Origin of the sequence: Agaribacter flavus (assembly GCF_042646125.1) — a bacterium.
GTDB classification, from domain to species: Bacteria; Pseudomonadota; Gammaproteobacteria; order Enterobacterales; family Alteromonadaceae; genus Glaciecola; species Glaciecola flavus.
Window position 1 is genome coordinate 57,672 of the sequence record NZ_JBHRSW010000043.1, and the last position, 57,671, is coordinate 115,342.

At 42.3% G+C, this 57,671-nt stretch carries 44 protein-coding genes and 1 pseudogene (2 of these 45 cut by a window edge); 9 read left to right on the forward strand and 36 right to left on the reverse strand.

Annotated features, from left to right (window positions below):
* Together mrcB and ACFOHL_RS15315 are read right to left on the reverse strand one after the other, a co-directional pair.
* Window positions 1-617, reverse strand: partial view of a penicillin-binding protein 1B gene (gene mrcB, locus ACFOHL_RS15310; protein ID WP_376921117.1) — the 5' end (the start) only. 1,693 nt of this gene lie to the left of the window's left edge; only the first 617 of its 2,310 coding nucleotides appear in the window; its start codon is at window positions 615-617; the stop codon falls past the left edge of the window.
* Between the two features lie 335 nt (window positions 618-952).
* Window positions 953-3,019, reverse strand: a complete 2,067-nt coding sequence (locus ACFOHL_RS15315; protein ID WP_376921118.1) for a methyl-accepting chemotaxis protein — start codon at window positions 3,017-3,019, stop codon at window positions 953-955.
* A 253-nt stretch (window positions 3,020-3,272) separates the two neighbouring features.
* Here ACFOHL_RS15315 and ACFOHL_RS15320 point away from each other — a divergent pair, with 253 nt between their 5' ends.
* The 3 genes from ACFOHL_RS15320 to ACFOHL_RS15330 all read left to right on the forward strand — a co-directional run bounded on the left by ACFOHL_RS15320 (window position 3,273) and on the right by ACFOHL_RS15330 (window position 7,855).
* Window positions 3,273-4,520, forward strand: a complete 1,248-nt coding sequence (locus ACFOHL_RS15320; RefSeq protein ID WP_376921119.1) for a lytic murein transglycosylase — start codon at window positions 3,273-3,275, stop codon at window positions 4,518-4,520.
* 125 nt (window positions 4,521-4,645) lie between these two features.
* The gene (gene purU / locus ACFOHL_RS15325; RefSeq protein WP_376921120.1) at window positions 4,646-5,515 is read left to right on the forward strand and encodes a formyltetrahydrofolate deformylase; all 870 of its coding nucleotides are present in this window, start codon (window positions 4,646-4,648) and stop codon (window positions 5,513-5,515) included.
* Window positions 5,516-5,668: 153 nt separating this feature from the next.
* A complete protein-coding gene (locus ACFOHL_RS15330) occupies window positions 5,669-7,855 on the forward strand; it encodes a M3 family metallopeptidase (protein WP_376921121.1) in 2,187 nt (728 codons plus the stop codon).
* Window positions 7,856-7,914: 59 nt separating this feature from the next.
* Here ACFOHL_RS15330 and ACFOHL_RS15335 read toward each other — a convergent pair whose 3' ends face one another.
* The gene (locus ACFOHL_RS15335) at window positions 7,915-9,246 is read right to left on the reverse strand and encodes a 3-deoxy-D-manno-octulosonic acid transferase (protein ID WP_376921122.1); all 1,332 of its coding nucleotides are present in this window, start codon (window positions 9,244-9,246) and stop codon (window positions 7,915-7,917) included.
* Window positions 9,243-11,996: an ATP-binding protein gene (locus ACFOHL_RS15340; RefSeq protein ID WP_376921123.1), complete on the reverse strand. Its 2,754-nt coding sequence runs from the start codon at window positions 11,994-11,996 to the stop codon at window positions 9,243-9,245. Before ACFOHL_RS15340 ends, ACFOHL_RS15335 begins: the two co-directional genes overlap by 4 nt.
* A 192-nt stretch (window positions 11,997-12,188) precedes the next feature.
* Between ACFOHL_RS15340 and ACFOHL_RS15345 the strand changes: the two genes are divergently transcribed.
* The gene (locus ACFOHL_RS15345; RefSeq protein WP_376921124.1) at window positions 12,189-15,077 is read left to right on the forward strand and encodes a sigma 54-interacting transcriptional regulator; all 2,889 of its coding nucleotides are present in this window, start codon (window positions 12,189-12,191) and stop codon (window positions 15,075-15,077) included.
* A 94-nt stretch (window positions 15,078-15,171) separates the two neighbouring features.
* Here the strand turns inward: ACFOHL_RS15345 and ACFOHL_RS15350 are convergent, their stop codons facing one another.
* Window positions 15,172-18,345 (reverse strand): ligand-binding sensor domain-containing protein, encoded by a 3,174-nt coding sequence (locus tag ACFOHL_RS15350; RefSeq protein WP_376921125.1) that lies wholly within the window; start codon window positions 18,343-18,345, stop codon window positions 15,172-15,174.
* A 268-nt stretch (window positions 18,346-18,613) separates the two neighbouring features.
* Window positions 18,614-20,329, reverse strand: a complete 1,716-nt coding sequence (locus tag ACFOHL_RS15355; RefSeq protein ID WP_376921126.1) for a S8 family peptidase — start codon at window positions 20,327-20,329, stop codon at window positions 18,614-18,616.
* Window positions 20,330-20,736: 407 nt separating this feature from the next.
* Here ACFOHL_RS15355 and ACFOHL_RS15360 point away from each other — a divergent pair, with 407 nt between their 5' ends.
* Complete coding sequence (locus tag ACFOHL_RS15360; protein WP_376921127.1) at window positions 20,737-21,540, forward strand: hypothetical protein; 804 nt, start codon at window positions 20,737-20,739, stop codon at window positions 21,538-21,540.
* Between the two features lie 70 nt (window positions 21,541-21,610).
* Here ACFOHL_RS15360 and ACFOHL_RS15365 read toward each other — a convergent pair whose 3' ends face one another.
* The 15 genes from ACFOHL_RS15365 to ACFOHL_RS15435 all read right to left on the reverse strand — a co-directional run bounded on the left by ACFOHL_RS15365 (window position 21,611) and on the right by ACFOHL_RS15435 (window position 33,152).
* The gene (locus ACFOHL_RS15365; protein ID WP_376921128.1) at window positions 21,611-22,462 is read right to left on the reverse strand and encodes a spondin domain-containing protein; all 852 of its coding nucleotides are present in this window, start codon (window positions 22,460-22,462) and stop codon (window positions 21,611-21,613) included.
* A gap of 15 nt (window positions 22,463-22,477) precedes the next feature.
* Window positions 22,478-23,320 (reverse strand): spondin domain-containing protein, encoded by an 843-nt coding sequence (locus tag ACFOHL_RS15370; protein ID WP_376921129.1) that lies wholly within the window; start codon window positions 23,318-23,320, stop codon window positions 22,478-22,480.
* Between the two features lie 238 nt (window positions 23,321-23,558).
* Window positions 23,559-23,819, reverse strand: a complete 261-nt coding sequence (gene rpsQ / locus ACFOHL_RS15375) for a 30S ribosomal protein S17 (RefSeq protein ID WP_376921130.1) — start codon at window positions 23,817-23,819, stop codon at window positions 23,559-23,561.
* Window positions 23,819-24,010, reverse strand: a complete 192-nt coding sequence (rpmC, locus tag ACFOHL_RS15380) for a 50S ribosomal protein L29 (RefSeq protein WP_376921131.1) — start codon at window positions 24,008-24,010, stop codon at window positions 23,819-23,821. Before rpmC ends, rpsQ begins: the two co-directional genes overlap by 1 nt.
* A complete protein-coding gene (gene rplP, locus ACFOHL_RS15385; protein ID WP_376921132.1) occupies window positions 24,010-24,423 on the reverse strand; it encodes a 50S ribosomal protein L16 in 414 nt (137 codons plus the stop codon). Before rplP ends, rpmC begins: the two co-directional genes overlap by 1 nt.
* A 2-nt stretch (window positions 24,424-24,425) precedes the next feature.
* Window positions 24,426-25,130: a 30S ribosomal protein S3 gene (gene rpsC / locus ACFOHL_RS15390; RefSeq protein WP_284218688.1), complete on the reverse strand. Its 705-nt coding sequence runs from the start codon at window positions 25,128-25,130 to the stop codon at window positions 24,426-24,428.
* Between the two features lie 9 nt (window positions 25,131-25,139).
* Window positions 25,140-25,472 (reverse strand): 50S ribosomal protein L22, encoded by a 333-nt coding sequence (gene rplV, locus ACFOHL_RS15395; RefSeq protein WP_376921133.1) that lies wholly within the window; start codon window positions 25,470-25,472, stop codon window positions 25,140-25,142.
* Between the two features lie 12 nt (window positions 25,473-25,484).
* Window positions 25,485-25,760 carry a 30S ribosomal protein S19 gene (gene rpsS / locus ACFOHL_RS15400; RefSeq protein WP_284218686.1) on the reverse strand — a complete coding sequence of 92 codons (276 nt, stop codon included), beginning with the start codon at window positions 25,758-25,760 and terminating at the stop codon, window positions 25,485-25,487.
* A gap of 15 nt (window positions 25,761-25,775) precedes the next feature.
* On the reverse strand, window positions 25,776-26,600 hold the full coding sequence (rplB, locus tag ACFOHL_RS15405; RefSeq protein WP_376921134.1) for a 50S ribosomal protein L2: 825 nt from the start codon (window positions 26,598-26,600) through the stop codon (window positions 25,776-25,778).
* Window positions 26,601-26,611: 11 nt separating this feature from the next.
* Window positions 26,612-26,914 (reverse strand): 50S ribosomal protein L23, encoded by a 303-nt coding sequence (gene rplW / locus ACFOHL_RS15410; protein WP_376921135.1) that lies wholly within the window; start codon window positions 26,912-26,914, stop codon window positions 26,612-26,614.
* Window positions 26,911-27,516: a 50S ribosomal protein L4 gene (rplD, locus tag ACFOHL_RS15415; RefSeq protein ID WP_376921136.1), complete on the reverse strand. Its 606-nt coding sequence runs from the start codon at window positions 27,514-27,516 to the stop codon at window positions 26,911-26,913. Before rplD ends, rplW begins: the two co-directional genes overlap by 4 nt.
* A 17-nt stretch (window positions 27,517-27,533) precedes the next feature.
* Entirely contained in the window at window positions 27,534-28,172 is a 639-nt protein-coding gene (gene rplC / locus ACFOHL_RS15420) for a 50S ribosomal protein L3 (RefSeq protein ID WP_376921137.1), read from the reverse strand.
* Window positions 28,173-28,191: 19 nt separating this feature from the next.
* Window positions 28,192-28,503 carry a 30S ribosomal protein S10 gene (gene rpsJ / locus ACFOHL_RS15425; protein WP_232360004.1) on the reverse strand — a complete coding sequence of 104 codons (312 nt, stop codon included), beginning with the start codon at window positions 28,501-28,503 and terminating at the stop codon, window positions 28,192-28,194.
* 514 nt (window positions 28,504-29,017) lie between these two features.
* Complete coding sequence (locus ACFOHL_RS15430; RefSeq protein WP_376921138.1) at window positions 29,018-31,858, reverse strand: tetratricopeptide repeat protein; 2,841 nt, start codon at window positions 31,856-31,858, stop codon at window positions 29,018-29,020.
* 343 nt (window positions 31,859-32,201) lie between these two features.
* A complete protein-coding gene (locus ACFOHL_RS15435; protein ID WP_376921139.1) occupies window positions 32,202-33,152 on the reverse strand; it encodes a choice-of-anchor A family protein in 951 nt (316 codons plus the stop codon).
* Between the two features lie 602 nt (window positions 33,153-33,754).
* Here ACFOHL_RS15435 and ACFOHL_RS15440 point away from each other — a divergent pair.
* Window positions 33,755-35,971 (forward strand): ATPase, T2SS/T4P/T4SS family, encoded by a 2,217-nt coding sequence (locus tag ACFOHL_RS15440; protein ID WP_376921140.1) that lies wholly within the window; start codon window positions 33,755-33,757, stop codon window positions 35,969-35,971.
* Between the two features lie 19 nt (window positions 35,972-35,990).
* On the opposite strand, the gene ACFOHL_RS15445 is transcribed toward ACFOHL_RS15440, so the two are convergent.
* Window positions 35,991-37,652: a helix-turn-helix domain-containing protein gene (locus ACFOHL_RS15445; protein ID WP_376921141.1), complete on the reverse strand. Its 1,662-nt coding sequence runs from the start codon at window positions 37,650-37,652 to the stop codon at window positions 35,991-35,993.
* Between the two features lie 175 nt (window positions 37,653-37,827).
* On the opposite strand from ACFOHL_RS15445, the gene ACFOHL_RS15450 reads away from it, so the two are divergent.
* Window positions 37,828-38,418 (forward strand): HAD family hydrolase, encoded by a 591-nt coding sequence (locus ACFOHL_RS15450; RefSeq protein ID WP_376921142.1) that lies wholly within the window; start codon window positions 37,828-37,830, stop codon window positions 38,416-38,418.
* A gap of 64 nt (window positions 38,419-38,482) precedes the next feature.
* The gene (locus tag ACFOHL_RS15455) at window positions 38,483-38,767 is read left to right on the forward strand and encodes a YebG family protein (RefSeq protein ID WP_376921143.1); all 285 of its coding nucleotides are present in this window, start codon (window positions 38,483-38,485) and stop codon (window positions 38,765-38,767) included.
* Window positions 38,768-38,813: 46 nt separating this feature from the next.
* Here the strand turns inward: ACFOHL_RS15455 and tldD are convergent, their stop codons facing one another.
* The 8 genes from tldD to ACFOHL_RS15495 are packed head-to-tail and all read right to left on the reverse strand — an operon-like array spanning window position 38,814 to window position 49,475.
* Window positions 38,814-40,265 (reverse strand): metalloprotease TldD, encoded by a 1,452-nt coding sequence (gene tldD, locus ACFOHL_RS15460; RefSeq protein WP_376921144.1) that lies wholly within the window; start codon window positions 40,263-40,265, stop codon window positions 38,814-38,816.
* A complete protein-coding gene (locus ACFOHL_RS15465; RefSeq protein WP_376921145.1) occupies window positions 40,258-41,082 on the reverse strand; it encodes a carbon-nitrogen hydrolase family protein in 825 nt (274 codons plus the stop codon). Before ACFOHL_RS15465 ends, tldD begins: the two co-directional genes overlap by 8 nt.
* Window positions 41,075-44,968 (reverse strand): YhdP family protein, encoded by a 3,894-nt coding sequence (locus ACFOHL_RS15470; RefSeq protein WP_376921146.1) that lies wholly within the window; start codon window positions 44,966-44,968, stop codon window positions 41,075-41,077. The genes ACFOHL_RS15465 and ACFOHL_RS15470 overlap by 8 nt, the downstream gene beginning before the upstream one ends.
* Window positions 44,965-46,431 (reverse strand): ribonuclease G, encoded by a 1,467-nt coding sequence (gene rng, locus ACFOHL_RS15475; RefSeq protein ID WP_376921147.1) that lies wholly within the window; start codon window positions 46,429-46,431, stop codon window positions 44,965-44,967. The genes ACFOHL_RS15470 and rng overlap by 4 nt, the downstream gene beginning before the upstream one ends.
* Window positions 46,421-47,008 (reverse strand): Maf family protein, encoded by a 588-nt coding sequence (locus ACFOHL_RS15480; RefSeq protein WP_376921148.1) that lies wholly within the window; start codon window positions 47,006-47,008, stop codon window positions 46,421-46,423. The genes rng and ACFOHL_RS15480 overlap by 11 nt, the downstream gene beginning before the upstream one ends.
* A 43-nt stretch (window positions 47,009-47,051) precedes the next feature.
* Window positions 47,052-47,528, reverse strand: coding sequence for a rod shape-determining protein MreD (mreD, locus tag ACFOHL_RS15485; protein ID WP_376921149.1), 477 nt, complete (start codon window positions 47,526-47,528; stop codon window positions 47,052-47,054).
* Complete coding sequence (gene mreC, locus ACFOHL_RS15490; protein ID WP_376921150.1) at window positions 47,515-48,405, reverse strand: rod shape-determining protein MreC; 891 nt, start codon at window positions 48,403-48,405, stop codon at window positions 47,515-47,517. The genes mreD and mreC overlap by 14 nt, the downstream gene beginning before the upstream one ends.
* A 26-nt stretch (window positions 48,406-48,431) precedes the next feature.
* On the reverse strand, window positions 48,432-49,475 hold the full coding sequence (locus ACFOHL_RS15495; RefSeq protein ID WP_284218667.1) for a rod shape-determining protein: 1,044 nt from the start codon (window positions 49,473-49,475) through the stop codon (window positions 48,432-48,434).
* Between the two features lie 407 nt (window positions 49,476-49,882).
* On the opposite strand from ACFOHL_RS15495, the gene ACFOHL_RS15500 reads away from it, so the two are divergent.
* Entirely contained in the window at window positions 49,883-51,007 is a 1,125-nt protein-coding gene (locus ACFOHL_RS15500; RefSeq protein ID WP_376921151.1) for a zinc-binding dehydrogenase, read from the forward strand.
* Window positions 51,008-51,280: 273 nt separating this feature from the next.
* Here ACFOHL_RS15500 and ACFOHL_RS15505 read toward each other — a convergent pair whose 3' ends face one another.
* The 6 genes and pseudogenes from ACFOHL_RS15505 to ACFOHL_RS15530 form a co-directional block, all read right to left on the reverse strand.
* Window positions 51,281-53,911: a DUF6701 domain-containing protein gene (locus ACFOHL_RS15505; RefSeq protein ID WP_376921174.1), complete on the reverse strand. Its 2,631-nt coding sequence runs from the start codon at window positions 53,909-53,911 to the stop codon at window positions 51,281-51,283.
* 198 nt (window positions 53,912-54,109) lie between these two features.
* Window positions 54,110-55,315, reverse strand: a pseudogene (locus ACFOHL_RS15510) (LamG-like jellyroll fold domain-containing protein); the annotation flags it as partial.
* A 56-nt stretch (window positions 55,316-55,371) separates the two neighbouring features.
* Complete coding sequence (locus tag ACFOHL_RS15515) at window positions 55,372-56,286, reverse strand: hypothetical protein (RefSeq protein WP_376921152.1); 915 nt, start codon at window positions 56,284-56,286, stop codon at window positions 55,372-55,374.
* Window positions 56,286-56,768 carry a type II secretory pathway component gene (locus ACFOHL_RS15520; RefSeq protein WP_376921153.1) on the reverse strand — a complete coding sequence of 161 codons (483 nt, stop codon included), beginning with the start codon at window positions 56,766-56,768 and terminating at the stop codon, window positions 56,286-56,288. Before ACFOHL_RS15520 ends, ACFOHL_RS15515 begins: the two co-directional genes overlap by 1 nt.
* Window positions 56,749-57,615 (reverse strand): PulJ/GspJ family protein, encoded by an 867-nt coding sequence (locus tag ACFOHL_RS15525; RefSeq protein WP_376921154.1) that lies wholly within the window; start codon window positions 57,613-57,615, stop codon window positions 56,749-56,751. The genes ACFOHL_RS15520 and ACFOHL_RS15525 overlap by 20 nt, the downstream gene beginning before the upstream one ends.
* On the reverse strand, window positions 57,615-57,671 hold the 3' portion of the coding sequence (locus ACFOHL_RS15530; protein WP_376921155.1) for a type IV pilus modification PilV family protein. 543 nt of this gene lie beyond the right edge of the window; only the last 57 of its 600 coding nucleotides appear in the window; its start codon lies beyond the right edge, outside the window — the gene reads right to left on this strand; the stop codon is at window positions 57,615-57,617. The genes ACFOHL_RS15525 and ACFOHL_RS15530 overlap by 1 nt, the downstream gene beginning before the upstream one ends.

Consider the following 57,671-nt stretch of genomic DNA (forward strand, 5'->3'; position numbering starts at 1 on the left):
GACAAATTAGCCACTAGGGCGCGAAGAATACCTATTGGTGATATCCCATGATGCTCATAAAAAGCCTTGTCTTCGACTTCTGTTAGTGCAATTTTCAAGATATCCGGAATGGAGCCTTCTTGAACGAGCATACGATCTTCATCTAATCCCCCCACTAGACGAGACACCAACCATGGTTCAAGCATGATTCTTCGAGACTTCTGCTTACTCGAAAGCAGGTTGATTTGAGAGACTTTTTGCGCTTGCCAAGTGATTTCTACAATGCGCTCTGGTGCGTCAATATCAATGTAATTGAACGCGCGGCGATAAATTTTTAGTTTATTATCTTTGAAAGCATATTCACCGACAGATACAACGGTATTTACCTTCCTGTATCCTAACAGTTGAAGCTCATCAATTATCTCATTTGGACTTATTTCTTGTTGCACTGCAATAACCATGGGACGGGCATAGACTTGCGCGGGCACCTCCCACTTGTTACCCGAAAACCGCTGTTTCACCTGTGCGTCTAAATAAAAAAAGTAGCTACCCAAAGCAACAATGCTAACAAGCAGAATTTGAAAAAAATGACGTTTAAACCAGCGAAAAGGCGCCATGAGGAAATAGTTAACTTTCAAATTGAGTGAAATTCCCATTAAATTTATTGGCTTGATACCGTGTATTATTGTTTTTTAGGGACATGTCCACGTTTGTCACCTGCATTTTTCCGACCTATTATAGAAGATGCACTAATATAAAAGAGCCTCAACAGGGTGTAGGGTAGCATTACATGATTATGAACTCTATTGCTGTGACTTCAATGCCATGCGCTGGTGCTTTGATGTGCATGCAAGCATGTAAGTAAGGGACAGACCAGAAAATAATACTGGAGTATCGGCTTTGATTGCACATAGCAGTAAAGAAGAAAGCTGAGGCGGCTATGCTCCTCGCGAAAGCATAGCCAAAAAAATGATTAGGCTAGCTTAAATTCGGATACGTGTTTATCGAGCTTTCCAGCAATACTGCTAAGTTCTTGGGTATCCGTGGTTGTTGACGCGTTGGTTTCACTGATCAACTCACTATCATCTCGAATGGCAACAATGCGCTCATTTATTTGATTAGAAACACTTGATTGCTCTTCAGCCGCAGTCGCAATTTGTATCGCCATTTGCATGATTTCGTCCAAGCGATGCTTCACAGTATCAAAAGACTGCGCAGTTTCTGACACTATTTCCCTCGCTTGAGAGTTTTCTGTTTGTAAATTGGTCATGTTTGAGGTGGCTTTTACCGCACCAGCTTGTAAGGCTTCTATTTGATTTCTGATCTGCTCTGTTGATTCTTGAGTTCGACTCGCCAAACTGCGTACTTCATCTGCGACTACCGCAAACCCTCTTCCCTGCTCGCCAGCCCTTGCCGCTTCAATCGCTGCATTCAATGCTAGTAGATTCGTTTGCTCAGCTATCCCTTGGATCACATTTAACACGTTACCAATTGATTCACTCTCCTTGCTCAACGCTTCAATCACTTCCGTCGTTTTGCTCAACTCTTGAGTGAGTGACGACATCATTCCATCGCTTTGTTTTGCTTTATTCACGCTTTCAATCGAAACATCATGCGCTTCTTGCACCGAGCGAGAAGTATCAGATGCCATAGTCGAAACAGATTGAATGGTTGCTGTCATCTCATTAATAGCAACAGAGATACTGTCAGTAGCGGCCAATTGATTCTGCGATAAAGAAGCTGACTTATTCATCGCGTCTACCATACTGTTGGTCGTTACATTAATTTGATGCGATTCTCTGCCGACTTTGCTGAGCGTACCGGTAAAACTAGCCAATAGTGAGTTAAAGGCTTCGCTCAATTCTCTTAGCTCATCTTTACCATCCAATACCAAGGTGGCAGACATATCTTTCTCGTCAGCGAGATAATTGAACTTCTCAACCATTTTTTTCAGTGGGTGAGTGATACTTCTTGCAATTGTGGTAGAAGTTATCATGACAACTATTACAAGGCTAATAAGTATAATGGCCGTAACAAACACTTTTTCATTAGATTCAGCGATCAACTCATCTTTTTTGTCTATCAGTTCGCCTAAAACAACATTTATTGTTTCTTCATACAAGGCTAATTCTTTTGCTGTCATTGACGCCCAGTCGATATTAGGATCAACTGGTACAGGTTTATTTTGTTTGTTGTATATATCGCTTCGAACAAATAGTCCCACTTCAGAAGCAGCCACATAATTGGGGTGTTGAAGCATTTCGTTAAATGCATTCAAGCTCTTAGGCGGCGCAAAGGCTCTAAATAACTCCTGTAAATACTGTATCTTATTTACGCTGCTGTATATTTCACCAAAGATGTAAATGTCTAACGCATTATACATCGAGGCAAAAACCATACTGTTGTGAAAAGACGTTTCCATGCTCGCTTGCAAAAGATTGTAGTACGCGTTTGCGGTGTTACTTAATTCTGGGTTTTGTGACGATAGTGCGGCTATTTCGCTCATAGAATTCACCAAGCGTCGGATAACCACTGTCATTTCCCACATGGTATGCAATTCTCGACCAAAGGCGGGGTCATTAACAAATGCTTGTGAGGTATGCACTTGTTCGTCAACCGCTGTTCTTATCATTTTTAAATTTGAAAAGAAGCCTCTTAATTGTTGGATGTTTTGGTGAAGCTTTTCAAATTTAGCGAGGGAGAGATCATTGTCCTTGATAAACGCGATATACTCACCTTCAGCAGCCAAAGATTTTCTGCGCGCTTTATTTAGTAAGGCATTTACATCCTTGTTGTTGTTTCTCTCTTGATCGATGTGAAGCCTACTGTAAAACGCCTCTTCTAGCAGTGCTGCAAGCAGAGGATACGATACATCTGCATAGTCAAGTACTTCGTTTAATTGCGTTATCTTTTCTTTTTGTTGTACAGCATCAATGAGTCGTTCAGTAGACAACGCCATGATTGCCAATAAAGGAATAATCACCAAAATGAGTATTCTGGTTTGAATTGATAAGCTTCTAAGCTTGTTTAACAGGTTCATACTATTGTTCACCGCTTTAAATGGGTCATTTCACGAATAGTCAAAACTCCCCCCCTATCGCTGAATTCCTTGTTTCACGAGAAATAAGTAGAGGGTTGCTATCCTTTTGATAAATGTCATCGTCCAATATGACATCCATTTCAACTCACTTATTAACGGAAAATCACTCATTTACTTTAGCGTTTATTGACAAGATAGCGATTGAGAACTGGAAACCTTTTAGTTAAAGTGCTGACTAAGGAAATACGAGTACATGTTTGCAGGAATTTTTTTGAAAAAACTAATACTGAGTCTCAGCTGCATTGCCACATTTTTTTCATTTGCTTCCCACGCAGATGAGCTTGAGGAACTCATAAGTAAACAACGTGATAATTTTGCTACTTGTTTGACGTCCAAAGTCGATGAAGCCCTAGCCAGCGGTGTCAGCCAATCACGGATTGATGCGGAGTTTGATAAGCTTGAATTTGTATCGCGAGTCATTGAGTTGGATCGCAGGCAACCTGAGTTTATCTCTACTTTTCCCGATTATTATTCCAAACGTGTGAATAAATGGCGCATCGACAGAGGTAGAGAAAAATATCAAGAATACCGTAGCTTTCTTAAAGGTCTAACCGAAAAGTACGGCATTCCTGGGCATTATCTCATTGCCTTTTGGGGCTTGGAAACTAATTACGGCGGTTACAAAGGTAAAATGTCTACCTTGGACTCACTTGCTACCCTAGCATGTGACCATCGACGAAGCGCTTTTTTTACGAAAGAACTGTTCTTAGCACTGAAACTGATGGATAGAGAAAAGCTTGTAAAAGACAAGATGCTAGGTTCATGGGCAGGGGCAATGGGGCACACACAATTTATGCCCTCAAGCTACACACAATATGCGATTGACGGTGATGGCGATGGCCAAGCAAATTTGTGGGAAAGTGAAAAAGATGCCCTAAGCTCTGCAGCAAATTTTTTGTGGAAACTAGGATGGATACCAGGTCTAAGGTGGGGAAGAGAAGTTAAGCTCCCCCAAGGCTTTGACTATCGATTAGCAAACTCTGATACCAAATCCGTCAATGAGTGGCGACAGCTAGGTGTGCGCAAAGCGGATGATAGCCCACTCGACACCAGTGATATACCAGCCAAATTATTGGTGCCAGCGGGACATCAAGGTCCAGCATTTTTAAGTTACGCCAATTTCAAAACCATACTACGATGGAATAACTCCGAGTTTTATGGCATTGCCGTCGGTCGCTTGGCCACTCGAATTTCTGGCGGAGGCGAGTTGCAAGCAACATTACCAGACATTCCCGCATTCAGTATTGCCGAAATGAGAAATGTCCAGCAGCAACTAAATACCTTGGGTTATGACGTCGGTACAACCGACGGTATTATGGGGCCTGCGACGAGAAATGGCATTAGAAAGTTCCAAATGGACAGTCAATTAGTGGCGGATGGTTTTCCTTCAAAAGAAACCTTGTCTGCGTTGCGGACAAAAGCGCTTGAGAAAGGAATTTAGATGCGTATTATGCTCTCCCCAATACACTGACATACAAATATATTCTAAGCCTATGGTTTAATGGGTGATTGGCGACTAGCCGAACACGATGTATGTCGACGAAATTTACTAAAAGGATAAATACTTTGTCTTCTACGATTCGGCTTATTATTGACTGTCCTGACAAAGTCGGCTTAGTGGCCGCCGTATCAGAATTTCTCGCGCAGCACAGCGTGAACATACTTGAAGCCAGTCACCATACCGACAAACAACAAAACCGTTTTTTTATGCGGCATGAGATTGTCGCTATCGATGAACATTTGTCAGAACAAACGAAAGCTTTCAACGAGCAAGAGTTTAGAGAAGATTTCGCCGCGCTTGCGGTAAAATACGAAATGAACTGGTCGCTCAAAAACGCTTGTAATAAACAAAACGTGGCCTTGCTGGCAAGTCATGAAGCACATTGTTTAAATGACGTTTTGCACCGCTGGCACACCGGTGAATTGCATTGTGATATACCGTGTATTATTGCCAATCATGAAAAAATGCGCCAATACGCTGATTGGTATAAGGTGCCTTTTCATCACGTTGATTTTTCTGACAAGCCTCGTGCCTTTGCCGAAATAAACGCGCTCTTGCATCGCTACAACACAGATGTCGCCGTACTTGCGCGCTTTATGCAAATTGTACCCGATGATTTGTGTCAGGAATGGGCGGGACGAATGATCAACATACACCATAGTTTCTTGCCTTCGTTTGCTGGTGCGAAGCCTTATCAACAAGCGTATGACAGAGGCGTAAAACTGATAGGTGCCACCTGTCATTATGTAACTAAAGACTTGGATGAAGGCCCGATAATCGAACAGGAAGTAATGCGCATCAGTCATAGTGATGGTGTTGAAGATATGGTTCGAAAAGGCAAGCGTTGCGAGATAAATGCACTAGCTAACGGGCTACGTTATCACCTTGAAGACCGCGTGATTATTTGCCAACACAAAACGGTTGTTTTTGACTGACAATTTAGGCAATGTTCCTTTAGGGTCTGTTGATCTTTGCTTTACAATTTTGCAGTAGAGATCAATAGACCCCAACCAAACTTAAAACAAAAAGTCAAAGCCGCTATGCATCCAAAGTAGTAGCGCCGCGACAAATTACATAGGACGACAGACATGAAAAAATTGAGTTTGGGTGCCTTAACGGTATCGCTGAGCTTAGTACTGAACGCTTGTTCTCGTGTTGAGCAAGTTGAAATACCGAACGCAGACAGTACCCCACAAGAAGTACAAGTCAATGTCAACGATAAAAACCCGCTTTTAGCTGAATTTTCTGGATTGTACGAGGGAGTACCTGCGTTCGACAAAATGGATCTCGAGTATTTACTGCCCGCAATTGAAACGGGTATCGCCGAGTCTTTGCGCGAACACGATGCCATTGCTAATAACAGTGAGGCAGCGAACTTCGAAAACACTATTGTCGCGATGGAAAGAGCAGGGCAATCTCTACAGCGCGTATTTACTTATTACGGCATATGGCGATCAAATATGTCCAGCCCCGAATTCAGGGAGATTCAACGCGAAATCACGCCTAAAATCAGCGAATACTCATCCAAAATCACCCAAAACGCAAAATTGTTTGAGCGAATCAAAACAGTATATGAGAGCGAAGCGTTTTCTTCTTTAAATGAAGAAGAAAAACGAATTACACGCGCTTACTATAATAATTTTGTTGGCAATGGTGCGACCTTAGATGAAGCTGGCAAAGCACGTTTTGCTCAAATCAACCAAGATTTAGCAGAGTTACACCGTCAATTTGGTTCGAACGTGCTTGCTGATGAAGAAAATTATGACATTTTCCTCACTAAAGAGCAGTTGGATGGTTTGCCTGAGTCATTTGTTAAAGCTGCGGCAAATCTTGCCAAAGAAAGAGGTCAGGAAGGTAAATATGCAATAACTAATACTCGTTCATCTATGGATCCCTTCCTCACCTATTCTACTGACCGTGCTTTGCGCGAACAAGTTTGGAACAACTACTATAATCGCGGGGACAATGGCGACGAATTTGATAATAACGAGATAATTAAGGCCATTCTTACGCTCAGGCATGAAAGAGTACAAATGCTCGGTTTTGAAAACTACGCTCAATGGCGTCTGCAGGATCGTATGGCAAAATCACCAGAAAATGCAATGACGCTAATGGAGCAAGTTTGGCCGGCCGCTTTAGCACGTGTTAAAGAAGAAGTAGCCGACATGCAAGCCATTGCTGACCAAGAAGGGGCAGATATCACTATTCAACCTTGGGACTATCGTTTTTACGCCGAGAAAGTGCGCAAAGCCAAGTATGACCTAGACTCCAACGAAGTGAAACAATATTTGCAGCTTGATAAATTACGTGATGCCATGTTCTACGTCGCGGGTCGTCTTTTTAACTTTAGCTTTTCTCCCGCACCTGCTGGCAGTGTACCGGTATTTCATGAGGATGTGAGTGTTTGGGAAGTCAAAGACAAAAATACTGGAAAGTTCATTGGTCTATGGTATTTGGATCCTTTTGCTCGTAAAGGAAAACGCTCCGGCGCATGGGCAACATATTACAGAAGTTATACAACATTTGACGGCGAGACAAATGTGTTGTCTTCCAACAATTCAAATTTTGTGAAAGGGGCAGAAGGCGAAGCCACGCTGATTTCTTGGGACGATGCCGAAACCTATTTTCACGAGTTTGGTCACGCTCTCCACTTTTTGGCAGCCAATGTAAAATATCCAAGTTCTCATAACGGTGTACGGGACTATACAGAATTTCAATCACAGTTATTGGAGCGCTGGTTGTTGACAGATGAAGTCATTAATAACTACTTGGTTCACCACAAAACTGGCGAAGCTATTCCCACTGAGTTAGTCAACAAAATAAAAAAAGCAGCAAGTTTTAACGAAGGTTTCAAAACCACTGAATACATGGCATCGGCTATCATGGATTTGTTGTATCACACCACTGATCCAGCCTTGATCGAGCCAGACGCTTTTGAAAAAGCACAACTTACTCGTTTGGGTATGCCGAGTGAAATTGTTATGCGTCATCGCTCACCACATTTCCAACATGTGTTTTCAAGTGAAGGCTATGCAGCAGCCTATTATGGCTACATGTGGGCGGAAGTACTGACTTCGGACGCGGCAGAAGCCTTTGCCAGCGCACCGGGTGGGTTTTACGACCAAGCCCTGAGTGAAAAACTGGTAAAATATTTATTTGCTGTCCGTAACGCAATGGATCCATCAGAAGCATATCGACTATTCAGAGGACGTGATGCAAATGTAGAAGCCCTAATGCGGGATAGAGGCTTTCCAATCGATTCACCAGATAGCTAGCAGTTTACCGTCATCGTGACATTGCTGAACAAAAAGTTCATTAAAAGTTCAGCATGTCACTATAGCAATTCTGACAAAACTGCTAATGTATCATCAACAGCACCCGTATTGGACTGCAAGACCTGTTGGCTAGATTTACCAGCCGTGAAGGCTGTATTCGGATTGTCTATCCATGTAGCCAAGGTCTCATCAAGCGCTTCTTGAGAATCGACAATTGACAAAGCCCCATATTGCGCCAATTGTTGGCATATAGTGGGGTTGTTAAAAATACTTGGCCCCATAAGCATGGGTTTGCAATATACGGCGCACTCCAAGGCGTTATGGCCACCTTTGTCTGCAAAGCTTCCTCCGATAAATGCATAATCACCCGCAGCGTATGCTGCTTTTAACCAACCCATGACATCAAGCAGTAAGATATCTGCTTCAGTTCCAGAGCTCAACATGCCATGCCTATCTGAATGACTGGTGTAACGGCTTGTTCTCCAACCACTTGCCTTGCACAACTCAAATACTTCGTCGAAGCGATGAGGATGGCGTGGCACAACGATCAGCGCTAACTCTGGATGTGTCGTTTTTAGAGAAGAAAAACAAGACAATAGCATTTTTTCTTCTGGATCATGGGAGCTAGCGCACACCAGCACTTTTTTGTTTTCTAGAACAAAATACTTCCGTAAGCATTGCGCCTTTGCGTCATCTTCCACCTCTTTCTTAACGTCAAACTTCATATTTTTTGATAGGCGAACCTGCGACTTAAACAAGCCAAGTGATAAGAAATTTTCATAAGAAGATTGATTCTGAGCAAATATGTATGAAAACTTTCGAAGTGCAGGTCTGAATACTTTGCTCAATCTCTTGTATGTTGAAAGTGAATTGTCACTCATACGAGCATTGAGTAGACACACAGGTATGTTTTTTTTCCAGCAGGCGTTGAGCATATTTGGCCAGATTTCGACTTCCGTAATACACACAAGCTTCAAAGGTATTCGAGCAATAAATCGATTCATAACTAACGGGATATCCATCGGTAGAAAACCATGTATTACCTTGTCACTAAACACCTGTTGAGCATGATACGCACCAGTTACAGATGACGTCGTCAACAATATTTTATGCTCTGGATACTCCTCCAATATTCGCTGAATCAGTTTAGCCGCAGCATTCACCTCACCTACAGAAACACAGTGAAATAGTACACTTGCGCTATCTGCACCATCGGGCAGTCGACCAAAACGTTCTAGAAAACTGCGATTTGCTGATAACTTATTGGTGTCTCCTGCCCGCAACTTCTTAAAATTTAAGGCCAGATAGAATGGTAACAGTAAGAGTAGTATGAAAGTGTAGAGGTAACGCCAAAAATGGTGACTGACCGAAAGTGATACAGCTTGATTCATAAGTAGTTTGCGATTGTTTTTATTAGTTGATGCTTATTAAAGGGTTTTTGAATAACATCGTCCATCCCGACACTATAACACTTTGCCACTTCATCATTAAGCACATGTGCAGTAGCAGCAATTATTGGAAGATTTCGACATTTTTCGTCATTAGAATTTCGAATGATTGTTGTACATTCATAACCATCCATCTCTGGCATTTGGCAATCCATCACAATAATATCTATATCATCGTGTTCTGCCAGTTTTGTCAGGGCTAGTTCTCCATTTTCGGCAATCGTTATTTTCCCTGCAATACCATTTAGCATTTCTTTAAAAATCATTTGATTGATTTCATTATCCTCAACAACGAGTAAGTGCTTACCTTCAAGTTTTCTAGAGGACGAATTCATGTAAGCTTCGTAGTACTTTTCAACAATTAACAACTGTTCCTCTATGTCGCTCGTTGAATCAGGCATCCTATCAACATACATGACATGTTCGCAATCTTCGAGGTATGCTGATTCTCCGCGCTTAGAATAGGAAAAAAGCAAAATTTGCTGTTCAGAAATAAGTCGCTCAACGGCCTGCTTGACCACTTTTAGAGGTTTGGTAAGCCATTCGACAAACAATAACACAATCTTAATCTGATCATTTTGTTTGAGTTGTTGCAGAACTTCCGTCTCATTTTCACAAATTACAATTGAAACATTTAGACGCTCTGTTGCACTTACCCATTTTGCCTTGCTTTGTTTTGTTACCATAATTAGCACAGGCGGAATATTCACACTAACGGCTTGCGCACTTTTAACCGACGCAAGCTCATAGGGCAAGGTAAACCAGAAGGTCGAGCCCGTCCCCAATACACTGTCAACACCAATATGGCCACCTAAGTTAGTCACCAGCGCCTTACTAATGGCCAAGCCCAACCCGGTTCCATCATGTTGTCGGGCATAAGACATATCGAGTTGGCGAAAAGCTTCAAACAACATTTCCTGATCTTCTTCTCGAATACCAGGCCCCGTATCACTAACTGAAAAGACAAGCTCATTTTCTGAATTTCTCGTAATATTGACGGAGATAGACCCAAATACCGTAAATTTAACCGCATTCGATAAAACATTATTAAGAATTTGTTCTAACTTCTCCCCATCTGCCATCATGTGCTCTGGCACATCGTCCTCGATTCTCATACTAAACATTAAGCCCTTGCGCTCACAGGCAACTTTATGGGCAAACACTACTTGCTGCATCAATGTGTAAATCGACAACTCAGACTTATGAACATCATCTGGATATTCTTCTAGTTTCGCATAAGTCAGTACTTGATTGACTAGAGACAAAAGAGTCGAGGCACTCTTGGACAGAACAGATAGGTATTCTGCTTGCTGCTCACTTAAATTTGTTTCAGAGAGGATTTCGGAAACGCCCAAAATGCCGTTAATGGGAGTACGCAACTCATGACTCATATTTGCCAAAAACGCACTTTTTGCACGAATACCGCGTTCAGCTTCAATTGCAGACAGACGCATATGGGTAATATCTTGAAACGCCCCCTTCAGCATTGCCGCTTTACCTTCTTTAAACTCTATGTAGCCCACAGCACGTACCCATATGTCACGTTCTTTAGCGGTTAGGAACGGCAATTCCAAGTCAAATGGCTCACCCGTGTGAATAGAGTTTTCGATGGCTTTTTCAATCACTGGGCGTGACTGATTGGTATAAAATGAAATTGCGGTATCGACATCCATGGGAATACCAACGGGGAGTTCATGAATTAAATAGACCTCATCTGACCAAGTCAATTCATTGGTTTCAATATCCAAGGTGTAGTAGCCAATCTTGGCAATTTTAGCAATGGTAGCCAATAACTGGCTACTCTCCTCTAAATCGTGTTGTAAACGTTCAAACTCCGTGGTGTCATTGATGTATAGAACATTTCCCTTCAAGTTGTATTGGGATTGTGTGGGGCTTAACATCATACTCAAGTTTTTGAAATTCCCATTAACATTGAGCAGAAAACTTCGCTTTAAGGGAAGGCCGTCTTCGTATGCTTGAAACAAGTCATATAATTCTTCGCGGTAGTCAGAGAAAACCTCATTGAGGCTTTTGCCAATCAAATCCTGTATGTTTTTGTTTAATAAAAAAGCCAAGGATTTGTTCACCCACGTTACTTGATGATTTTCGTCGGTGATAAGCACGCTGCTATTACTGGCATCTGCAACTTGTATTAGACGCTTTTGTTCGTTCATTCTGCTGCGAAGCAATTCTGATCTTCGCATATCACGTGCCAGTGCCTCAGAACTTTCTTGTGCTTCAGTTATATTTGCAATAACAAACGTTTCGCCTTCTAAGGTCAATGTATTTAAACCAATGCATACGTCTATGCGTTCGCCCGATCTATTGAGGCAGGGAAAAACCGTTCCATTTCCCATTTGTCGACGCTCTGGCGAGATAAAATATCGTTTGAACATCTCTTCATGACCAAAACGAAACTCTCGAGGCAATAACAAGTCAATAGATTGATGAACAAGCTCATAATCTTGGTAGCCAAATAGAAATCGCACAGCATCGTTGCAATATCTTATTTTTGCGTTTTCATCAACCAATAGAATTGCAGCAGTGCAAGCAGCAAATATCTCTTCGACAGATTTCGAAAATGCACCAAGCAAGTCAATAGAGGTATTGTTCTTCATATTCGCCACGTAATGTGTGATACCAAAAGTACTACTTTGGGCAAATGGTATTCGATTAGTTACTACATATACCATTACCTAAAGCCCTTAATTTGTCTAGATCTTCGTATAATAAAATTGTCAGCTCAAAGGGCTGATTATCTTGAAATAAGTCTTTGGTAAAAAGAGCTTGATTAGCATGAATCTTTATGAGGTGTTCAGCTTAAGAAAAGCACGATTGGTGCCGATAAAAAACTAAACACTGCCATCTTTATTACTAAAGCATTTATGTCAGAAAATGATTTCGAGCTACACGAACTGATTCAAGGGATTTCTGGCTATTGTCAATGCGATTCCATCAACATCGTAGAAATTGATGGTGACAGTACATATCGTTATGTCATGGGTGACGCTGACTTGCAAACACAAGCGGCTGCGCCTAGTGTTAGTGTAAAACTTGATTTCCAAGGTTTACCGTGCAGTATTTATTGTTCACAATTGTCTGCTTTTAGCATTCAATTTCTGTTGACCGACAAGGTCGACGCAATCGGGTCTAGTCGCCGTCAGATAGACAAACTAGAACAAAAAACAAGAACAATTACATTGACGATGTGTAGCCACAGCAAGTTACCAAACTGGTTGCTCGCGCTTCACGATACATCTTCCTTACTTTGTGATAAACAACGCGGCTTCGTAGCTTTGTTGTCAGCATTGTACAGTCAATCTCAGCAAATAAGAGAATATAAACATCTTAAAACAGACCCTTTGACGCAGCTACAAAGCAAAGAAGCAATGCAACGCGCAATTGATACTCGCATCAAAAAAAGTCCGATGATTCTGTGCTTAATTCATTGCCGCGATTTTCAACTAATAAACAGAAAATTCAGCCAGGTACAGGGGGACAATGTATTAAGAGAAATTGCAATAGTTCTCAAAGAAAACACGCGGGATGACGATATTGTATGTCGTTTTGGTGGTGCGCTATTCGGTGTTACCGCCCATGCACAGGATATACAAGATGGGTACAAGCTCGCCTGCAAATTAAAAGATGCACTTGAAGCAAATACCTATTTGGAAAATGCAGTCAAATTAAGCTTTAGTGTCGGACTTGGTTTTTGTGACGAAAAAGCGGCCTCCGAAGAAAAAGCTACACCCTCAATAGTGTTAATCAATCGAGCAGAACAAGCACTAAAGTCCTCACAAAGTACCGAAAAATCATCCATTGTGCTTTGGGAGCTCGGGCAATTTGAAGAAAACGAGCAAGACTATAATTATTTAGGCGGAATTTTTACAGACAATAACATCACCAACTACCGAAACATGCTATTGCTTTGGGATATATCTTCAATTATTGCCGATGAATATGAATTTAAAAAATTGTTGTTGCATGTCGTCCAGCGCCTTGCGGCGACCTTCCATTTTGAACTAGCCGGACTAGTATCCACGCAATCACCAAACAGTAACGTGCTGCTCAGTTCTAACGATTTGGCTGATGTCGAAGTGGTAGACAATATCGCTCAAACCACACAAGATTTACTCCTTCACTTAGCGAAAGATGCGATAGCGAATAATACAACCATAGAACACTATGAATTTGACAGCACTTATTTACTCCTGCCAATAGGGGCAAAACACGACATTTGCTTTTTTATGTCGGGGCAACAAGAACAATTTGTATTGTCTCACAATACCAACCTGCTTTTCGCTGGATTTGCCCGCCAACTTGGGCGTGCACTGCGCAGAAATCAACTGGAAGAAGCATTGAACAAAAGTCTGGCACAGCAAAACGCCAAACTTGCAGAAGAAGTCGCCACACTAAAATCTGGGCTGATGTCGTCTACGCTGGTTTATCAATCAAAGAACATGCAGCAGTTGATGATCCAAGCTCAGCGAGCTGCAAAAACTGACACCACCGTGCTAGTAACCGGCGAGAGTGGAACAGGGAAAGAGCGACTTGTCCATGCACTACATTCACTGGGCTCACGAGCAGATAAACCACTTATTATCGTTGATTGTGGATCGATCCCAGAAAGCTTGATTGAGTCAGAGTTGTTTGGGCATGCTAAAGGCTCGTTTACCGGTGCTCAGCACGAAAAAATAGGGCAAGTTCAAGCTGCCGATGGTGGTACATTGGTATTGGATGAAATAGGCGAACTACCGATGCTAATGCAGCCCAAGTTACTGCGTTTTGTTCAGGAAAAACACTTTAGCCCTGTAGGTAGTACAAAACACATCTCGGTCAATGTAAAGATTATCGCAGTAACTAACCGAGATCTCGCACAAGAGGTTAAAGAGGGAAGATTTAGACAAGATTTGTACTATCGCTTAAACGTCATCCACATACACAACATTCCTTTGCGGGAGCGACTAGATGATTTACCCCTGTTGTGCCAACATTTTTTAACGCAGTTTGCCAAACGTTACGAAACACCAAAAAAGCACATTCATCCTACAACCTTGCAAAGAATGCAAAAATATCCATGGCCCGGTAACATTCGAGAATTAGAAAACAAGTTAATGCAGGCCTATTTGTTAAGCGAAGGTGATGATATATTAGTTGAAGATCTGAAACTACCTCAAACTGTTGAAATAGCCGAAGCAGCCACCGCTATTCAGCACGCTCAGGATAACAAAAATACAAGCAATACGCTCGAAACCTCTTCATTTGAAAATACCGAAATACAAAAACCTGCCGCGCAAAACCTTGACGTTCAACACACTACAAAAAATATCGTTGAAGGCGCAGACACGTGGATGAATCAACTCACGAGTGCATTGAATAGCTTGCTCGATGAAGTTAATGGATCAGCCAATTATTACCACTTAAATATTGGCGAACTGGTTGAGCAACACCTGTTTAGGTATTGTTTTCAAACTTTGCGAACAAACAAGAAAACAGCAGAAAAATTACAACTGCCAATTAGTACTGCACGCAGAAAAATTCAACGCGCTAATACGCAAAAAATGCAACAAACGCTTCCACTCAACTGGCATCGAGTAGCCAAATCACTTGAAAACTTAGTCGACGCAGATTGGGTTGTAATAGAACCCCTTAACGTAATAAAACAGCAATTACTCGAAAGTATATTATCAAAAAACACCCAGAACATGACGCGAGCCGCAGCGCAGTTGGGTGTGAGTGAGCCAACGCTTTATAAGTTAAAAAAGCAGCTCTAGGCTAAAAAAAACCGAGTTCCACAAGCGGCTTCTTGAACGATTTTGAAGAATTGGGCTAGGAGTTGTAGTCTTGCAAAATAGTGTTCAATACATTCTAGCTGTTAGCGGATGAAACAATGCGTACAAGACATTTATCAATCGCACGCTCAACGTTAGACGTAATTTGGTTCAGCTCAGAGTAAGGCAATGCTGTATCGGCAGCAAGCACGCCTGTCCATGTATTTCTTCCGAATTCTTTAGACTTATACAGGGCGTTATCAGCCAATATGTGGACATGATCCCACGTTAGGGCATCGGGTAGTACTTCACAGAAGGGATATAGAGAAAAGCCTATCGAGCTCGACAGATGAATAGGCTGAGCTACGCCTAAATCAAAGGCATAGCCAGCAATCGTCGATCTAATGCGCTCAGCCAACTGAGAAACCTCACTTGCTCTGTTGACATGACCGACAATTAAAAACTCATCACCGCCCCAACGCACAACCAAGTCGTTGACGCGACAAACCTCCTTCAAAATACTCGCGACTTGTTCTATCACTTTGTCACCCGCGTCGTGCCCATAGGTATCGTTTACGGGCTTAAACCCATCCATATCAAACATTAAAAAGAATATGCGAGGCGCAACAAGTTCTTCAGTTCCTTTAGTTGAGGTTTCCCCTTGTTCTATAACCTGAGAAAACTTAGCAAGTGCTTCTTTGGCAATATCGGGCAGAACCGTATTCAAGTGGCGCCTGTTGTACAATCCTGTCAGCTGATCAGTAATGCTATTTTGTAGTAACTCTGTGTTGAGTTTTCGCAGTTCTCGAGTACGCTCACTCACTTCGTTTTCTAACTTTTCTCGATACCGCTTTTCCGCCTCCACACGCATTCTTACAATGCGCGCCGCAATTAAAAGCAATATAAATAGAACAAGTAGGTAGATACCATAGGCGATAGAGGTACGCCAAATTGGAGGCAAAACGACCAAGTCAAGAGAAGCCCCCTCTTCATTCCAATGGCCGTCACTATTGCTACCGATTACGCGGAAAGTGTAACGTCCAGAAGGGAGGTTTGTGTAAATAGCCTTATTATTTTTATCCGCATCCACCCAATTTGGGTCAAACCCTTCAAGTTTATACTTAAACTTATTGTCTTTGGGAGAGACAAAATCTAATCCGGCAAATTCAAAGCCAAGAATATAATCATCATGGTTGACGACAATTTCTCTATTTTCGTTTAATAAGCTTTCTGGAATGTAGCTGTCATTGATTTTCTGAAATTGCGTTATCTCAATTGGGAAATAGCGCACTTCTTTTTCAAGCGCTTCAGGCGAAAATACCGTGATGCCATTCGAACCACCAAACACCAATCGACCATCTGGCAATTCAGTACTGGATAGTGAATTGAACTCATTGCTAGGTAAGCCGTGAGCACTTGTATACACTTTTATCTGCAAAGTGTTGGGATTAACGCGAACAAGCCCTCTTGTAGTGCTCGCCCATATATGCCCATCAATGCCATATTCGATACTTGTCACAGTATTAGAAGGCATACCGTCTTCGCGAGTAATCATTTGGTAAGTAAAACGACCGAGATCTAGACTGCTTGACTCCATCAATACTAAACCTTTTCCTGCAGTCGCTACCCACATATTCCCTGAGTCATCTTCTACTAAACCAGTGATAAACTCATTTATTTGATACTCAGTCGGAATACTGTCATTCACTCGGTAATTGGACTCAGTTATGGGGTTAAATATATTGATCCCATTGTCAATACTCCCTAACCAAATCAAGCCACTGCTTGCTTCATATGCTGAAACTATCTTGTTGGAGCTTAAGGTGAATCTATCTAAATCACTTTTTTTGTATGTAATAAAATTGTCCCTAGCACTATTATATTTGCTTAGACCACCTCCGAACGTAGCAAACCACAGTTGCTCATTACTCAATTGCAAAATATATGGGATTGCGGAAAACCCAATCGATGATTGATTATTGCTTTCAAACTCATAGTGACTGTATTTCATTGTGTTTGTATTTATTTTGGAGGCACCTTTGGATCGATAACCAACCCAAACTTCTTCATGAGATTTTGCTTTCACTGACATAACAGAGGGTTCTAGGAGCCCATCTTTCTCCTGATTTCTTTGAGAAAAATGCACGACTTTACCCGTGTATAAATTGACTTTATCCAAGCCTTGCAAGTGTGATACGAATACCCATTCGTTATCTAACGCGTCTATCCCCGTAACATCCGAACCAGACAAACTGTATTCGACTTTACCTCTAGCATTAATGCTGGTGAATTTTTTTGCAAATGTGTTCCATTTACTCAGTCCTGCAAATGTTCCGACCCATAAAATCCCATTCCGATCACTGAGTAAAGCCTGAACATTATTGGATAACAAAGAGCTTGTTCTGCGTGGTTCGCTAACTATCATCAAATGCTCTTGAGTCCCTTTTTTTATTATTCCTAAGCCTCTTTTTGTGGCAAACCACACATCCCCTTGGTTATCTTGCACGAGGTCAATGATTGAATAAGGCTCTGTATTAGGCAGTTGTTGCAAATGTGTACTTTCTGACAGATTGAAAGTTGGTACTTCTGTACGAAATACCCCTGAATTATCAGTACCAACCCATAAATATCCGTCGCGGTCGATTAAAAACTTGGATATTGGCGGATACTTAATATTTTTTGAGATCCCCTTATTTACATCGAAGTGAATGTTAGCTTTCTCGATCTTTTTTGTCTGGATATGAAAAATGAAAACACCTTTATTGGCTGTTCCAATCAGCAATAGTTCTTTGTTTACGCCATATATTGCCGTCGCGCGAATGTCTGTATCGAGGTCATCCTCTAGTCTTATTTTTTCAAACCGTTGTGAATCGTAGTTGTAAAGCTCAACTCCTTCGTTACCTATAATCCACATAGATTCATTTACATCTTTATAGATGTAAGTTACTCCTTTGCTTTTAATACCTGAATTATCATTACTCAGTCGATTAATAGACTGGCTATATTGATCAAGGATCGATATACCCTTATCAGTAGCTACCCAAATTTTGCCAAATTTATCCTCTTCGACCCCCCTAACCCAAGGAGCTGACAAAGTATTTGGATCTTTAGGTGAATGTAAAAACCTTTTGTAGCTTTCGCCGTCAAATCGGTTTAAACCATCTTGCGTAGCAACCCACAAAAAGCCTTTTGAGTCTTGGAGAATATCAGTAACGGCATCGGACGATAAGCCATGTTTACTGGTAATATTTTCGAAACTGATCTCTTCCATGTTTGCAAAAGCATTAGCAGCTTTTATTAACAGCACAAAAATAAAAAGGGTTAAATATTTCCGTAACAATTTAGAACAAGAGTCAGCAATCATTTAGTTAATGTATGTATTCACGTATTAGTTATATCGGATCATTTGTTTACATCTTGACCAAAACGGGACAACTAATTGAAGTGTTGATTTTTTGAAAAAACTGGATGTAAAAAAATGAGTAAAACTGGATTAAAGTCTTAATCCAGTTTTGAATGTATTTCAGTAAGTTTTGTGCTTATTTTGTCGCTTCAGCCGAGTTCACCTCAGATGTAGAAACTTGCATGAGCTGGAACCTACCCTCCCCCCAATGCAAACCATTGATATCAAGTGCACTCCCGGACCAATTAGCACTTAAGACCCCAAAACTGTTACCAGACCAATGTAAGCCTTGCATTTCAAATGATGATGCTCCCCAGTGCAGCCCTTGAAGGTCTGTAATATTTGTCGCCCAATGTAGCCCCGAACTTACTAGAGTGCCATCATCCAAACGAATACCAAACTCTCCAGACTCTGTCTGTTCTACAGGGCCTACGAAATGCTTTTCGTTGGCAATGTCCGCTTTGATATCTAAGCCACGATTCGCGCAACCAGTGGCATGCGTCATCACAGCTTCATAAGCATCGACTAAACCTGCACCTTGTTTGAATGGGGAAAAGGTATATTTTCCGTTGTCTATCGCCGCTCTTGCAGCAGTCATGATTTTGCACTTAACATCATCGGGAGATAAATGCGGATTGTTCTGCACGACAAGCGCAGCAACACCAGTGACGATTGCAGCGGCTTGAGAGGTGCCAGATATTTCTGCATAATCATGCCCAAGAGGATGACGCTTAAGCTGCCTAGCAAGGATATTGTGCTGCAGTTTAACCGCTATATTTGTTGCAGGAGCAACGACATCAGGCTTAACAAAGCCATCATAGGTTGGCCCCATTGCCGAAAATGAAGCAATACGATCGTCAGAAAAATCAAAAGGTGTGCGATTGTCTGTAGCCGCTCCCGCAGTGATGATATAGGGATTGTTTCCAGGAACGGTAATACCATGCGTTTCACCATTATTGCCGGCAGACGCGACAACCACAATGCCAGCATCCCAAAGACGAGTCACTGCCTGATTGATAGGGTCTTCCCAATAACGACTGGTTACCGCGGTGCCCATCGACAAGTTGACAACTTGTATACGCATTTGTTTGCGGTTTTGATATATCCAATTGAGCGCGTCTAGTACGGTTGAATAGTCGCTTTTACCTTCTGCATCAAAAGCTTTCACAGGCAATATATTGGCCTCTGGTGCAATGCCGTTAAAACGATGCCATTGGCCTGTTCCGTGTCCAAACTGCGTGGCGATTATACTAGCCACATGCGTACCGTGACCGTTTTGGTCATCGTTCTTTACAGTCGTAGCCATACCTTTGGTAGCGTCGTACTTGGCAATCAGTCGGTTGTTTCCATCTGCGTGTTCGGCTAAGCGTCTGCCATAGTCGCCGTTAACATTTACGCCGCTATCGACAATGGCGATTGTGACGCCTCGGCCTTTTAGACCAATTGTATGCAAGCGATGAGCTTCCACTTGTTGCGCGATGTTGTTATTGATTTCCCACTGTAGATGAGCTGGCATGGGGCTTTGCGTCTTTACCTCAGCATCTATTTTTAACGAGAGGCCTTTAATATTCGATAAAGCATCAAACTGATCGTTGGTCAGTACTGCAGATACCGCATTGATAATGGGGAACGCTTTTACTATTGAAGCCCCATTTGCAGTAAGTAAGCTTGTCAATTTTTCAATACTGGCCCCCTGAATGATGTACGACTGCTTTTCTGCTTGTTCTAATACCAATGACATATCTGCTGCTGGGGCTTTTGACGAAAAGACATGTTTAGTAAGCGCAATATTAAGACTTATACTAATGCCAATACTACAAGCGACAATAGAAAATTTACTGAACAAGTTCATTTACATCTCCCCTCAATGCACCTCATTGTGCAATGGACAACTGGATTCAAGATAAAGCTATTAAGACCTTAACTTTACGATTAACTAAGCGATTAATAATTACCTATTAGCACTAGTTATGCCAACTATTAAACATTTTTTATCTGTATGTATTAAAAGGATTTTTTCTTAATTCAATCGAAGAAATTATAAAAAATAAAATATTAGCTCTAGTTATGAACTTATTTTTTGAACTTTTTATATTCATTTTTTTATTTATTTTTTAACTATGTTCACTATTTAAAGGTTCCTGAATTAAGGTAGTGAGCCACTTCACTATCTACCACATCAAAAAAACGTGTCAGCTTCCGATAACCAATAAAACATCCTTTCGTAAATTCACGGATTAACTAAACGGGTAATTGCAAATGAAGTTTTCACCGCTGTTGATGACAATATGTATTTGCTTTCTATTTGCACTTGTCTTTGTTGTATATTCATTAGTTGATGATAAACATACATTGCCATATGTGCATGTTGATGAAAGTCACGAAGTAAAAGGCGATAAAGTGGAGGCGCTTCAGGCAAAGCCTAACGAGGACAAACTCCGTCCAAGCGAAAAAATTTCAAGTGGTGTAGATAAGCGTGTAAACCCAAGTTCAACAACACAAGCTCTACCCATTCAAGTGGTGGTGCTTGGCATCGACAAAAACAAAAATATTACATTACTGGAATCAGAGAGCATGGTAGAAACTTACACACTTTCGGATTTTATCTTCAAGCAAGCTATTCAGGTAAAAGCAATCCATGTAGACAAGGTGACGCTTACTTACAATGAAAATGTTTATGACATCCCATTATTCGATGCAAATTTTTTAACACAAAAAGAAGCCGATGCAGAATCAAACTATAAAGACTTATCTTCTGCAGAAATTGCCAATCGACCCAAAATACTTGAGCACATAATAGACTTGTCTGATTTGCAGGGTATATCCCCGCATCTTTACGCTAAACCAGGTGTATCCAAACGCTTATTCAAGCAAGCTGGCTTAGTGGAAGGTGATATCATCATGCGAATAAATGGTACCGATGTGAGTGATACCAGGGCTCTCAGTATACTTGCAGGCCAAGTGCACAATATGGACAGCATAAAGTTTGAAATACTAAGAAATGGTAAGCCAATAACACAATATTTAGACATACCATCAGAGGACTTGTCATTTAGTCAATGAGTGTGTGAATAGCAAAAAAAGGAGGTACAAGTACCTCCTTCACACAAGTAACTTAACTACTCACACTAAGTTACCTACTACGTGTTACTACAACCTTTGCTGTTGGGTTATCAAATCTATCACTTTGATTTAGTACCGAAGTGGATAAACCCTCTTTACTAGGATCATCTGCATTCATCGCGGTGACAACGCCTGCGTGTACCCGAACTGCGTCAATCAAATCGTCACGCACCTCGCTAAAACCAGCAGCTGCACCACCACCTCCGGCTGCGACGGCGGCTGGTCCGGGCATCGTATCGGCGGTTTCTGTATTCGCTTCTGTACCTGCATCCCAAGTGATGGTTGTGAAAGCAATGCTTTCTCCAATTTCCATATTGCTGATATCGTATGCGGTGACACCAGTAAAGGCATCGTTAGTATCGATTAGCATAGATGTTACCGTTAGATGTAGGTTATCTGCATCTAACGCCGGCACCACTAATGTCACAATATCGCTTTGCTTGCCTGGAGGAATAGGCCCTGTTCCTGGAGCAGCATCCAAGAACTGAATGGCATCTTGTGCTTCACTAATTACCATTGCAGGGCTACCGCCTTCAGCTAATACTTCAATCCCGATAGAAGCAGGTTTACCTTCTTTAAATGCATAATACCCAGGTTCATGAGCAATAACTGCAAGCGGTGCCAAAGGCTGCCCGTGCGTCAGATTTTTAACCACTATATTATAGGTCGCTAAACTACCACTTGGTCCCTCAGGCCCTTGATCGCCTTGAGGTCCTTGTGGACCTTCAGGCCCAGCCGGACCTTGCTCACCCTGAGGTCCAGTGGGTCCTTGTGGACCGGTCGCACCGTCATCACCGCTACAAGCAGCTAAAACACTTACGCCGAGAGCGATGACTAGAGTTTTTAACTTAAAATCTTTCATGCCATACCCCTTAGCTTAAGATGCTGGAACAACAATGGTCACTTTTGCAACAGGGTTTAACCATCTGTGAATAGTAGAATTGAGATCACTTGCACCTTCTGTAGCTGACGTGTCTCCCAAGGTATTTCTGTGAACATGAATGGGACCGTCCGTACCATCGATAACCTCAGTTGCGACGCCCAAAGCATTGCCTTCAGCATCGATTCCTACTTTTGCGCCAACACCAGAGCCACCCACACTCATTGAGGGCATAACAGGTGGTGCACCGGCACCGGCTACGCCAGGCGCACCAAATCCACCAAGTGGGGTTCCCCCTTCAGCTGAAATATCTGTTCGTAAGCTATTTAATTCGTCGTTTAACTCAGTACCCGCATCGTATGCATTTAAATAATAATGGTAAGTACCGGGTGCAGTGGGTATTTCAATACTATCCATGCCAACAAATGCATCATTTGTTGGAATTAGCATAGTGGCTAATGATAGCAATGGCTTATCCATTGTGTCGAAGGTGTAGGTCAAAGTAGTCGCTGGTGCAACTAAACCACCAAATTTATGCCAAGTATTGGAGCCATTATCTGAATCGGCTGGACCAAGCGCAGATTCAAAATTTTGACCGATAGAATTTGCATCATCTGAATCGTCTATCACACCGGCTTCAGCTAACCAAGTGAGAGGGGTAGAAGCCTCTTCACCTACTTCGTAAATATCAGCTGCATCAGTGTGCGCTACAACTAAACGCGGTGTAAAATAATTGCCCTGTGTTAAGTTTGTAATACTCAGTTCTATTTCGACAGCTTGCGCAGTCGCAACAGATGCAAAACTTACAGCTGCAAATGCAGCAAATTTACGTAATTTCATTCTTTGCTTCCTGTGGTTAAATTCATTGTGTTTGAGTAACGAATTTAGTTTGGAAGGAAATTCTCACGTAATTGTCACATTGTATTCACAATTTTATTTTTATTTCTTGTCAAATTAATCAAGATTGAACTAGAGAGGAAACTTTTACAGAGGCAGGAAACTAGGGGGGAATTAACAAACGTTTGATAACAAAAAAGGTTGCCGAGGCAACCTTTTTATACGACTAGTAAAGCAAAAATTAAATAATTGTTGCTTTCTCTACAACGTCAACCAAAGTCCAAGTTTTACTCTTAGAAATTGGACGACACTCACGTAGAGTCACTGTATCACCAATATTACAAACATTGGCTTCGTCGTGTGCGTGTACTTTAGTAGAACGCTTAATGAACTTACCGTAAATTGGGTGCTTCACGCGACGCTCAATTACAACAGTAATAGACTTGTCCATTTTGTTACTGGTAACACGACCTTGAACTGTACGGATTTTTTGTTCAGACATTACGCACCTGCCTTTTCAGTTAAAAGTGTTTTCACACGTGCGATGCTGCGACGTACCGTTCTGAGTTGGTCAGTTTTTTCAAGTTGACCAGTAGAGTGTTGCATGCGCAAGTTAAACTGCTCACGGAGCAAGTTTAACAACTCAGCATTCAACTCTTCTACACTCTTTTCTCTTAGTTCTGTCGCTTTCATTACATCACCGTCCGAGTTACAAAGGTTGTTTTAAACGGCAATTTAGCAGCTGCAAGTGCAAATGCTTCACGCGCCAATTGTTCTGGTACACCTTCCATTTCGTATAAAACACGACCTGGTTGAATTTGGCATACCCAGTATTCAACGTTACCTTTACCTTTACCTTGACGAACCTCAAGAGGCTTCTCGGTAATTGGCTTATCAGGAAAAACGCGAATCCAGATTTTACCTTGACGTTTTACGTGACGAGTCATAGCTCGACGTGCCGCTTCGATTTGGCGAGCAGTCATACGACCACGGCCAATAGCTTTTAGGCCAAATGTACCGAAACTTACCTTGCCACCGGCAATTGCAAGACCACGGTTACGACCTTTATGCTGTTTACGAAATTTCGTACGCTTTGGTTGTAACATTATTAGCCCTCTCGCTTAGCGCCACGGCCTTTCTTCTTTTGAGGTGCAGGAGCGGGTTGCTCTTGCTGGAGCGGCAAACCACCCAACACTTCACCTTTAAAGATCCAGACTTTAACGCCAATGATACCGTAAGTAGTCAGTGCTTCTGAGGTAGCGTAGTCGATGTCAGCACGGAAAGTGTGTAGTGGAACACGACCTTCACGATACCATTCGCTACGAGCAATCTCAGCACCACCAAGACGACCGCTTACTTCTACTTTGATACCTAGTGCACCAATGCGCATTGCATTTTGTACCGCACGCTTCATAGCACGACGGAACATAACACGACGCTCTAACTGACTTGAAATGCTGTCAGCTACTAGTTGTGCATCTAGTTCAGGCTTGCGAACTTCAGCAATATTCACTTGCGCAGGTACACCTGTTAGCTTAGTGATATAATTGCGAAGTTTCTCTACGTCCTCACCTTTCTTACCGATAACAACACCAGGGCGAGCAGTGTGTATAGTCACACGGATGCTTTTTGCTGGACGTTCGATAACGATTTTAGAAAGAGACGCGTTTTTAAGTTCTTTCGTCAAGTACTGACGTACTTGATGATCGCTGTATAAATTGTCGGCATATTCTGCTGTATTAGCGTACCAAGTTGAATTCCATGGCTTGCTGATACCCAGGCGTATACCGGTAGGATGAACCTTCTGTCCCATAATCTACTCCTAGTTATCCGCCACAACCACAGTAATGTGACTGCTACGCTTGAAAATACGATCAGCACGGCCTTTGGCACGTGGCTTAATACGCTTCATAGTTGGGCCTTCGTCAACAAAGACTTTTGCGACAGTCAATTCATCGATGTCTGCGCCTTCATTGTTTTCAGCATTCGCGATAGCAGATTCAAGAACTTTTTTGACTAAGCCAGCGCTTTTCTTAGGGCTGTAGCTCAAAAGCTCAAGTGCTTTTTCTACGTGCAACCCACGAATTTGATCTGCAACTAAGCGTGCTTTTTGAGCCGACGTACGAGCAAAACGGTGTTTAGCTAATGCTTCCATTTTTATCTCCGATTAACGTTTGGCTTTCTTATCCGCGACATGGCCACGGTAAGTACGCGTAGGCGCAAATTCGCCCAATTTATGACCAACCATCTCGTCACTGACATATACAGGAACGTGCTGGCGACCGTTATGGACCGCAATGGTCAACCCAATCATATCTGGGATGATCATGGAGCGACGAGACCAAGTTTTAATTGGTTTTTTGTCGCCCTTTTCCACTGCAGCCTCTACCTTCTTCAGCAAGTGCAGGTCAATAAAAGGACCTTTCTTGAGAGAACGTGGCATGGTGAATCCTCGCTATTACTTGTTACGACGACGTACGATAAGCTTATCAGTACGCTTGTTGCTTCGGGTTTTCTTACCTTTAGTAGGAACACCCCAAGGAGTTACTGGGTGACGGCCACCAGATGTACGACCTTCACCACCACCGTGTGGGTGGTCAACCGGGTTCATGGCAACACCACGAACTGTTGGACGAATACCTCTCCAACGCGTTGCACCAGCTTTACCAAGTGAACGAAGCATGTGCTCAGCGTTACCTACTTCACCGATAGTCGCTCGGCAATCAGATAATACTTTACGTACTTCACCTGAACGTAGACGAAGCGTAACATAAGTACCTTCACGAGCTAGGATCTGTGCGTAAGCACCAGCAGAACGTGCAATTTGTGCACCTTTGCCAGGCTTCATTTCAATGGCGTGAACTGTTGTACCAACAGGCATGTTGCGCATAGGCATAGCATTACCTGCTTTAATAGGTGCATCAGAACCAGATTGTACTGCATCGCCAGCTTGTGCCCCTTTTGGTGCCAAGATGTAACGACGCTCACCGTCTGCATAAAGCACTAAAGCAATGTTTGCAGAACGGTTAGGATCATATTCTAAACGCTCAATTTTAGCCGGTATCCCGTCTTTATTGCGTTTAAAATCGATGATACGGTAGTGTTGCTTATGACCACCACCGATATGGCGAACGGTAATTCGACCATTGTTATTACGACCACCGCTTTTGCTGTTTTTGTCTAGCAAAGGTGCATGAGGTGCGCCTTTGTGTAGATCAGGGTTGACTACCTGAACGACGTGACGACGACCAGCAGAAGTAGGTTTAGCTTTCATTAATGGCATGTCTAATCCCCTTACTCAGCAGCCGCACCGACGAAGTCGATATCTTGACCTTCTTTAAGTAAAACATACGCTTTTTTCCAATCGCTACGTTTACCCATTCTTTGGCCATGACGCTTAACTTTGCCTTTGCAATTAACTGTACGAACAGATTTCACTTCAACTTCAAACAACTTTTCAACCGCAGCTTTAATCTCAAGTTTGTTCGCATCTTTTGCAACTTTAAATACAAACGTGTTTGCATCTTCAGCAGCAAGTGTTGATTTTTCTGAAACATGAGGTGCTAAAAGCACTTTTAATAAACGTTCTTCGTTCATGCTAAAGACTCCTCAAGTTGCTTGACTGCATCTGCTGTCATTAGTACTTTTTCAAAAGCAATAAGACTCACAGGGTCGATACCTTGAACATCACGAACGTCAACTTTGTAAAGGTTACGTGCAGACAAGAAAAGGTTCTCATCTAATTCGCCTGTAACAATCAATACATCGTTCAGTTCTAGTGCGTTAAGTTTAGACAGAAGCTCTTTAGTTTTTGGTGCTTCAACACCGAACTTCTCTACAACCACTAAACGTTCCTGACGTACCAACTCGGAGAGGATGCTCTTTATCGCACCACGGTACATCTTTTTATTTACTTTTTGCTCGAAGTTACGAGGCTTAGCCGCAAAAGCGCGACCACCGCCAACCCAAATTGGGCTGCGGATTGTACCAGCACGTGCACGGCCAGTACCTTTTTGACGCCATGGTTTTTTACCACCACCGCGAACTTCTGAGCGAGTTTTTTGCGCTTTAGTACCTTGACGAGCACCAGCACCATAAGCCACAACGACTTGATGTACTAACGCTTCGTTGAATTCACGTCCAAAAGTGGCGTCTGATACTTCAAGAGCGCTGTTAGCGTCTTTCAATGTTAATTCCATCAGTTCACTCCTAAACGTTATGCTTTAACAGCCGGCTTTACGACTACGTCGCTGCCAGTTGCGCCAGGTACAGCACCTTTAATTAATAAAAGGTTGTTTTCTGCATCAACACGTACTAGTTCCAAAGATTGCGTTGTCACTTGCTTGTTACCAAGTTGACCAGCCATTTTTTTACCTTTGAATACTTTACCTGGTGATTGGTTTTGACCAATTGAACCCGGTGCACGGTGAGACAAAGAGTTACCGTGAGTCATACGCTGAGAACTAAAATTCCAACGTTTGATCGCGCCAGCAAAACCTTTACCTTTAGAGGTACCCGCTACGTCTACTTTTTTGGTGTCATTGAAGATTTCAACAGTGATTTCACTGCCTACTTCTATTTCGGCACCTTCGCCATCATTTAGGCGGAATTCCCAAAGACCACGACCAGCTTCTACGCCAGCTTTTGCAAAGTGACCCGCTTGCGCTTTGTTCACGCGGTTCGCTTTTTTAGTGCCAGTGGTCACTTGCAGTGCGCGATAGCCGTCAACTTCGTCAGTACGTAACTGTGTTACACGGTTTGGGGTCGCTTCGATAACAGTCACAGGGATAGACGCACCATCTTCAGTGAAGATACGAGTCATGCCTACTTTACGACCGATAAGACCAATCGACATTGTTATTACCCTCTTCTTGTTAGCCTAGGCTGATTTGAACATCAACGCCGGCAGCCAAGTCCAATCTCATCAAAGCGTCAACTGTTTTGTCAGTTGGTTCAATGATATCTACTAAACGCTTATGCGTACGTATTTCGTATTGATCACGTGCGTCTTTATTTACGTGAGGAGAAATCAACACGGTGTAACGCTCTTTGCGAGTAGGAAGTGGAATAGGTCCACTAACTTGTGCGCCAGTACGCTTAGCTGTGTCAACGATCTCCGCCGTAGATTGATCGATCAACTTGTGATCAAACGCTTTAAGACGAATACGAATTCTTTGATTAGCCATCGATTAAGCTCCAATCGAAAGAACAAAAAAATTCACCTTTTCACTCCTTTAACTTTCTTATTAAAAGTTGGATGAAAAGATGTGCGTAAACCGATAACTCCTTATTGGAGTTCTGTTCATATGTCAGCTTGCTTTAGCGACAACCATTAAAATGCTTGTCATTTGGCGTGGTAAAAACCTAAAGAAGTGAAATCACTCATTGACCTAGAATTTTACCGCTAACTCACGTCGCTAACTAAAAATCAACTTAGTCTGCTAGACAGTGGGCGCGAATTATACAGGTATTGTCCTATTGGTCAAGCGTAAATATAGAATTTAACTTAATAATATTTTTGCCCCTACGACGGCAGTTTATCACGATGGGATGATACAGGGCAGTTCCCCTTACTTTTGTCGTAAAAACGCTACGAGTATGTCCATATTAAGCTTTAATTTTTCATCCATGAAAAATAAATTTTGCGACAAAAGTAAGGGGAACTGCCCTGTATTATCCCACCGTGGGTAGTTTATGAACTCAGGTTTTATTTGATTTAAGTTCTGCAAGCAAAATTAAAATATCTTGTTTGTGCGTAAAGTTTGCCTCATTACTCTCTAGCACATTCTCTAGTATGTCGATGGCTTCCGCTTTTCTTGACAATTTTTGAAGCACGAGAGCAAGACGATATTGTAAACGGGGCGACAAACTATTTACGACACTTGCCTCGCGCAGTAGACCTAAGGCCTTTGAATACTCGCCTTGTTTAACATGCGCCCAAGCAAGCGTTTCTAGTATTCTAGGGTTATCCGGCTCGAGCCTATGCGCCTCGCTTGCGTAGCGCAGGCTTTCCTTGGGTTCGATGGAGAAGTACAAATCAGCCAGTCGGTTCAACAAAGCCGCTTGATTCGGCGCATTTTCTGTATCCAATATATATTCGTAATCTTTAATTGCAGTTTCAGTAGAACCAAAATAATAATGATATTGTGCGCGTAAGCTTCTAAAAAAATATTCGTCATTCAAAGAGATTGCATGATCAACCGCTTGTAAAAATGATTCTGGTGCGTAACCTTTGCTAACTAGAGCATACATTTTGGCCAGAACAACTTGATTCAGTGGCTCGCCGCTGAGTAGTTCTGTGTAAGTATTTTGTGCTTCTTGGTAACGGCCTTGAGAGATCAAAAGCTCCGCACTAAAAAGATGTATTTCATCGTCCTTTGGAAAGGATTTACGCAGGACTTTTAATACATTACTAGCCTCTGTTTGCTGTCCTACTGCCATCAACAACTTAGCATAATCAAGCTCTATTTGCCTCTGACCTGAGTATACGCCTCTGAGTTTTTCAAGCGCTTTCAATGCAGAGCTAGTTTTGCCCAAGGCTTTATACAAATCACTCTGCGATTTATACAACAAAGGCTGCTGTTGAGCTAAGTAGCTCAGTTTGTTTGTTTCTTTTTCCGCCTCTTCAAAATCCCCAAGTTTAATATGCAACCTAGCTTTTTGAATGACATAAATTGCAGTCGTTGCAAATTTTCGCGTAAGGATACTTACTTTCTCTAAGGCTTTGGAATAGTCACCTTTTACAATCAAAAAATCGACAAAAAGATTGATCAAACTTTCGTTTAGTGCGTTTTCTGACAATAACTCTGTATATATCGACTCAGCGGCTTCGTAATCTTGTAGACCCGCATAGCTAGTTGCCAGTTCCAGTTGATGACTCAGCTTATGCTCATTCAAGTTCAGTGACTCGTCTTGACTACTCACCTTCTCCAAATTGAGTAGTATTTTTTTCGCATCGCTATAGCGCCCTAAACCATTTAGCGCAACGGCTTTATTAAATAATAAATCGTCATCTTTACTTTTGTACTGTTCTATTTCATGGTCTATCTGCTTTATTGCTTCTTCGAAATTAGCTTGCTTGATTTTTAAGCCAATTTTTAATTTTGCAATTGAGAGCCTATTTGCACCACTAGACTCCAAAGCATGAATGGTTTGTGCAACCCTGCCGTATCGTCCTAGATTTAGATTTGTTAGCGCATAAGTGTATAACACAGCTTGATTGTCTGGATACAACACGGCGATTGAATCTAAATGCTTCAAGGCCGCTGACTTGTCATCTCGCTGCATCAATACTTTTAACTCAAAAAGAGAAAATTGAGGCAGCTTGTTATACTGTGTGCGAAGCTTTTCAACTAACTCACTCGCTTTGTACACCTGATTGTTCGCTAGATATAAATCACCAAGAAAAAGACCGTGCCGCAAATTGTTAACAGCGAGGTTTTCAAGCTTTGAAAATATCGACAATGCCGAAGGATAGTTCTGTAATTTTACGTGTGTTTTGGCAAGTAAAAATGCAGCATCAATGCTAGCTGGGTTAAGAGCAAAATACGCATCAAAATCTGTTAAGGCTAATTCAAATTTCGATTGAACGTAGTTGACCATCCCCCGCAAATAAATGAGACTCGGCTCTATCGCTATCGCATCTTTTGACAGCTTAGACAAATTTGCTTCTAAGGTTTGAAAAGCCTTTTCACTATTGTCTTGAGACCCAGCTTGCTCCCCTAGCCACACACTAGCGAAGTTCACATATGGATCTTGCGGGTACTGATTCAGAATCTTATTTGATAAAGCTAATGCATCATCAAATTTGTCTTGAAAAATATAAATATCCGCTAAATTTCGAGAAATAATAATTGAACTTGGCGCAATATCGTAAGCTTTTTTAAGCATCAACTCAGCTTGAGCTAAGTCCCCTTGCAATCGATGATATTGACCAAATAGACGCAAAGTTTCTGGGTTTTCAGGTGAAAGTGAACGGGCTTCCAATAACAACCGCAGTGCTTCATCATAATCATTCTCACCCAGTGCTATTCTGGATAGACTATTCAAAGCACTCAGCTTATGGGAAGGCTTTAGGAGTAGTTCGTTTAAAATCGATTTTGCACACACCAAATCTTGAATACTGATACAGGCTTCTGATTTTAAGTATTGCCATCGATAAGTATTTTCTTCACTCAATGGCGCTTTAAATCGCACGGAAATTAAGCGTTCAAATTGCTGTGCGCCCAACAACGCGCGCCCCCAGTCAACCACAAATAAATTGATATCCGCCCCTCTGTACTCGGCTTCGGTAAATTCTTGCTCAGCAGCAGAAAAAAGTTTTTTGTTTAATAACACTTTACCCATCAATATTTTTGCAGGTAAATAGTGAGGGCTATCTTTAAATACGTTTTTTAAATGGATAAAAGAAGATTCAAAGTCATCGTTTTTGTATGCAACTAGGGCACTCTCATAGCTATTAATATGCTCTTCAGTCGCAGACAAGGAAAGCGTATAAAAAAGTAAAATAAAAGAATAGAGGGTACCGAGCCTGATCAACATTGAGGAATCTAAAAACCTTGTGCACAAGTTATAGTGTAATTTAAAGGCTGCTTGTCTTTGACTTGTGTTGTTTGAATGCTCGATTTACAACGTATTTCATGAAAATTGCCTAGCTTAAAAGGACAAAATTTCACTACACAGCTTTTGGTATTGGCCAAGCTAAAGCATGTCAGTTTCATTCAGAGCAACTAAAGATTTGCAACTTACCTAATACATGTTTTCTGCTGTAACTAAAAAAACATTAGTACTAACTGAAAAAGTGACTACTTAAATGAGTCACTTTTCATAAAAACTATGCTTGCACAGAAAACATCAACAACCGTTAGAATTTGAAATGAAATGCCTACTTTTTTCGTCTCAAGCCAATGTAAAGTAGACCTGAAATTAACAACAAAAGCACCGCCGGAGCTGGGACAGGAACAGGACCGCCACTTCCATTAAAGGTGAAATTATGAAACTCACGCGCTCCAGTGAACGACAGAGCGGCATACGCGCCATCAACATTTGCGCTACCAAAGGTATGAGCATAAGGCGCTAAAACAGAGCCTTTGACATTTAACGAACCGAAATCGATTCTAGTTGCATCGTAAAAATTCCATAGTATATTCGAGAATGCTTGTGCGCCATTGAACCCGTTATTCAGGTTTATGCCGAGGTTAGCGATATTGATTTCATTGTTCGATAAACCTTCGGTAGACACATTGATGATAACCGTACGATTATCAGTACCACTTAATGACAGATTGCTGTTTTGTTTAAAAATGTCTTTAGCTTTTACATCGAATACGACTTGTTCATCGTTTCCGCTATACGTAAACTGGCCATTATCAAAAGAGCCATTGGCCTGCAAACCCGAAAAATACGCTGTATCTGCATGAAGCTCAGAGACAATATCGGAAATAGAAACATCAGGCTTGTGGATAAGTTTTGCGTCATCCCCATCATTTAATTCGATGGAAGTATTGTCATAAATCTTACCACCATAAACAAAATTATTGTCTTTCAAGACTCGAATTTGCACATGACCGCCATTCACATCCCCGACATTGCCGACAACGGTCACCGCATCTATTGCAATATCAGTATTCTCAAGACGACTTCCGAACTCTGCGGCAACATTCGCATTCAAGTTACCACCAATAACAGCTGAACCCTCAACGTCACCGCCAGTGAAGTTGTAATCTTCGATAAGGATAAGGTTGTGTTTACCAATGGTATTCTCTACAGAAAATACAAAAGGAGCCGCACTTAACACCAACAAAGTGCTAATTGTTTTAAGAAAAGAAATCTTCACGCTCATGCCCTTAATTAAACTAAGTACTGAAATACTTGCACTTATACTTCTAAACAACTTCTTCAAAATAACTAGACAATTAAACAAAGCTATCTAATTGCTAAGCTAAAGAGCATAACGCCCAAATTTGCTATTAACTAAATTGAATATTAACTGATATGACCAGCTAAGTCACCTTAAACAATATTAACTATTATGCATTTTACAAGCCAAAAATAATAAACACATAAAATCAAATGTTTAGCACTAAGGTAAATTTAACTGTAAAAATATCCGACATAGGCACAAACTACTTGTGCCTTTAGGCATCACGAATGTAAGTACTCGATGTGCGAGTCTTCTCCCACTCTGATTGTTATTAACAATTTCAACCATGGCACATCGATGCTGAATAATAAGAGACAAGACCGTCACACCGGGTTAAGCGCCAAAGCCTAATTCATTCAAGTATTTAGCTCTAGTGGCCGATAAGCGAGCATAGACCTATTCGGTTTATAATATTATACGCTAGACGTGAGTACAGCTTACCGAAAGTATGCCAAATCGGATAATATAGCTTTGGGTTTAATTTCAGATAATTGTTAAAGGAAGATGCTATAGCAATGCATGATCAGTCGTCGTCAAATACAGTGTTGTCAGAAGTAAATAAACGGCTGCAAGCACATCCGACACTTACCGCAGCATTTAAGGAGGTTGAGCCACTTATCCTTGAAACGTTTGGTGCAGTTCGGATGTCTTTATTTCAACGAAGGCGCCAACACCAAGATCTAGTTGCTAGGTACAAGACAGGAAAAGAAATTCGCGAAATAAAAGTCCCCATCAGTCCACTCTCCGTCGCTGGCTACGTTGCCATGGCGCAACAAGCACTCATCATTAACGATCCCTACGACGACGAACTACTCAAGCAAGTACACTTTAGGCTGCGCTTTGACAAAAAGTTTGACAAAGAAAGTCAATTCAAAACAGACAACATTTTGTGTGTACCGGTGATAAACGCTGGGGTATTGATGGGCGTAATGCAAGTTATCAATAAATCTGCAGGTGACTTTTCCCAACATGATCTCGAACTCGCCTCACAGATTGCCGACACGCTTGGGGATAAATTTCGATATGAGCTAGGCGGTACAAAAAACCCTTTTGACTACCTTGTTCATCGTGGTCTAGTTCAGCAAAAACCTTTAGATGACATATGTGACAATAGCAGTCCCAAACAAATCATCCAACGACTGATTTCAGAACTTAGAGTCAAGGAAGACGACATTGGTGAGGCATTATCGGTACATTATCAAGTGCCTTATATCACGTATTCTCCCGACATCTACCACTTACATCAAGGCAACGGAAAGCTGAATATGTCTTATCTGAAACGCAACCATGTGGCGGTGATTTCAGATATTAGAGAAAATCCCATCGTATTAATGCTCGAACCCAATAATGCTGCACTATTGATGGAAATTGAAAGTGCACTCGGTATCGATAGTTACGAGATTGCCGTCGCTTTACCCAATCAAATACTTCAATATCTTGGCGAAACAAGCGCTGGCGCTGGCCCCGGAGAAATGGATGAAATTCTCGATGAAATTGGCACATCACTGGAAGAGGACGACGACAGTGTTGATGAAATGGCAGAAGATGCGCCAGCAGTCGTTAGACTCGTTAGCCGTGTGCTTCAAGATGCTAAGCGCTTAAATGCCTCTGATATTCATGTTGATCCAGAAAAAGGCGCACCGACTCGTGTAAGGATGCGTATAGACGGCGTTATCAGGGATATTACTCAGGTTCCGGCCTCCCATCACAGTGCAGTCATAGCCAGAATCAAGATCATGTCAGGGCTCAACATAGCCGAAAAACGTATTCCGCAAGACGGTAAGTTAGCATTTAAGATGTCGGGACAATCCGTTGAGGTGCGTGTCGCGACGATTCCAACGGTAGCGGGTGAAGGTGTTGTGATGCGAATTTTGGCAACAGGTGGCGCCATGCCGATAGAAAAAATGAACCTCATGCCCAACAATATGACGCGCCTAGAAAAAATGATCGTAAAACCACACGGTATCTTGTTAGTTGTGGGACCAACCGGATCGGGTAAGACAACCACGCTTCACGCTGTATTAGGCTATCTAAATACACCTGAAAAGAAAATATGGACTGCAGAAGATCCCGTGGAAATTACTCAACCTGGATTGCAACAGGTGCAAGTCAGCCCTAAAATAGGCTTTACCTTTGCCAATGCACTCAGAGCGTTCTTACGTGCGGATCCAGATATTATTTTAATTGGTGAGATGCGTGATAAAGAAACCGCTCATGCCGGTATTGAAGCATCATTAACTGGTCACTTGGTTTTATCGACTTTACATACCAATTCAGCGCCCGAAACCATTACACGCCTGTTAGACTTGGGTCTTGACCCCGTAAATTTTTCAGATGCGTGTGTGGGTATACTGGCACAACGACTTATCCGTACCTTATGCGGTAACTGCAAAGAACAATATACTGCTTCACCTGAGGATATTGCGTTTATAAAACGACAATATGGTGAAGAATGGTTTGAAGAATTAAATATCAATGGCGAGTTGCAGTTGTATCGAAACAAAGGCTGCGACGAATGCGGTGACACCGGCTATAAAGGCAGAACGGGGGTACATGAGCTTCTTGAAATGACCGCTGAACTTAGGTCACTGGTATATAAAGAAGCCTCAGTCAACGATATGAAAAACCAAGCCATGTCCGACGGTATGCGGACACTAACCCAAGATGCCGTTTTAAAAGTCTTGAAAGGTGACACCGATATTGCTCAAGTACAGACACTAAGTGGCCACTAGGGTCTGCTAACCTAAAAACTTACCGAATTGTGCGCTTTGATAATTTTGACGGCGGGTAGCCAAAGGTTGCTCGAAAGTTACGGGTAAAATTCGACAGCGAGTTGATCCCAACATTCAAACTTGTATTGGTGACTGATTCGCCGTTTAGCAACATTTCTCTTGCTTTTTGCATCCTAAACTCTTGCACATAGCTTCGGAAATTGGTGTCAAAGTTTTCTCTAATGCGTCGGTGCAAGGTTTGCTCGGACATACATAGCATGCTTGCACAATTTCCTCTCGAAAAATCGCTATCCGCATAATGATCTTCAACAATGCTTTCGAAATTTTTGGCAAAATCGTCAGATGTGTTTGAAAAATCTATTTCGGATGTTCTGATAGTGTATGTCGCTAGCGCCTCTTCAACAACCGCGGACGTGTGTTTCAAGCGACTCAAACAAGCTTTCAGCATTGCCGATACCTCTTCTTTTTGAACAGGTTTCTCTAAAATATTTGTCATACCTTTACGTAAAAACTCGAGTCGAATATCTTGTGGAATGGCAAAAGTAAGCAATACAATGGGGATGTCGCGTGTTTTTCTGCTTGCCCGTACTATTGAGCTCAATTGCATAGCTTGTTCGTATTCAATATCTGTATCTAAAACAAGTAATTGCACGTTCCTGTTAGCAATCTCAACAAGCGCCTGATCTCCCGAATTAACAGTAGAAATATTGTAATGTGATAAATTGGCCTCTACCAATTCTTGACACAATCGTCCCCCTGAAAAATTAACAAACAGGACTAATGATGCATTGTTTACTTTCAGATAAGAAGTGCCAAGTTCTTGAGTTTTTTCGGAATCAGTCAATAACTCAGCGCAATTTTCCAACTCTTGAATGGGGACATATAAGCGTATATGTGTTCCATGCCTGACCGAACTGTTTATCTCGACCTTGCCTTTAAATGCTTGTAGAGTCGTAATAACCGTTGGTAGGTCTAAGTAAAAGTTTTCGTCTGTTCTGCGTCTTTGCGTTGCTTTTGAATCTGAGGCTGTATCCCAAACTTTACTTACCACTTCTTTTGGTATACCCACTCCGTTGTCGCGCACGTTTATTATCAAATTTGACCCGTATACACCACCGTCAACACGCACAACGGTGCTCTCGTGGTTATGAACAATTGCGTTGACGACAATTTCTTTTATCAGTTTCCCAAGAACTGAATTTGGTAAAGCAACCACGCATTGCTCGTCGAAGTCTATACGCAGTTCAACCCCGTGAAAGCTCGCAAAATTTGTCAATGCCTCCCACACTGATGTTAGGTCGAGTTGTGCACATAATACTGAGCTTGGTTGTTCAGCAACAAACGAATCAGCGTCATACCGCAATTGTTTTAATTCGTTCAATAGACCGCGTATTTGCCCAAATTCGTTCCTAAGCTTTACTTTATACAATGAATGACATTTTTGATGATTTTGCGTCCAATAGTTAGATGTAGCCAAGCCTTTCATTGCCACCTCCAATTGATCAACCATCTTGTGTATTTTGTGCGTACCAAAGCTAGCCTGGCGATGCTGAGTACCGCGTGCCACAGTAGATTGTGATTTGACACGACGTAGTAACTGAGCTTGCATGAGATTGAAATACAAAGACATGCATAACGCAAATGCGAAACTGAGATATAATAACTCTTCTAAAATACTCACAAAAATACCTACGGACTACTCAACTCGTCAGGAATGACTGATCGGATGAGTATTTTAGCGACAAGTTACGTCTAGACAAAATACGATTTACGCATATTTAATGACCAATTAATTATACCTTAGTCTAACTATCAGGATAAATTTGAGCTTGATATGCTTAACTATAAGAAAACTATTGAGAAAAAGTATTGAGATGATTTTTGAATTCGAAAGCGTTGAAGGCATAATTTTTGATCTTGATGATACCTTGATTAGCTCAAATTTAACGTTTTCAACAATAAAGCAACAACTTGCATGCCCAATTGACACAGATATACTCAGTCATATCGGGCAACTTTCAGGCGCAGAAAAACAACGTGCGGAAGATATTGTCCTGCACTACGAATTGGCGGACGCCTACAGTGCAGTTTGGGTATCAGGTGCAAGGGACTTTGTCACCGAAGCAAAATCACGAGACCTACCCTTAGCCATTGTCACGCGAAACAGCAGAAAGGCTGCTCACATAAAACTATCGAATAATGCGGTGCCTATCACGCAAGTCATTACTCGTGAGGACGCGCCCGCCAAACCTGACCCGAGCGCTTTACTCGCAGTGTCGGAAGACTGGTGCATTGCACCTGAAAGCATCGCTTATGTAGGCGACTACATATACGATGTACAAGCTGCACACAACGCAAACATGCAAGCTTGGCAATACATTGCTAGCGAGACCAGCAGCACGACATTTAAAAACTGTTTAAAGTTTATACCAAAAAATAGCAAATAGACTGGTTATTTATACAGTTATAATGCTAATATGCACCTTCAAAGAATCAAAGGGGAGAAACTGAATGGCAGTCATTACCCAATATGTTGTACAGCATAAGGGAGTAGATAAATTGGTTACCACCGACAAGAAAGAAGCTGATCAATACGACAAAATGCTCGACATTGCTGATAATTTAAGTTTTTACATTGTAAGCAAAGGCATTGAATTGGAAGAATCAATGTCTGAAGAACTTGGCATTTTACTAGCCAAGAATAAAGATGCCGTAAGCAAGCTATTAAAAGGCACTAGCGCTGACAGTATTTTGGAAGCTGAAAAAGCAGAAGTTGTCGACATTAAAAAGGCCTAAATGCTTAGGCCTTCTCAAAGTTTTTAATAAGCAAAACTCGGCGGGCTTATTGTGTCCCGCCGACAGTCATTTGGTCTATTTTTAGCGTAGGCTGACCGACCCCTACGGGTACAGACTGACCGTCTTTCCCACAAACACCTACGCCATTGTCTAAGTGCAAGTCATTGCCTATCATAGATATTTGCTGCATAGACTCTGGTCCATTCCCAATCAAGGTTGCACCTTTAATCGGTGTACTTATTTTCCCGTTTTCTATTAAGTAGGCTTCTGAGGTCGAAAAAACAAATTTGCCAGATGTAATATCCACCTGTCCTCCACCAAAATTGGGAGCATAAATACCCTTATCAACTGAGGCAATTATGTCCTCTGGCGAGTGCTCACCTGCAAGCATGTAAGTGTTTGTCATTCTAGGTAGAGGTAAATGGGCATATGATTCTCTTCGCCCATTACCTGTCACTGGGACATCCATCAGTTTTGCATTGATTTTGTCTTGCATGTAGCTATTTAAAATACCATCTTCGATCAACACGTTGTACTGACTCGGCGTACCCTCATCATCAATGGATAGCGAGCCTCGCCTATTTTCTAAGGTTCCATCGTCTACAACTGTTACACCTCGAGACGCAACTTGTTCACCAATACGCCCACTGAAGGTAGATGCGCCTTTTCGGTTAAAATCACCTTCTAAACCATGACCCACAGCTTCATGTAGCAAAACCCCGGGCCAACCACAACCTAAAACCACAGGCATTGAGCCAGCTGGTGCGGGGATGGCCTCGAGGTTTACCCTAGCCATATGCAAAGCATCGTTAGCTAACTTTTGATAAAGAGGAATATTCTCGTCACAGTTCGATAAAAAGTAGTCATACATTCGGCGCCCACCGGCACCTGCAGCACCACGCTCACGGCGTCCGTCTTTTTCTAATAAAACAGAACAATTCAAGCGTATTAATGGCCTGATATCAGTAGCGAAAGTACCATCACTTGCGGCAATCAATACCTCTTCATATACCCCTGTCAGGCTAACCACGACTTGACTAAGGTTTTTCGCATTATTGCGAATATAAGTATCCACCATGCGTAGGAGGTTAATTTTTTCTGCATCAGGCATACTGCTTAGAGGGTTATCTATACCGTATATCGCTTTCGGATTAGTCTTAGAAAAGACTTTGCTTACATGAGCCTTATCAGCTTTTGGCGCTATGTTTTTTGCGGCATGACAAGCTTTTATTAATGCAGTATTAGAAATCTCATCAGAATACGAAAAACCTGTTTTTTCTCCATTGACTGCTCGAACACCCACGCCTCTTTCAATATTGTAACTCCCTTCCTTAATGATCCCATCTTCGAGTACCCAGCTTTCATGTTGACTACTTTGAAAATACAAATCAGCAAAATCATTTTTGTGGGATAGCAGTATCCCAAGTGCTGATTCTAAGGACTGCACATTTAAATCGCCTTGATTCAATAAGCTATTTACTACTTGATCTTTACTCATACTTTCCGCGGATATGAGATCGAACAGGCATTGCCTGTCTGATCTTTGTTAGTTCGTGAATGTTCAACACCGATGATGCCACACCTTCACCAGATTTAATAATGCTAAGTAACTCCCCCCACGGCGAGTAGATGCAACTATGTCCAAATGTTTCACGTTTATCAGCATGACTACCATATTGATTTGCGGCTACAACATAACATTGATTTTCGATCGCTCTTGCGCTCAATAGAGCATGCCAATGTGCCTGCCCTGTGACTTTGGTAAATGCGCTCGGCACCACGATGATTTCAGGAAAATCCATCGCTCGATACAACTCAGGGAAACGCAAATCATAACATATAGACTGTCCAATGCGGCCAAATGCCAAGTTGACTACCGATACCGTTTCACCATGCATAGTGAAATCCGATTCGCGATAAATGTGAGTACCATCATTCACTTCTACATCAAATAAGTGCATTTTATTGTATGTCGCCAACTGCTTACCATCTGGTGAATAAACTATGCTCGACGCATAGTATTTGTCATGCTGCGCAGACAACATGGGACTGCTTCCCGCCACAATAAAACTACGCGTTTCTTGAGCAAGAATAGATAATCGACCCTGCACCATACCATTGCCTGGCTTCTCAGCATGGGCTAACATTTTCGTACCCCCACAGCCAAATAATGAAAAGCATTCAGGCAACACGATTAAATGGTGGTCGGTTGCGTATTGGTTAAATGGAATACGGGAAATAAGTGTTTCAACTTTCTGCAAATTATCTTGAAGGCAATCACTGCTGTTCATTTGCAAAGCATGCAAACTAACCATCTTGTGCTGGCACCTCAATAATCTCTTCGGTACTTGGAGGGACAAAGGCAGGAATACTTTCTTCTTGCGGAGCAACACGTCGGGCTGGCAAATCCACCTCCGTGCTCTCGCGTCCAGTTTCCGTCAACACTGGCTCGCTTATGGTACCCGTTACGGCGTAATTGACATTAGAAATAACCTTTGTCGAAGTTAATACTTGATCTAATGCTAAAGCAGCCAGGGCAGACGGTGGACTAACAGTAAAAAAGTACACAAGAACGGGAAGGTTACCGGTGACGTTGGGAGCAAAACTAATATTGTAGTTCAACTGCTTACTCACTAAATCTGTATAGCCATAAATTTCGATTTCGCCTGCTGCTCCGTCGATTAAAGTATCACGTGTATCAGCCTTACCTTCAGTGATTTGTATACTACCTTTCATTGCGTCATAGAAAAAACCTTGGGCAAATACATCTCTAAAATCAAGGGAGAGTTTTCTTACCAAGGAATTTAAACTTAACAAAGTAAACAATCGAGACCCTTTGTCACTGACTTCGTTAAGATAACCGTCACTTAACTGCCAATTTACTTCGCCATCGAGGGAAGAAAAAGCGAAATCCATGGGTGAATTCTTCCACGTTAAGCGAAAGTCTACGCTGGCCTCTGAGTCTTTTATACCGCTATTTAAACCAAAATCCTGCAAATAACGCCCAAAATCATTGCTAGTCACATCACCCACTAAAAAAGTGTAATGATCTTTATGTCTCTTGTACCATTGTCCAACTATATTAGCGCGCCCTGTTTCGCTATCTAGCAATAGGCGCTCTATCTCTAAGCCATCATCATTTGGCGAGGCTTCCAAATTTACCTTGCCAAAATCTCTACCCGCAAAGGTACAGTCATCACAATTAAATTCGATTGAGGGTAAAGATGTAGGATTCAGGGTCGATTCGGTCAATGTTTCGGAACTTGCCACCTCACTCTCGTTGATTTCAATGTCTAGCTCCTGTGTATCAGTCGCAAGCTTCGCTTTTTTGAACTTGACGTAATCCGCGTCTATTTTGATGCCTTGCGAGACCCAATTGTCGTAGACGGTGGCAGTACCGCGTGTCTGATCTGCATCAAACTCGATAAACCAGTTGTCTTGATTCCGCTTTGCTATTATTCCCGCATCACTAATTTTTATGTCGTTGAAAACGAGCTTCTCGGCTTCAACAAATATGCGTTCAGGCACATCTAAGTAACCAGGTGTGCCACTTTTTGGCCGAGACAATATCTGTTTCACCGAGTCATACCAATGAAGGGCGTCAAGTTCTGGTAAATTTATACTGATACTAAAGCCTGCCCCTAAGCCAAAGAAATCTGTTTCGCCAATGGACAAATGTGCTCGATTGAAACGTTTTTCTTTGTGGGGAATAGCGCCTTCAAACCTAAGTTCCTGATTTGCAATCATGCGCACAACTGAAGCAATCTTGTTTCCTTTTGCATTCAACTGCAAAGAATAGCTATCCTCTCCAGCCTTATCCAAGGGGTAGGGCAAGGTCGAGTTTATGCCAATCAAGTCAGAAACCAAGTTGGCTGAATACTCGTAATCCTTGTCGATGAGCTCCACATCTATATCCAGTTGCCAATCAGTTTTTCCAGTAACACTATTGAGTAAATCTGGCGCATGATGAATCAGCAGTGGCTCGACATCCCAATTCCCTTTAATCGCGATATCTAAGTCATATGAATCTGTTTGTTGACTAGTTAAACTCAGCGAGATCGGTTGTTCAAATAGTATTGCATCGATATTTTCGACTACTAGGTTCTGATTGTCGAAAAGGAGCAAACCCTTTGCCTCTGTCAATTGTAAATCTAAAGCGGCAATCCTTATTTTATTGTTTGCTAGTGCTAACTTTCCTTGCGCCCTCACATTGCTTGCATCACTCAATGGTATAGTCAGAACAAGGTCAGCGGCTAAATTGCCATTGACCACAACATCTTGTGACAGAATTCGCCCTAAGCTTTGTTTCAACGAGCTATCTAAAAATAATGCAGCAAGCTCTTCACCCGTACCTCGTCCCGTCGTTTCGATAATCAGTTCGGATGCGCTTTTTAGTTCTGGTATTCGTGCTCTAAAATTAGTCACGAGTATATCTTTCAGATAACTCGAGTCACTGCGCATAAACAATGCATTGTTCTCGAAAAGAAGGTTTACATCTAACTTCTCTACAACTGGCCAAGATGAAGAAAAGGTCAGCTCTGCGTTATTAATTTGTACATCAGACTGGAAAACACCGTCATCTTCGGTAAATGGAAAGTTTGCTACTGCACCATGCCAAAGAATGTTCGAATGTTGCACTTCACCACTACCAGAAAATGCGCGCGTCAAAAACGCCTTTGTCTCTTGCCCCATTACTCGATTGGGCAACAGCGTTCTCAACTTGTTCAGAGCTAAGCTCTCTGTGCTTAATAAGAGCGATAAAAATCCAGAATTTGTCGCATATTCAAGTTCGCCTTTAATTGCAAGACCATCTGCCACAAAAGAAATATCATCTAAAGAAAAATGGAAACCAGATCGTTGTTTTTCAATAAATACTGGAATATTCAGATCTTCTACTTTGATATCTTTTTCCAACAAGTTTACAGAAGATAAGTGCAGATCGTCTTGTTGAATGTCTACCTTCCCTTTGCTGCCAGCCCAACTTAAATCGAAGCCTAGAGCATCGACACCCGGCAATAAGCCAGATTGATTATAAGCGAATTGCACGCCCTGAATTTGCATTGTCAGGTTTTCGCGTCCACCAAAAGAGAGCTGCGCTTTCTCAAGCCGAGAGTCCAAACCAAGTTCATCAAGCTTAGCTGCAAATTTTCCATCGGCGATACCCAGTAAACCACTGGTATTACTCAGGTCAATTGGTGTCGTATTTTCTATGTAAACACCATTTCCTTTGTGATAACTACCAACCCAATGACTGAGTAAATCTTGATCATCAACACTGACAACTAAGTCATTTAAAACAAAACGCCAAGCAGATGCCATGTAGTTTGCATAAAAACTGGCCTTGACCTCTGTAGGAACCGTGCGAGATTCACCCAGCCAAGCAAAAGTACTCGGTAATATCCGTCCTTGTATCTTGTTTATTCCACCATCGGCAATGTCAGCCCACACTTCAAAATTACCGTCACTGCTATCGAGTTGAGTATTAATGATACCTAGCTCGTTCAGCCAAGGCGCAATATCTATTTGTTGTCCTTGAGCGTAAAACTTGCCGGTGTAACTATCGACGTTCCCATATAAATCCAAGATGAACTTGGCATTATTACTGGAGTAATCGTTCAATGAGAAAAGACCTAGGCCTTGGTGGCGGCTGTCTTTATTAAGCCAAGACAGTTGGTCAATTTGAATGCTTCGCTCTCCCTCTACTGTAGCGAAAGTCAGTTGGCTATTATCTACCGAAAAATTTTCTAGCTGTTCTAAAAAGATGGTTTCTAGCGCTTGTACTATGGCAGTGTCTTCATCCGAAGCATTGATCTTTGGCATATCAACAATAAGATGCAATTTGGATAGACGGACATTCGTAGATTGCAAACTTGCTGAGCTTACACTGGGCCAGAAATCAATCACCAGGTATAACTCACCGATATCGAGCATGATTGGTGAAGCGTCTGCTTGCCGCATTTTGACATCTTTTAAAACGAGACTAGGGCCTGCTGCTTGCCAGCTTGCATCAATTTTCCCGATTTCTAAGTCAATACCATAGTTGTTAAGAACAAAACCCTCAATATGCTCTTTTTTATCATTTAGATACGGAAGAGAATATCGTAAACCACTGACAACAAGCGCAACCAAGACCAAGCATATGGCAATGAGTGTCCATAGCTTTCTAAGAAGAAAGGTCAAGGTCTCGCTTATTTTATTCACATCATTACCACATCAAATTTATCCTGATGGTACAAGGTTTCGGTTTGCACACGAATGTGCTTTTCTACAAAGGCTTCAAGCTCTGCGAGTAGATGGGACTCTTCTCCTAACAGCGCTTCCGTAACGGGTGGCGAAGCATATATGACAAATTTATCTGCGCGATATGCACGATTGACCCGCACTACTTCACGTGTTATCTCAAAGCATATTGTTTCGATTGTCTTTATCGAACCACGCCCCTTACAAACAGGGCACTCACCACATAATTGATGCTCCAGTGACTCTCTGGTGCGCTTTCGAGTCATTTCAATCAAGCCTAGAGAAGTAAAGCCGTAAATACTTGACTTAGCCCTGTCTTTCGACATTGCTTGTTCTAACGAACTTAAGACCCGTCTTTTATGGTCAGGTTCAATCATATCGATGAAATCTATCAGTATCATGCCGCCAAGATTACGCAGTCTCAACTGACGCGCAATGGCCAAAGTCGCTTCAATGTTGGTATTAAAAATGGTTTCCTCTAAGTTGCGATGTCCTACAAAGGCGCCTGTATTGATGTCAATAGTTGTCATTGCTTCCGTTTGGTCAATGATAATATAGCCACCAGATTTTAAGTCGACTCTGCGCTCGAGCGCCCGCTGTAACTCGTTTTCAACATCATATAAATCAAATATCGGCAACTCACCTTGATAGTATTGTAGCTTAGATTCTAGTTCAGGTACGTATTCTTGTGTAAACGATAGTAGCTCTTGGTATGTCAATTTCGAATCAATGCGAATACGCTCTAGTTCAGTACCAACAAAATCGCGCAACACACGCCTTGCTACTGGTAGATCTTCATACAGCACATTCGACTTACCCGATTTTTTGCGTTGCTCAATTTTGTTCCATAAGCGTCTTAAAAAATCGACATCTTGTCGAAGTTCATTTTCAGATACACCTTCAGCCGCCGTGCGCAGTATAAAACCACCATTTTCATCACAAAAAGACGCAACAATTTGTTTTAATCGTTCACGCTCTTCTTCATCTTCAATTTTTTGCGACACGCCAACATGGGTGACACTCGGCATAAAAACTAGGTAGCGAGAGGGGAGTGTGATATCCGTCGTCAATCTGGCACCTTTTGTACCCAGAGGATCTTTGACTACCTGTACAATAATTTGCTGTCCTTCTCTGACCAGCTCTCGAATATCTTTTTTCTCTAGCTGAGCAGGTGTCACATCGTCGGCAATTTCTTCATCGATGGCAATATCAGAGGCATGCAGAAAGGCGGCTTTATCTAGACCGATGTCGACAAAGGCTGCTTGCATTCCAGGCAGCACACGACTGACTTTTCCCTTATAAATATTGCCGACAATTCCCTTTTTGGTATGACGTTCAATGTGGATCTCTTGCAAGATCCCATTCTCGATCATCGCGACTCTTGACTCTGAAGGGGTAACATTGATAAGAAGTTCAGCTGCCATTTAGGATACCCGCCTCTGATAGTAGATTTTTAGTTTCAACAAGTGGTAAGCCAACCACCGCACTATAACTGCCATGGATACGCTCCACAAATTTTCCACCTACACCCTGAATAGCATACCCCCCTGCTTTATCTTGTGGTTCACCGGTTTGCCAGTAGTCTTCAATTTCCATCTCAGATATAGGGCTAAAATATACCTCAGTTTTCACAACTATGCTTTGTTGCAATTTTTCATGGATAAGACATACGCCGGTATACACTTGATGAACACTATTAGATAGTATTGACATCATCTCGTGAAAGTCCTTGAAATTTGTAGGCTTGCAAAGAATACGATCATCAGCCGCAACAACGGTATCCGACCCCAGCACAGCTATGCTTCTTCGTGACGATGTTTCTTGAAGATCATAAACAGCCTTAGCTTTAAGTGCGGCCAATCGGCTCACTAAAGCATCAGGCAATTCCATAGCTTTAACAGTTTCATCGACATCAGCCGCAATGACCTCGAAATCAGACACAAGATGACCGAGCAAGTGCGCACGACGAGGGGATGCTGAGGCTAGAATCAATTTACTCATAAATCTTGCTTAAAAATCCGCTCTATCTGGTAGCTAGGTTGTATTACGAGACCCTGAACTTCCGACGAAACTTTCTCAGTAACCAGAATAACCAAGGCCATAGCAAGATTGTCACGGCGGTTGGCCAAAAGAAGCTCCAACGAAATTGCGTATTTATCAACCAATACTGCAACCAGTAGACAATCAAATGATACAACAGTGACAATACCATAATGGTGAAAGCTTGTTGGATCATGGACTGGTTACGTAAGCGCTGGTAATTCGCCGATACAATAAAAATTGCGATAGTGAGCGCGAAGCAATGTACGCCGAGCGCGGTGCCATAAAGAATATCAAGCGTTATACCACAAATTGCCGCCACGCCGACACTGACGCGATTGGGTAAGGCCATAGCCCAATAGCACAAAATCATTAATAGCCAATCTGGGCGATAAATATCAATTAATGGGGGCATCGGGATAATCTGTAAAATTAAGCCCACAATGATGCAAATATAAATGAACGTACTATTTCCGGGCATCATTGGCCTCTAATTGCTTGTATAACTCACTTGAGGCAACGGCTTCTTCCGGTGCTTTTTCATCTGGCCACAATAATAATAAATACTTCAGTCGGTCTAGGCGCGCCGCAGGTTTTATTGTTACATCAGCAAAGGGCTGACTTTCATCTCTGACAATTTTTTCAATTGTACCCACCGGATACCCTTCAGGGAAAACATTGCCTAGCCCAGAAGATATCAATAAATCCCCCTCTTGAACTTCTGCACTATGGGGAACATGTTGTAGCTTAAGTTCATTGAGCTCGCCCTTGCCCGAGGCCACTAAACGTACGTTATTCCTACTAATTCGCACTGGGATTGCGTGGGTCGCATCAGAAATCAGTAAAACCCGACTATTTGTCGTCCCCACTTCAACGACCTGCCCTACCACACCATTGTCATCTAAGATGGCTTGACCCAAGTAGACATCATTCAAAGTTCCCTTGTTTATCACAATTTGATGAGAATAGGGGTTATTGTCAATTGACATAAGCTCTGCAATCATCTTGTGCATGTTAACGCGCACGGGCGCGTCCAAAAGATTGCGGAGCTTATTGTTTTCTTGCTGTAAGGCAGCTAAGCGCTGTAATTCACCATTCAATAAGGTGATTTGCGCGGTTAATAGTTCGTTTTCATCCAACATTTTTTGTCTAGACGTAAAACGAGATGCACTCCAATTGAGGAGTTCACCGGGCATATCTGCAATATACTGAAGGGGACTAACAAAAGAGGTTAAATAAGTACGCAATGTTTTGACACTATCGACCTTAGTATCAACAATCATTGCAATAATTGAAAAAACCAGAATCAAAATGAATCTGGTCAATAAAGACGGACCTCTTGGAAAAACCTCATTCATCTTAAAATGGGCAACCTTGCAATTGTTTACTCGTAACTAAACAAGTCACCGCCGTGCATGTCTATCATATCAAAGGCTTTGCCACCACCACGCGCAACACAAGTCAGAGGATCGTCAGCAATAACGACAGGGATTCCGGTTTCTTCCATTAACAAGCGATCGAGATCTTTTAGTAAGGCTCCCCCACCCGTCAATACCATTCCGCGTTCTGAAATATCCGATGCCAATTCTGGTGGGCTTTGTTCAAGTGCAACCATTACCGCACTGACAATCCCAGACAAGGGTTCTTGTAATGCCTCTAATATTTCGTTGCTGTTTAAATTAAATCCACGAGGTACGCCTTCCGCGAGATTGCGACCGCGTACTTCAATTTCCTTAACCTCTTCGCCGGGGTAAGCCGCGCCAATCTCATGCTTGATCCGCTCTGCTGTTGCTTCACCAATCAGCGATCCAAAGTTACGGCGTATGTAGTTGATGATTGCTTCGTCAAATTTATCACCGCCAATGCGCACAGAGGACGAGTAGACCACACCGTTCAATGAGATGATAGCTACTTCGGTAGTACCGCCACCAATGTCGACAACCATAGAACCGGTCGCTTCAGAAACAGGCAAACCCGAACCGATTGCCGCCGCCATTGGCTCATCAATTAAATAGACTTCTCTTGCACCTGCTCCGAGCGCAGACTCACGTATGGCTCGACGCTCTACCTGTGTTGAGCCGCAAGGCACACAAACCAATACTCTCGGGCTAGGACGTAAAAAATTATTATCATGCACTTGCTTAATAAAGTGCTGCAGCATTTTTTCGGTAACGTAAAAATCTGCGATTACCCCATCTTTCATCGGGCGTATTGCTTTTATATTGCCTGGGGTTCTACCAAGCATTTGCTTGGCTTCATGACCAACAGCCGCGACACTCTTGGGGCCACCCGCCCTTTCTTGTCGTATCGCTACTACCGATGGTTCGTTTAACACTATTCCGTTGTCTTTGACGTAAATCAGCGTATTCGCTGTGCCGAGGTCGATAGATAAATCGTTTGAGAACATGCCTCGAAGCTTTTTGAACATGGAGTGCCTTTTATTATTGTTTGTTACTGTGAGTATCGGTAAATATTCTGTTTGCCAATACTAGAGGCTGTTTATTTTTGTTGGCTATGTTTGTTATTCATTCAACAGACAAAGACAAACAACCTATGGGTTGACATAATTTTGTAACTGTACCAATGCGCTGGCGCGAGAGCAAGCAGTCCGTGAGGTTTTCTATTCATAAAAAATAGCGGGGAACAAGTTATCCTGCTTAATCCAACAGTCGTCTATCTGAAATTGCTGATAAGTTGCATAAATTACTGAGTTCAAACGCGCATAAATTTTGCGAAAACCAGCTGCTTCGGTTAAGATTTGCGCCTCAACAGATGAGAGTATACTGACATATACAAACCTTCCAACAAATCCAAAAGCATTATTAAAGAAATATTATGAGCTCAATAAAATGTAAAGCGGCGATTGCCCCCGGAGACGGCACCTTTTCAATTGAAGAGACGGAGATAGGCGCTCCCCGCGGTGATGAAATATTAGTGAAAATAAAAGCAGCGGCGATATGCCATACTGATCATGACTCTCTAAAATGGGGTATGCCAATCGTTATGGGGCACGAAGGCGCAGGTGTTGTTGAAGCCATTGGTGATGACGTCACTAAGGTCGCAGTCGGCGATGAGGTAATTTTAAACTGGGCTACTCCGTCTTACGACGGTTTTCAATGCCAAATTGGTAACCAGAATATTTGTGAGTGCAACTCTCCGGTTATTGCCAGCCATGCAGGTAAAATTTCTGGCGGTCATGTCGCTATCGAAAGAACAACCCATCAAGGCAAACCGATTGAACGTTCGTTTAACCTAGGTACCTTCTCTGAATATGCAATCGTCAAGTCCTCAGCAGTCGTCAAGAAAACATCAAAGAAACTTTCTTGGGCAGCCGCCTCTACAATTAGTTGTGGTGTAATGACGGGGGCAGGCTCCGTGTTTAACACAGCTAAACCTGAGTGGGGAAGTTCAGTAGTGGTTATCGGTACTGGCGGTGTCGGCCTAAATGTTGTGCAAGCAGCAAGAATTTCTGGTGCAGCAAAAATTATCGCGATCGACGTAAACGAACAACGTCTTGAAATGGCAAAAGAGTACGGCGCAACAGATGTTATTTTAGCTGACCGTGACGACAAAGGTCTTCTCAACGCTGCCGAAGTTGTCAAAGGCATGACACAAGGCCGAGGCGCAGACTACGCATTTGAATGTACAGCTGTTCCAGCTTTGGGCGTTTCACCATTAGCCATGATCCGCAATGCAGGTACCGCAGTGCAAGTAAGTGGTATCGAAGAAGAAATCACTGTAGATATGCGTTTGTTTGAATGGGATAAAATCTATATCAACCCATTGTACGGCGGCGCTAAACCGGATATCGATTTCCCTAAGTTTGAAGCATTGTTTGAAAAAGGGGATTTCATGTTAGAAGAACTGGTTACACGCACTTATAAGTTAGAAGATCTTCAACAAGCCTTTGATGACATGCTAGCAGGAAGAAATGCCAAGGGCGTTATAGTTTTTGACTAATTAAAAACTTAACTTAAAAATACGGCGTGATTATATTTTACTGAGTCCACCCGACTAAAATCAAAAACGCTGCGAGTATGTCCTTATACGCTTCAGTTTTTCATTCATGAAAAACAAATTTTGATTTTAGTCGGGTGGACTCAGTAAAATATAATCACGCTGTAAAACTTAAGAAGATACGTCACTGATCGTTTTCAAATTGGCCAAAGCTCGGTGATGTATCTAAAAGATAAGTCGATATGCACAACTATGATCACTATGCCTCACCAGCGATTAAAACACTTCGCGCCAATGAATAGTTTTGTCATTGCCTCGATACAGGCCAAAGCTAATGGCCGCCGTGGGGGTATCATCGTCATCAATGTCGCCATCCTGATCCCAATCAATGTTCAAATGCTGTGACCAGTGATTTGCGTCGCTAGTGGGTATTAGATGCAAAAACAACGACCCACTTTGCGCTTGACCATTTACGATAACTGGACTGAGCAACAAATCATCGTCACCCGACACCCCATCGCTTAACCAACCATTAGCGCTAATAGCAGTCAAGCTGGCACTCAAATCATTGACGCTTTCACTATCATGGCTCAAACGAATATCGCCTTGACTCATATCCAAATTGATAGCTGTACAATTATCCAAAGAATTTTTTTGCCATTGTCCATCTTGCAAATATTCCGCCTGCATGGGTACGCGCAAAGTGGTAGTTTCTGGTCCATAGGTGTTTTCGAGGCGCAGCCTTCCATAACGTTGCTGCGTTCCCGAAATATCTTCAATCGTTACAGACGAGCAACCACTGCTTGGAAAATTTGCCTGAAAACATATACCGTCACTGTCTGTGAAGAAATTTGCCGCAATAAGCAGATCAACTTGCGTAGCAAAAGGCGATGCGCTTAACCCCGAGGGAGCAGCAAGCTTTTGATAGCGCAATTGCGTGCCAGTTATATCTATGCTGCCTATTCCATCAAAAACTTGGGTATCAGCAATTGCGGGCCCCTGACCAACATTGTCGACCAATAAACTGCCTGAATAAACGGAATCATCCGAATAAGAAAACGAGCTACTAATTGAAGAGGTATTTGGCAACAAGCGCCACTCAGAACCAGCATAGTTGCGCGTAATTTGACCTTTTGCGTTGTAGGCACTTACGGTAAACGAAGGACGAGATGTGGTCGCGTAAGTAAATGTTTGCCCCACATAGGTAAATGCGCTCGCACAACGATTCTCAAACTCAGGTTGAATATAGCTCACGTCAAAGTACGCGGGAGTAAACCGTCCAAGCTGAACCGTATTCGATTGAATATTGCGACCTAAATAGTTGTTGTCTCTAACCCTCAACAGGTACTGCCCCGTCTCTTCCATGTACGCTTCTGCTGACTGCAGAACGCCGTTACTAAAAGTTACATTTGGCGTTGCCGTGTAGCCTGTATTGGTTTGAGATTGAACAAAAGTGTTACTATCAAGGTAAAACTCGGCGTCGACCGCTCCTTGTTCATTCGGTATTTGACGCTGCACCGACACACCAAATTCGGCATTTTGATAGCCAGGCAAAACACTACCATTTGCACCCAATGCCTCCACAGACAAAGAAAATTCCTCACCTGCAGGGGTTATTGCAGTGTTGTCTGCAGTTAATCTGAATGTATCGGGTACTATTTTTAAAACCGTATTTGCAGAACTCACCGACGCACCATTTAGTGTTCCAGATACGGTCAAACTTAGTTGTCCTGCATCTGCATAACTAAATTGCGCAAAATTGGCCTCGCCATTAGCATCAAAATTTAGCGATACAGTCCCCGTTTGACTATTCCCTCCAGACAGAGGGATACCAGCAAAGGGCACATTGCACTGACTAGGCGTATAGCTTGCGTCATTGGTTACTACACATTGATAGCGCAGTTCGACATCCGTCGTATCGTTGACCAAGGCTTCACAACTTTCTCCACCCATGACGCGAACGCCGACATTTGATAAAGAAGATTCGGCAACAAATGTAGTAGAAGAAAAATCGTTGTTTCCCGTACTTAGATTGAAAAACTCAAAGCCAAGATCACTGTACACAATCTCACAATTTGAAGAACATTGAATCGATGCTGAGGGTGATTGACTGCTACTGCCTAATGCTAAGGTATCCGCAGTTCGATATTGTAAACCGACTGTCGTCGACCCACTAAAGCTAATCGCTGACTGTTGCCAAGCATCACTTGGTGTTAGCTGCAAACTCACTACGTCATTGACCAGCTCGCTGCAATCAGCATTTGCGCAGGCTTTTATAGTAACAGTCGGATCACTACAGGTAATAGCTGTACTGGGATGCTCGATGCGATAATGATCAACAGGATTGCAAGCTTGTGCATCATCATGGTCTGCTTTAAATTTTGCCTCACTTACTGCCTGCCTGTATAGGCGAATATCATCAATAAACCCTCTTGCTGCATTCGGCGACATAAGATTGACAACGTAGGTACTATTGTTGTCTCCAAACACTAATGAATCGAGATCTGGCATACCCAAGCCGACATCAAAATTAGTTTCAGCGGCCTCAACACCGTTTAGAAAAATTCGGTATACCCTTGCATCCATATTCCACTGTACGCCGACATGCACCCATTCGTTCGCCGCATAAGAGGTACTGGGAGTCGTGGTGACGTAGTCGCGATCAAAAATATCTTCGACACCAAACGCGAGCGCGCCTGAGCCTTGTTTGGCCAAGTAAAAATACTTGGCACCATTCGCCTCATTTGGATTGCTGGCGTCAAATAGCATGGCAGTTTGGCCATCGTTCCAAACATCCGGATACCTAAACCAAAATGACACTGATCCCTGATTCCCAACAGTATTCAAGTCAAGGTTTGTATCGAAATAGATTTGCTCACCAGAGGTAGTATTGTCATCCGCTCGCATCGCTCGGCAATACTTATTGTTGGGGGGCAAAACTACCTCTAAGGCAGAATTTAAAACGCCATCTTGTTGATTGCCGCTTATATCTGAAACAATGGTATTTGATACTTCATTTTCATCAAAAGAATAGTGCGCCAACAACGAGTCACAGTCAGTACAAGCACCCAAGTCTGCCTCATACCAGTCACTGACATCCTGATTAGACGGTTGATGTTGATACAAGCGAATATCATCTAATTCCCCGAGCATAAAATCGTTGTATTGACTATCGTCAAACAGGCCTCTTGTTCGTTGTTGAGAGGTCGCGCCAAAGACCCAATCATCTAAATTGTTCTGCAAGCCGTTTCTATGAGAGTCATCGGACAGCACGAGTTGACCGTTAAGAAACAGTTGCGAGCCCATCGCGCCAAAACTGTATACTAGATGGTACCATCGATCTTCTCGCACTAAGTTGGCGCTCAAATATTCCTCGGATACCGACTGACTTTGATGCCTTACTCTTATTTGCCCTGTCGACAATACGTTTATAGTGAGGTGCCCGCCATCTGCGAAACCAAGACTATCTTTGGAAAGCAGTCCATTGCCACCCGCATGCCCGTTTGCACTATGCTGCAGATCAGGTAACTTAAACCATAAAGAAATCGCACCATCAGATAACAGCATATCGTCGTGGTGCGCGACAGTTGCGTATGATGCATTACCAGTAAATGCCAAACCTTGACAAAAACGGCTCGCCGGATTGATAGAGACACCTTGCCGTATAACGCCATTGTGCGAAGATTGCACATCTATAAGCGTATTACTGGAAAAAGCGCAGACATCAGCACTCCAATGAGAAATAAGCACTGGGTCTTGACTGCAATCAACGCATGCCTGACTCTCAAGTATACGCAGTAAACCAATTTGTGTATCGCTGAGAGCAAAGTCATATATGTAGAACTCGTCAATTGCACCATGAAAGAAATCACGTAGTTGGGACGCGCGGCTACTGGAGGAAAGCGGATCAAACTGCCAAGCATTTGCACCGATTGCCATAGACAAACCTACACTAGACAGGCCATCTGTAAAACTAGCGAAGGATTGCACTAGATTCCCATCTACAAAAATTTTCATTCCCTCGCTACCCCAACTATAAGCGACATGGTGCCAACGGTTTTCCTGTAAAATACTGCCAGTGTTTAAGGTTTGGCTTTGGCTGCTATTCTGTTGACGTACTCTTAGACCTCCGTTGTCGTCCAGCCACAAACTTAAGTGGCCGTTTGAAGAGGTGCCATTGGCATCTCTTGACAACAGGGTCATATATCCGGCTGAGGGTGAGCCAGAATGAGTAAAATCATAAGCATACAACCAGAACGCAATCGTTCCGCAGGGTAAATCAAACAAGCCACTATCTGGAATATCGATGAAGCCAGTTTGACCATTAAAATTTGCCGCTTGACAATAGTTGGATTGATGATTGACCGTTAAAGTCCAGCCACACTGCCATTGTTAGTACCAACTTGATCAGGAATAGCAGAAGGTATGCTGCACATATCCATAGAATAATACAAAATAGGCGTAGGGAGTTCGTTATCTTGCGTACAGGTGTTATCGAACATAGCCGTTTCAATACTGCTGGCGTCTAAGGTGAATTCGCCAACATCGCCTATGGCAATATTCGTGGCATTCACTGCACCAACAAGCTTGCCAAAATTATCCCAAATGACATCTTGTGCTGAATACAGATAACCACGCATAAACGTATTGGTAGAAGGAGAAAAATCGCTATAACTAATTAATACAAGTTGATCTGGCGTGCCGTCCCAGTTAAATCGAAGGTTTTGCTCAAAATTACTGGTATTGAGATAAAGCGTCACTTTTTGACCAGTAGGTATCACAAGTTTAGCGTTACTATCCATATCCAGTAAATTAAACCAATATACGCCGTTATCGAGAGTTAAGGTGCTGTTGTCGTCAATGTGTATCTCATCAATACGCGTGACGGTGCTGTTGCCAGTAATGTGAAAAGTCGAGTTTTGTTCGATAAAAATATTGTCGTAGCTACCTTGGGGAGTCGTTCCACTGCTGTTTAGGCTCACCGTAATATCCTGAGAGCTATTAGAAAAATTAAACCCCGGTAAATTTAGTGAGCGAGCGGGATTGCCCGAGTACATGCAAGAGGTCGTATCACAACTATTGCTTGTATCATCCCGAATAATAGGAATATCTATCACACCATCAGTACCAATCAGTCTTGCAAACTGGTTGAACGAGATCCCTCCAGCACTGGAAGACGAACTCGCCGCATCAGGGAAAACAGTAGAACAATTGGCCGCATCTACTTTAGGTAATGTGAAAGTAAGCCACAAAAACAAGAAGCTGAGTGCTCGCATATGCATTAATTACGCTCCTGTATGGCGTCAACAGACAGGGTTCGGCTAATGACACTATCTGCTAGGTCACATCGTCCTACACTGGAGTATTTAAAATAATCATAGCTTAGCCCGCCAAATACGATCGTTTCACTTGTGCATCTGGCCTGATAACTGCAACCCCTAAATCCATTGATTTGTGCAAAGCTAACTGGGCTACTGATACTGGTATTACATGATTGTGTGCTCGAACCAATTGGAAAACTCTGGCTGGTAAGTGCCTGCAGCCCGACTTTAGCTGCTTGCCTTGCTCTCAAACCATACACTTCTTGAACAGCAGTCGCAGAAGAGCTAGTCAATACTGATATCATCGTAAACACAAGCAAAGTCAATACAAGCATGATGAACAAAGCGATAACCGTCATGCTCCCTGCTTGTTTGTTCGGGGAGCTTAAGAATAGTCTGGTCTGCAGCACTTTATGTTGAAAATCAGGGCACATTTGGGACATGCACCTCTTTAACAATACTGATTTGTTCAGTGCCACGTGTGAACAAGAAGTTGATACGCACATAGCCGTTTCGCGCCAGTGTTGCGCCTACAGTTTGAAAAGGGTCACTGATTATCGTCGATGATGAAGGATTGGCAGATAATGCATTACCTAAGCCTTCCGCCATTAGCTCACCTCCAGAAGTATAAACTTGTTGATTGGCTAATAAACTGGTTTCATGGCGATATACCGACCCGTTTCGCAGACAATAACTGATACTGGCATTGGCAATGTAAATACGTCGAGTAGGAGAACTTAGCGCAAAACCATCATCTACTGACAACTGCACGATGCCATCACTGTCATCATCTGTCGTACAATCACCGTCACCATCATCACTGCAAGATGAAATCGATTGTCGCCGATTTTGCGATTGGTCATATACGTGTGAAGCACTCAGAGGATACACAATTGCATGGTCACTACTCGCTAGGCCATATGCATTACCATCGATGTCTGTCATTTTGACAATATCCATCACTGGACTCGTGTCTCCAACTGCTGGTAATGACAAATAAAAACTACTCCAATTTACCGGCACAAACTCGATACAATGCACAGCCGCGTTGCCGCCTATACGAATAGAGTTTGGTACTGCGTTTGACAGTTCTCTTGTAAACCTCTCAGTAACAAAAGTGGCATTGCGCAACAACTTGTCTCGCTCGGTAAGATCCACATATATGTCTGAGGCACTCCTTATAAACTTAGCTGTGCCCACGCCCACAATACCCAAAAGTACAATCACCAATATCAATTCGACTAAGGTAAAGCCTTTTGTTGTTTTCTGCGAAACTTGCCTTGAATGCATCAGAAATTATCCTTAACACTCGCAAAAACTATACGTTCATTGTCAGGCGTAACAAG

Excerpts from the sequence above, each read along its gene's own strand:
- ACFOHL_RS15315 (WP_376921118.1), bottom strand. The coding sequence starts at position 3,019 with ATGAACCTGTTAAACAAGCTTAGAAGCTTATCAATTCAAACCAGAATA.
- ACFOHL_RS15320 (WP_376921119.1), top strand. The coding sequence starts at position 3,273 with ATGTTTGCAGGAATTTTTTTGAAAAAACTAATACTGAGTCTCAGCTGC.
- ACFOHL_RS15330 (WP_376921121.1), top strand. The coding sequence starts at position 5,669 with ATGAAAAAATTGAGTTTGGGTGCCTTAACGGTATCGCTGAGCTTAGTA.
- ACFOHL_RS15335 (WP_376921122.1), bottom strand. The coding sequence starts at position 9,246 with ATGAATCAAGCTGTATCACTTTCGGTCAGTCACCATTTTTGGCGTTAC.
- ACFOHL_RS15340 (WP_376921123.1), bottom strand. The coding sequence starts at position 11,996 with ATGGTATATGTAGTAACTAATCGAATACCATTTGCCCAAAGTAGTACT.
- ACFOHL_RS15345 (WP_376921124.1), top strand. The coding sequence starts at position 12,189 with ATGTCAGAAAATGATTTCGAGCTACACGAACTGATTCAAGGGATTTCT.
- ACFOHL_RS15350 (WP_376921125.1), bottom strand. The coding sequence starts at position 18,345 with ATGGAAGAGATCAGTTTCGAAAATATTACCAGTAAACATGGCTTATCG.
- ACFOHL_RS15355 (WP_376921126.1), bottom strand. The coding sequence starts at position 20,329 with ATGAACTTGTTCAGTAAATTTTCTATTGTCGCTTGTAGTATTGGCATT.
- ACFOHL_RS15360 (WP_376921127.1), top strand. The coding sequence starts at position 20,737 with ATGAAGTTTTCACCGCTGTTGATGACAATATGTATTTGCTTTCTATTT.
- ACFOHL_RS15365 (WP_376921128.1), bottom strand. The coding sequence starts at position 22,462 with ATGAAAGATTTTAAGTTAAAAACTCTAGTCATCGCTCTCGGCGTAAGT.
- ACFOHL_RS15370 (WP_376921129.1), bottom strand. The coding sequence starts at position 23,320 with ATGAAATTACGTAAATTTGCTGCATTTGCAGCTGTAAGTTTTGCATCT.
- rpsQ (WP_376921130.1), bottom strand. The coding sequence starts at position 23,819 with ATGTCTGAACAAAAAATCCGTACAGTTCAAGGTCGTGTTACCAGTAAC.
- rpmC (WP_376921131.1), bottom strand. The coding sequence starts at position 24,010 with ATGAAAGCGACAGAACTAAGAGAAAAGAGTGTAGAAGAGTTGAATGCT.
- rplP (WP_376921132.1), bottom strand. The coding sequence starts at position 24,423 with ATGTTACAACCAAAGCGTACGAAATTTCGTAAACAGCATAAAGGTCGT.
- rpsC (WP_284218688.1), bottom strand. The coding sequence starts at position 25,130 with ATGGGACAGAAGGTTCATCCTACCGGTATACGCCTGGGTATCAGCAAG.
- rplV (WP_376921133.1), bottom strand. The coding sequence starts at position 25,472 with ATGGAAGCATTAGCTAAACACCGTTTTGCTCGTACGTCGGCTCAAAAA.
- rpsS (WP_284218686.1), bottom strand. The coding sequence starts at position 25,760 with ATGCCACGTTCTCTCAAGAAAGGTCCTTTTATTGACCTGCACTTGCTG.
- rplB (WP_376921134.1), bottom strand. The coding sequence starts at position 26,600 with ATGCCATTAATGAAAGCTAAACCTACTTCTGCTGGTCGTCGTCACGTC.
- rplW (WP_376921135.1), bottom strand. The coding sequence starts at position 26,914 with ATGAACGAAGAACGTTTATTAAAAGTGCTTTTAGCACCTCATGTTTCA.
- rplD (WP_376921136.1), bottom strand. The coding sequence starts at position 27,516 with ATGGAATTAACATTGAAAGACGCTAACAGCGCTCTTGAAGTATCAGAC.
- rplC (WP_376921137.1), bottom strand. The coding sequence starts at position 28,172 with ATGTCGATTGGTCTTATCGGTCGTAAAGTAGGCATGACTCGTATCTTC.
- rpsJ (WP_232360004.1), bottom strand. The coding sequence starts at position 28,503 with ATGGCTAATCAAAGAATTCGTATTCGTCTTAAAGCGTTTGATCACAAG.
- ACFOHL_RS15430 (WP_376921138.1), bottom strand. The coding sequence starts at position 31,858 with ATGTTGATCAGGCTCGGTACCCTCTATTCTTTTATTTTACTTTTTTAT.
- ACFOHL_RS15440 (WP_376921140.1), top strand. The coding sequence starts at position 33,755 with ATGCATGATCAGTCGTCGTCAAATACAGTGTTGTCAGAAGTAAATAAA.
- ACFOHL_RS15455 (WP_376921143.1), top strand. The coding sequence starts at position 38,483 with ATGGCAGTCATTACCCAATATGTTGTACAGCATAAGGGAGTAGATAAA.
- tldD (WP_376921144.1), bottom strand. The coding sequence starts at position 40,265 with ATGAGTAAAGATCAAGTAGTAAATAGCTTATTGAATCAAGGCGATTTA.
- ACFOHL_RS15465 (WP_376921145.1), bottom strand. The coding sequence starts at position 41,082 with ATGGTTAGTTTGCATGCTTTGCAAATGAACAGCAGTGATTGCCTTCAA.
- rng (WP_376921147.1), bottom strand. The coding sequence starts at position 46,431 with ATGGCAGCTGAACTTCTTATCAATGTTACCCCTTCAGAGTCAAGAGTC.
- ACFOHL_RS15480 (WP_376921148.1), bottom strand. The coding sequence starts at position 47,008 with ATGAGTAAATTGATTCTAGCCTCAGCATCCCCTCGTCGTGCGCACTTG.
- mreD (WP_376921149.1), bottom strand. The coding sequence starts at position 47,528 with ATGCCCGGAAATAGTACGTTCATTTATATTTGCATCATTGTGGGCTTA.
- mreC (WP_376921150.1), bottom strand. The coding sequence starts at position 48,405 with ATGAATGAGGTTTTTCCAAGAGGTCCGTCTTTATTGACCAGATTCATT.
- ACFOHL_RS15495 (WP_284218667.1), bottom strand. The coding sequence starts at position 49,475 with ATGTTCAAAAAGCTTCGAGGCATGTTCTCAAACGATTTATCTATCGAC.
- ACFOHL_RS15500 (WP_376921151.1), top strand. The coding sequence starts at position 49,883 with ATGAGCTCAATAAAATGTAAAGCGGCGATTGCCCCCGGAGACGGCACC.
- ACFOHL_RS15505 (WP_376921174.1), bottom strand. The coding sequence starts at position 53,911 with ATGCGAGCGGATGACAATACTACCTCTGGTGAGCAAATCTATTTCGAT.
- ACFOHL_RS15515 (WP_376921152.1), bottom strand. The coding sequence starts at position 56,286 with ATGCATATGCGAGCACTCAGCTTCTTGTTTTTGTGGCTTACTTTCACA.
- ACFOHL_RS15520 (WP_376921153.1), bottom strand. The coding sequence starts at position 56,768 with ATGTCCCAAATGTGCCCTGATTTTCAACATAAAGTGCTGCAGACCAGA.
- ACFOHL_RS15525 (WP_376921154.1), bottom strand. The coding sequence starts at position 57,615 with ATGCATTCAAGGCAAGTTTCGCAGAAAACAACAAAAGGCTTTACCTTA.